Annotated in this window: 57 protein-coding genes (1 of these 57 cut by a window edge); 45 read left to right on the top strand and 12 right to left on the bottom strand. The window is 45.3% G+C overall.

What is annotated here, in order from left to right; all coding sequences use genetic code 11:
- On the bottom strand, positions 1–39 hold the beginning of the coding sequence (locus ACTJKB_RS27195) for a DUF1328 domain-containing protein (RefSeq protein WP_025709419.1). 129 nt of this gene lie to the left of the window's left edge; only the first 39 of its 168 coding nucleotides appear in the window; its start codon is at positions 37–39; its stop codon lies beyond the left edge, outside the window.
- Between the two features lie 185 nt (positions 40–224).
- Here ACTJKB_RS27195 and ACTJKB_RS27190 point away from each other — a divergent pair, with 185 nt between their 5' ends.
- The 15 genes from ACTJKB_RS27190 (at position 225) to ACTJKB_RS27120 (ending at position 17,354) form a co-directional block, all read left to right on the top strand.
- Positions 225–731: a DUF948 domain-containing protein gene (locus ACTJKB_RS27190; protein WP_440837524.1), complete on the top strand. Its 507-nt coding sequence runs from the start codon at positions 225–227 to the stop codon at positions 729–731.
- Between the two features lie 69 nt (positions 732–800).
- Positions 801–1,334, top strand: a complete 534-nt coding sequence (locus tag ACTJKB_RS27185; protein ID WP_440837451.1) for a hypothetical protein — start codon at positions 801–803, stop codon at positions 1,332–1,334.
- An 88-nt stretch (positions 1,335–1,422) separates the two neighbouring features.
- Entirely contained in the window at positions 1,423–1,770 is a 348-nt protein-coding gene (locus tag ACTJKB_RS27180) for a general stress protein (protein WP_074103525.1), read from the top strand.
- Positions 1,771–1,984: 214 nt separating this feature from the next.
- Positions 1,985–3,157 carry a SpoIIE family protein phosphatase gene (locus ACTJKB_RS27175; protein WP_440837450.1) on the top strand — a complete coding sequence of 391 codons (1,173 nt, stop codon included), beginning with the start codon at positions 1,985–1,987 and terminating at the stop codon, positions 3,155–3,157.
- On the top strand, positions 3,154–6,831 hold the full coding sequence (locus ACTJKB_RS27170) for a response regulator (protein ID WP_440837449.1): 3,678 nt from the start codon (positions 3,154–3,156) through the stop codon (positions 6,829–6,831). The genes ACTJKB_RS27175 and ACTJKB_RS27170 overlap by 4 nt, the downstream gene beginning before the upstream one ends.
- A gap of 83 nt (positions 6,832–6,914) precedes the next feature.
- Positions 6,915–7,784 carry a CheR family methyltransferase gene (locus tag ACTJKB_RS27165; RefSeq protein WP_440837448.1) on the top strand — a complete coding sequence of 290 codons (870 nt, stop codon included), beginning with the start codon at positions 6,915–6,917 and terminating at the stop codon, positions 7,782–7,784.
- A 17-nt stretch (positions 7,785–7,801) separates the two neighbouring features.
- Entirely contained in the window at positions 7,802–9,472 is a 1,671-nt protein-coding gene (locus ACTJKB_RS27160; RefSeq protein WP_440837447.1) for a response regulator, read from the top strand.
- 97 nt (positions 9,473–9,569) lie between these two features.
- Entirely contained in the window at positions 9,570–9,908 is a 339-nt protein-coding gene (locus ACTJKB_RS27155; protein WP_074084981.1) for an STAS domain-containing protein, read from the top strand.
- Between the two features lie 18 nt (positions 9,909–9,926).
- Positions 9,927–10,379, top strand: coding sequence for an anti-sigma B factor RsbW (gene rsbW, locus ACTJKB_RS27150; protein WP_074084980.1), 453 nt, complete (start codon positions 9,927–9,929; stop codon positions 10,377–10,379).
- Positions 10,376–11,146: a sigma-70 family RNA polymerase sigma factor gene (locus ACTJKB_RS27145; RefSeq protein ID WP_074113073.1), complete on the top strand. Its 771-nt coding sequence runs from the start codon at positions 10,376–10,378 to the stop codon at positions 11,144–11,146. The genes rsbW and ACTJKB_RS27145 overlap by 4 nt, the downstream gene beginning before the upstream one ends.
- Positions 11,147–11,380: 234 nt before the next feature.
- Positions 11,381–11,716, top strand: a complete 336-nt coding sequence (locus ACTJKB_RS27140; RefSeq protein ID WP_440837446.1) for a helix-turn-helix transcriptional regulator — start codon at positions 11,381–11,383, stop codon at positions 11,714–11,716.
- Between the two features lie 763 nt (positions 11,717–12,479).
- Complete coding sequence (locus tag ACTJKB_RS27135) at positions 12,480–14,024, top strand: YecA family protein (protein WP_440837445.1); 1,545 nt, start codon at positions 12,480–12,482, stop codon at positions 14,022–14,024.
- Between the two features lie 224 nt (positions 14,025–14,248).
- A complete protein-coding gene (locus ACTJKB_RS27130) occupies positions 14,249–15,703 on the top strand; it encodes a DUF5677 domain-containing protein (protein ID WP_440837444.1) in 1,455 nt (484 codons plus the stop codon).
- On the top strand, positions 15,693–16,793 hold the full coding sequence (locus ACTJKB_RS27125) for a hypothetical protein (RefSeq protein WP_440837443.1): 1,101 nt from the start codon (positions 15,693–15,695) through the stop codon (positions 16,791–16,793). Before ACTJKB_RS27130 ends, ACTJKB_RS27125 begins: the two co-directional genes overlap by 11 nt.
- A 285-nt stretch (positions 16,794–17,078) precedes the next feature.
- A complete protein-coding gene (locus tag ACTJKB_RS27120) occupies positions 17,079–17,354 on the top strand; it encodes a hypothetical protein (protein WP_440837442.1) in 276 nt (91 codons plus the stop codon).
- Between the two features lie 113 nt (positions 17,355–17,467).
- Here the strand turns inward: ACTJKB_RS27120 and ACTJKB_RS27115 are convergent, their stop codons facing one another.
- Positions 17,468–17,869 (bottom strand): helix-turn-helix transcriptional regulator, encoded by a 402-nt coding sequence (locus ACTJKB_RS27115; protein ID WP_440837523.1) that lies wholly within the window; start codon positions 17,867–17,869, stop codon positions 17,468–17,470.
- A 271-nt stretch (positions 17,870–18,140) separates the two neighbouring features.
- Between ACTJKB_RS27115 and ACTJKB_RS27110 the strand changes: the two genes are divergently transcribed.
- Complete coding sequence (locus ACTJKB_RS27110) at positions 18,141–20,168, top strand: caspase family protein (RefSeq protein WP_440837441.1); 2,028 nt, start codon at positions 18,141–18,143, stop codon at positions 20,166–20,168.
- A gap of 356 nt (positions 20,169–20,524) precedes the next feature.
- Here ACTJKB_RS27110 and ACTJKB_RS27105 read toward each other — a convergent pair whose 3' ends face one another.
- Together ACTJKB_RS27105 and ACTJKB_RS27100 are read right to left on the bottom strand one after the other, a co-directional pair.
- Entirely contained in the window at positions 20,525–22,246 is a 1,722-nt protein-coding gene (locus tag ACTJKB_RS27105; RefSeq protein WP_440837440.1) for a UvrD-helicase domain-containing protein, read from the bottom strand.
- Positions 22,247–22,255: 9 nt separating this feature from the next.
- Positions 22,256–24,130, bottom strand: coding sequence for an ATP-dependent nuclease (locus ACTJKB_RS27100; RefSeq protein ID WP_440837439.1), 1,875 nt, complete (start codon positions 24,128–24,130; stop codon positions 22,256–22,258).
- A gap of 212 nt (positions 24,131–24,342) precedes the next feature.
- Here ACTJKB_RS27100 and ACTJKB_RS27095 point away from each other — a divergent pair, with 212 nt between their 5' ends.
- The 3 genes from ACTJKB_RS27095 to ACTJKB_RS27085 are packed head-to-tail and all read left to right on the top strand — an operon-like array spanning position 24,343 to position 26,338.
- Positions 24,343–24,543: a hypothetical protein gene (locus tag ACTJKB_RS27095; protein ID WP_440837438.1), complete on the top strand. Its 201-nt coding sequence runs from the start codon at positions 24,343–24,345 to the stop codon at positions 24,541–24,543.
- Positions 24,544–24,575: 32 nt separating this feature from the next.
- Positions 24,576–25,487, top strand: a complete 912-nt coding sequence (locus ACTJKB_RS27090) for a hypothetical protein (RefSeq protein WP_440837437.1) — start codon at positions 24,576–24,578, stop codon at positions 25,485–25,487.
- A complete protein-coding gene (locus ACTJKB_RS27085; protein ID WP_440837436.1) occupies positions 25,484–26,338 on the top strand; it encodes a hypothetical protein in 855 nt (284 codons plus the stop codon). The genes ACTJKB_RS27090 and ACTJKB_RS27085 overlap by 4 nt, the downstream gene beginning before the upstream one ends.
- A 132-nt stretch (positions 26,339–26,470) precedes the next feature.
- On the opposite strand, the gene ACTJKB_RS27080 is transcribed toward ACTJKB_RS27085, so the two are convergent.
- Both ACTJKB_RS27080 and ACTJKB_RS27075 read right to left on the bottom strand, forming a co-directional pair.
- Entirely contained in the window at positions 26,471–26,803 is a 333-nt protein-coding gene (locus ACTJKB_RS27080) for a DUF5665 domain-containing protein (protein ID WP_074084978.1), read from the bottom strand.
- Between the two features lie 125 nt (positions 26,804–26,928).
- Positions 26,929–27,432 carry a YtxH domain-containing protein gene (locus tag ACTJKB_RS27075; protein ID WP_440837435.1) on the bottom strand — a complete coding sequence of 168 codons (504 nt, stop codon included), beginning with the start codon at positions 27,430–27,432 and terminating at the stop codon, positions 26,929–26,931.
- Between the two features lie 355 nt (positions 27,433–27,787).
- Here ACTJKB_RS27075 and ACTJKB_RS27070 point away from each other — a divergent pair, with 355 nt between their 5' ends.
- A complete protein-coding gene (locus ACTJKB_RS27070) occupies positions 27,788–28,507 on the top strand; it encodes a pirin family protein (RefSeq protein ID WP_440837434.1) in 720 nt (239 codons plus the stop codon).
- Positions 28,508–28,606: 99 nt separating this feature from the next.
- Here the strand turns inward: ACTJKB_RS27070 and ACTJKB_RS27065 are convergent, their stop codons facing one another.
- On the bottom strand, positions 28,607–28,831 hold the full coding sequence (locus ACTJKB_RS27065; protein ID WP_074084975.1) for a DUF1128 family protein: 225 nt from the start codon (positions 28,829–28,831) through the stop codon (positions 28,607–28,609).
- Positions 28,832–28,977: 146 nt separating this feature from the next.
- Here ACTJKB_RS27065 and yyaC point away from each other — a divergent pair, with 146 nt between their 5' ends.
- The 5 genes from yyaC to ACTJKB_RS27040 all read left to right on the top strand — a co-directional run bounded on the left by yyaC (position 28,978) and on the right by ACTJKB_RS27040 (position 35,257).
- A complete protein-coding gene (gene yyaC, locus ACTJKB_RS27060) occupies positions 28,978–29,523 on the top strand; it encodes a spore protease YyaC (protein ID WP_440837433.1) in 546 nt (181 codons plus the stop codon).
- Positions 29,524–29,626: 103 nt separating this feature from the next.
- Positions 29,627–30,412 carry an alpha/beta fold hydrolase gene (locus ACTJKB_RS27055; RefSeq protein ID WP_440837432.1) on the top strand — a complete coding sequence of 262 codons (786 nt, stop codon included), beginning with the start codon at positions 29,627–29,629 and terminating at the stop codon, positions 30,410–30,412.
- 254 nt (positions 30,413–30,666) lie between these two features.
- On the top strand, positions 30,667–31,323 hold the full coding sequence (locus tag ACTJKB_RS27050) for a DUF6483 family protein (RefSeq protein ID WP_440837431.1): 657 nt from the start codon (positions 30,667–30,669) through the stop codon (positions 31,321–31,323).
- A gap of 113 nt (positions 31,324–31,436) precedes the next feature.
- A complete protein-coding gene (locus ACTJKB_RS27045; protein ID WP_440837522.1) occupies positions 31,437–32,630 on the top strand; it encodes a class I SAM-dependent methyltransferase in 1,194 nt (397 codons plus the stop codon).
- 194 nt (positions 32,631–32,824) lie between these two features.
- On the top strand, positions 32,825–35,257 hold the full coding sequence (locus tag ACTJKB_RS27040; protein ID WP_440837430.1) for an O-antigen ligase family protein: 2,433 nt from the start codon (positions 32,825–32,827) through the stop codon (positions 35,255–35,257).
- A gap of 135 nt (positions 35,258–35,392) precedes the next feature.
- Here the strand turns inward: ACTJKB_RS27040 and ACTJKB_RS27035 are convergent, their stop codons facing one another.
- Together ACTJKB_RS27035 and ACTJKB_RS27030 are read right to left on the bottom strand one after the other, a co-directional pair.
- A complete protein-coding gene (locus ACTJKB_RS27035; protein WP_440837429.1) occupies positions 35,393–36,046 on the bottom strand; it encodes an SdpI family protein in 654 nt (217 codons plus the stop codon).
- A 2-nt stretch (positions 36,047–36,048) separates the two neighbouring features.
- Positions 36,049–36,381 (bottom strand): autorepressor SdpR family transcription factor, encoded by a 333-nt coding sequence (locus ACTJKB_RS27030; RefSeq protein ID WP_440837521.1) that lies wholly within the window; start codon positions 36,379–36,381, stop codon positions 36,049–36,051.
- 366 nt (positions 36,382–36,747) lie between these two features.
- On the opposite strand from ACTJKB_RS27030, the gene ACTJKB_RS27025 reads away from it, so the two are divergent.
- From ACTJKB_RS27025 to ACTJKB_RS26970, 12 genes are all read left to right on the top strand, one after another.
- Positions 36,748–37,362, top strand: coding sequence for a DedA family protein (locus tag ACTJKB_RS27025; protein WP_440837428.1), 615 nt, complete (start codon positions 36,748–36,750; stop codon positions 37,360–37,362).
- Positions 37,359–37,925 carry a thioredoxin family protein gene (locus ACTJKB_RS27020; RefSeq protein ID WP_440837427.1) on the top strand — a complete coding sequence of 189 codons (567 nt, stop codon included), beginning with the start codon at positions 37,359–37,361 and terminating at the stop codon, positions 37,923–37,925. The genes ACTJKB_RS27025 and ACTJKB_RS27020 overlap by 4 nt, the downstream gene beginning before the upstream one ends.
- A gap of 6 nt (positions 37,926–37,931) precedes the next feature.
- Positions 37,932–38,561, top strand: a complete 630-nt coding sequence (locus ACTJKB_RS27015; RefSeq protein WP_440837426.1) for an MBL fold metallo-hydrolase — start codon at positions 37,932–37,934, stop codon at positions 38,559–38,561.
- A gap of 188 nt (positions 38,562–38,749) precedes the next feature.
- Positions 38,750–38,926, top strand: a complete 177-nt coding sequence (locus tag ACTJKB_RS27010; protein WP_440837425.1) for a hypothetical protein — start codon at positions 38,750–38,752, stop codon at positions 38,924–38,926.
- Positions 38,927–38,984: 58 nt separating this feature from the next.
- Positions 38,985–39,527 carry an RNA polymerase sigma factor SigY gene (sigY, locus tag ACTJKB_RS27005; protein WP_440837424.1) on the top strand — a complete coding sequence of 181 codons (543 nt, stop codon included), beginning with the start codon at positions 38,985–38,987 and terminating at the stop codon, positions 39,525–39,527.
- Positions 39,508–39,834: a YxlC family protein gene (locus tag ACTJKB_RS27000; RefSeq protein ID WP_440837423.1), complete on the top strand. Its 327-nt coding sequence runs from the start codon at positions 39,508–39,510 to the stop codon at positions 39,832–39,834. The genes sigY and ACTJKB_RS27000 overlap by 20 nt, the downstream gene beginning before the upstream one ends.
- Positions 39,831–40,052, top strand: coding sequence for a hypothetical protein (locus tag ACTJKB_RS26995; RefSeq protein ID WP_074084963.1), 222 nt, complete (start codon positions 39,831–39,833; stop codon positions 40,050–40,052). The genes ACTJKB_RS27000 and ACTJKB_RS26995 overlap by 4 nt, the downstream gene beginning before the upstream one ends.
- A 48-nt stretch (positions 40,053–40,100) precedes the next feature.
- Positions 40,101–40,292, top strand: a complete 192-nt coding sequence (locus ACTJKB_RS26990; RefSeq protein WP_440837422.1) for a PLD nuclease N-terminal domain-containing protein — start codon at positions 40,101–40,103, stop codon at positions 40,290–40,292.
- Positions 40,292–41,203 (top strand): ABC transporter ATP-binding protein, encoded by a 912-nt coding sequence (locus ACTJKB_RS26985; RefSeq protein WP_440837421.1) that lies wholly within the window; start codon positions 40,292–40,294, stop codon positions 41,201–41,203. The genes ACTJKB_RS26990 and ACTJKB_RS26985 overlap by 1 nt, the downstream gene beginning before the upstream one ends.
- The gene (locus tag ACTJKB_RS26980; protein ID WP_440837420.1) at positions 41,200–41,970 is read left to right on the top strand and encodes an ABC transporter permease subunit; all 771 of its coding nucleotides are present in this window, start codon (positions 41,200–41,202) and stop codon (positions 41,968–41,970) included. Before ACTJKB_RS26985 ends, ACTJKB_RS26980 begins: the two co-directional genes overlap by 4 nt.
- A 158-nt stretch (positions 41,971–42,128) precedes the next feature.
- Positions 42,129–42,512 (top strand): ATPase, encoded by a 384-nt coding sequence (locus tag ACTJKB_RS26975; protein WP_440837419.1) that lies wholly within the window; start codon positions 42,129–42,131, stop codon positions 42,510–42,512.
- Positions 42,513–42,800: 288 nt separating this feature from the next.
- Positions 42,801–44,828 carry an FAD-dependent oxidoreductase gene (locus ACTJKB_RS26970; protein ID WP_440837418.1) on the top strand — a complete coding sequence of 676 codons (2,028 nt, stop codon included), beginning with the start codon at positions 42,801–42,803 and terminating at the stop codon, positions 44,826–44,828.
- An 18-nt stretch (positions 44,829–44,846) separates the two neighbouring features.
- Here the strand turns inward: ACTJKB_RS26970 and ACTJKB_RS26965 are convergent, their stop codons facing one another.
- Positions 44,847–46,490, bottom strand: a complete 1,644-nt coding sequence (locus tag ACTJKB_RS26965) for a PucR family transcriptional regulator (protein WP_440837417.1) — start codon at positions 46,488–46,490, stop codon at positions 44,847–44,849.
- Between the two features lie 183 nt (positions 46,491–46,673).
- Between ACTJKB_RS26965 and gatC the strand changes: the two genes are divergently transcribed.
- The 7 genes from gatC (at position 46,674) to ACTJKB_RS26930 (ending at position 55,087) form a co-directional block, all read left to right on the top strand.
- On the top strand, positions 46,674–46,961 hold the full coding sequence (gene gatC / locus ACTJKB_RS26960) for an Asp-tRNA(Asn)/Glu-tRNA(Gln) amidotransferase subunit GatC (protein WP_074084956.1): 288 nt from the start codon (positions 46,674–46,676) through the stop codon (positions 46,959–46,961).
- A 23-nt stretch (positions 46,962–46,984) separates the two neighbouring features.
- Entirely contained in the window at positions 46,985–48,442 is a 1,458-nt protein-coding gene (gene gatA, locus ACTJKB_RS26955; protein WP_440837416.1) for an Asp-tRNA(Asn)/Glu-tRNA(Gln) amidotransferase subunit GatA, read from the top strand.
- Positions 48,443–48,533: 91 nt separating this feature from the next.
- Positions 48,534–49,973 (top strand): Asp-tRNA(Asn)/Glu-tRNA(Gln) amidotransferase subunit GatB, encoded by a 1,440-nt coding sequence (gatB, locus tag ACTJKB_RS26950; RefSeq protein WP_440837520.1) that lies wholly within the window; start codon positions 48,534–48,536, stop codon positions 49,971–49,973.
- A 95-nt stretch (positions 49,974–50,068) separates the two neighbouring features.
- A complete protein-coding gene (locus ACTJKB_RS26945) occupies positions 50,069–50,539 on the top strand; it encodes a GNAT family N-acetyltransferase (RefSeq protein WP_440837415.1) in 471 nt (156 codons plus the stop codon).
- Between the two features lie 41 nt (positions 50,540–50,580).
- Positions 50,581–52,506: a DUF4097 family beta strand repeat-containing protein gene (locus ACTJKB_RS26940; protein ID WP_440837414.1), complete on the top strand. Its 1,926-nt coding sequence runs from the start codon at positions 50,581–50,583 to the stop codon at positions 52,504–52,506.
- Positions 52,507–52,631: 125 nt separating this feature from the next.
- A complete protein-coding gene (perR, locus tag ACTJKB_RS26935; RefSeq protein ID WP_074084952.1) occupies positions 52,632–53,063 on the top strand; it encodes a peroxide-responsive transcriptional repressor PerR in 432 nt (143 codons plus the stop codon).
- A gap of 302 nt (positions 53,064–53,365) precedes the next feature.
- Positions 53,366–55,087 (top strand): glycosyl hydrolase family 18 protein, encoded by a 1,722-nt coding sequence (locus ACTJKB_RS26930; RefSeq protein WP_440837413.1) that lies wholly within the window; start codon positions 53,366–53,368, stop codon positions 55,085–55,087.
- 126 nt (positions 55,088–55,213) lie between these two features.
- On the opposite strand, the gene ACTJKB_RS26925 is transcribed toward ACTJKB_RS26930, so the two are convergent.
- A complete protein-coding gene (locus tag ACTJKB_RS26925; RefSeq protein ID WP_074084950.1) occupies positions 55,214–55,579 on the bottom strand; it encodes a DUF2614 family zinc ribbon-containing protein in 366 nt (121 codons plus the stop codon).
- Positions 55,580–55,707: 128 nt separating this feature from the next.
- Here ACTJKB_RS26925 and ACTJKB_RS26920 point away from each other — a divergent pair, with 128 nt between their 5' ends.
- Complete coding sequence (locus ACTJKB_RS26920; protein ID WP_440837412.1) at positions 55,708–56,583, top strand: nucleotidyltransferase-like protein; 876 nt, start codon at positions 55,708–55,710, stop codon at positions 56,581–56,583.
- 164 nt (positions 56,584–56,747) lie between these two features.
- Here ACTJKB_RS26920 and ACTJKB_RS26915 read toward each other — a convergent pair.
- Positions 56,748–56,944: hypothetical protein (locus ACTJKB_RS26915; RefSeq protein WP_440837411.1), on the bottom strand; the 197-nt coding region annotated here is incomplete at its 5' end.

The raw sequence follows: 56,944 nt of genomic DNA, 5'->3' as shown, positions 1-56,944 counted from the left end.
TAAAGCAATAACAAGCAGAATTACCGACCATTTCAACATGATGTGTCATCCTTTCGGTGTGTAGGTTGTAGTCGAATGTAGTCATTGTTTAAACGGGGAGTTTTGATTTGAAACAAACAAGGAGGGGGGATTTGACATTTGTTTCGGGCTATTCACGTAAGGGTAACTATGCAGTAATAAGGCAGAGCAAGCAGACATTCAACGATTTGGAAGGGGTTTTGGAAATGATTATTGATCTTAGCGTCGCACTCGTGGCGATTGCATTCGCCGTACTAGTCTTCTTTTTAATTAAAACCTTGAAATCAGCGAAGGAATCCCTCGATAAGGTCAGCCAGACTCTGCAAGAAGTGCAGAAAACGATTGACGAACTTACTTATGAAGTGAAAACCACAGTCAGACACGCGAACGATATTACCGCAGATGTTCAGAGTAAAATTCAAAAGATTGATCCGATTGTCGATTCCGTGAAAAACCTCGGAGATGTCATGAATGAACTGACACTGACTATGAAACAGGTATCGGTAACCGTAATTGAGAAGTACCGCAAGTCGCGTGAACTAAAGGAGAAGGCTAAGGCTGTATCGATAGAAAGAACCCCACTTAGTCCTGCAGAAGAACGTACCGTGGAATCATACGATAGTGCAAATGCCAAGAAGTCTCCTGGTAAAATTGCTATGGCGCTAAAAGGCGTAGACACAGCCGCTACCATTTGGCAGAAATTCCGTCACTAATTCATAAGACTAAGAACACGCAGCCGGGCGGCCATACCAAGCAGCAGAACATGAAAGGCGGGATGTTCAATGAACGTTATCCTTCTTTTGCTAAGTCTCCTGTCTCCCTATTTATCTGTATCTCCACAGAAGGAGTCTGTTCCTGCCGCTTGGTTGTACCCGCAGTCGCCGGTAGTTCTCGCCACTCAGCACCATATAAATGCCAACCCTTCGATCACTGCCTTTGATTCCCTGGCCGGGGTGCCCTTGTATATGCCAGAAGAGGAACTGATGCGGGTTAAAGGCCCGCCGCTCGCTGTTACCCCTGATCCTTGGCAGGGATGTGAGGAGTACCATTATACGGATATGTCCGCCGGAATTTGTGATGGGGCTGTTCTATATGTGCATGTCACTCCGGCCGAAGCGGGGCAATACGGACTGTACCTGAATGGACAGCAGATTGATCCGCAGAAGAATAATCTGCCTGAACTCCTGGGCTCTCCGGATTTTGTTGCTGAAGACGGTGATGTATATATGAGAGGAAGCACCGCACTCAAAATTTACCGTAATTCGCAGACAGGTGAATGGAACGGTATTGATTTGTTTGACGGGAATTCTTCTTGAGGCGTTTCAAACGCGTGGAAAGATGGTTAATGAAAGTCAGTCATCTTTTTAGCGTTGCCCTCTTATATAATACAAGGAGCGTGATTTCATGGATTCAATCCGTACGCAGGCTTATGCCAAGCTGCTTGAGAATGGTATTCAGGCGATAGAAGAAGTGAATCGGCTGCGCGATAGTGGTTACACTAGAGATGACATTTATGTGATCAGCCATAATGCGGATCGCGAGGGCCGAATTGTGGATGCGGCAGACACGAATGAAGTTGGTTTACACGAAGAGGGGCTGTTCGGCTCCATTGCCAACATGTTTCGTTCACGCGGTGATGCACTCCGCAACAAAATTACTTCACTAGGTTTCAGTGCAGCAGAAGCTGGCTTTTACGAGAAAGAGCTTGATACGGGCAAGGTTCTTGTTATCGCCAAAAAAAACCTGCATTAATTCGATGGCATTCACATGGAGAGACCTATAGTCCAATAGCGTAACCTCCAGTCCCACTGCAAGTGGTGGGGCTGGAGGTTACTTTGTTGAACACAAATACACTGATGTATCCAATATCTTGCTTTATGGAAACTGGACTTTTAAATATCGTATGATAGACTTGAATATTTCTGGATTTTACGGTTGAAACATTATTCGTGCGGGGTGAAGAAGATTGAGAATTTTAATCGTAGACGACAATCCGACTAACGTAATCATTATCCGTGAAATTCTAAAAAAAGAAGATTACCGGAACTTTATAACTGCAGCTTCGGCCAAAGAGATGCTGCAACTGCTGGGGATCGGCACAGGGACTGAAGACAAGCGGCCGAGGCAATCGGATATTGACCTGATCCTGCTGGATATGATGATGCCGGAGATGGATGGAATTGAGGCCTGCCGGGTAGTCCAGCAATATGAGCATCTGAGAGATATACCGATTATTATGGTTACTGCCGTCGGCGACTCCAAGAAATTGGCAGAGGCGCTCGATGCGGGTGCTGTGGATTATGTGACCAAGCCCATTAACAAGGTTGAACTAATGGCACGTATCCGGCTGGCACTCCGCTTAAAACGTGAAAAGGATTGGCATGTGGAGCGGGACCAGCGGATACAGGATGAGCTGAAGCTGGCTGCTTTGGTGCAAAATGCAGTCCTGAGTCTGCCGATCAAGGAGGAGGCTTTTGAAGTTCATGCTCTTTACCAGCCCTCAGCAGAGCTTGCAGGTGACTTGTATGCCTGGTACCCGCTTGAAGACGGCCGGTATGGCGTTATTCTGCTGGATATGATGGGGCATGGTATTTCCTCGTCCCTATTCTGCATGTTCCTGGCCTCTGTACTCAAGGATACCGTAACGACGTATGTGCAGCCGGAGAAAGTTATTCAAGAGCTGAACCGGCGATTTAACCAGCTGTATATCGAGAAACAGCTGGTACAGTATTATTTTACGGCGATTTATCTGGTCATAGATACCCGGATGAAACGCATTGATTACGTGAACGCAGGACACCCGCCGGGGCTTTTCTTCGAGGGCGGGTCCCTAAGTCCTGTTTTGCTGGAGAGCAACTGTCATCCGGTTGGCCTATTTGACAGCATTGATATTGAGCCGCAAACGCTGACCTTTGAGGATGAAGGCCACTTGGTGCTCTATACCGACGGATTGCTCGAAATGTCAGAGGGCGGACAGGAAGAACAGCTGGACTTTATGGTTGGTTATTTGAACGGAGGGCATGAGTGGCACGAGCAGCTGATGCGCGCCTCCTTCTTCCATGACGTTCCTGATCAGGAACGTGATGATGACAAATGCCTGGTATGGATTTCGCTGAAGAAAGGAACAGATCCGGAATGAAAATAAAGGCTAAACTGCTGATCGGCTTCAGCGCAATGCTGGCCATTATGCTTTTGTTAACCTTCATTGGATACGACCGGCTTAATAATATGAGCAGCCAGCTGGACAGCTTTCAGGACAGGTACAGCAAGGGCCGCTCATCCTCCGGACTCCGGGGTGAAGTGAACGACATGGCGCGTATACTGACGACCTCCATGCTCAATGCCGACAAACTCTCGGTCGGTTCCCAAAAAAGCGAGCTTGATGTTAAAGTCAAAAAAGCCGAAGGGTACCTCCAGAATATAGAAGATTCGATGGAAACAACAGAAGAAATGCAGCTGCTGAAGCGGATTCAATCAGCTTATTCGGGCTATATCAATTATCAGAACAAAGTGCTTGATATGCTCTCTGCGGGCTATTTTCAGAATGCCAACGCCTACCGGAATGCAGAAGGGCAGAACATTCAGGAAGAGGTGCTGAACAGCCTGAATGCCCTGTCGGATTATAACGCATTCAGAATGACGAAGGAGAATACCAACGCTAAGCATGCTTATGAGAGCTCCATCCAGATGGTGACCTTAATTATGGTTATAGGGCTGCTGTTAGGGCTTGGGGTTATTTTATGGGTGATTCCGAGCATTACACGAGGGCTTAATGTCGTTTCCATGATGATTAAGAGCTTCGGCAACGGCAAAATGAGGGCTATCCGCCGAATCAGGGTTACCTCCAAAGATGAGATTGGGGATGTCGCCCGGGTATTTCAGAACATGGCCAAAGATCTTGAACAGAAGCAGGAGATGGAGAAGGCCTATGCACAGGCGCAGAGCGATCAGGCTTGGCTGAACGCAAATATTGCCCGTGTAACAGATCTTCTGCGTGGAGTGAATTCGCTGGAACAGGTGTCCCAGACCTTCATTGGTGAGTTCACCCCGGTGCTTGGTGCACAATATGGGGCGATTTACCTGAAGGATCAGAACAATCCTAATCTGCTTGTCAGCAGCGCATCTTATGCGGGAGAGGGCAGTGCCAAACTCAAAGCAAGCTTTGAAATGGGTCAAGGACTTGTGGGGCAAAGCGCGCTGGATAAAACTCCAATCAAGCTTATAGAGGCACCGGAGGACTATATTTCTGTCACATCCGGTTTTGGGGGTTCACACCCGGATCATATTCTCATCTATCCTGTCCTCTTCGAAGATGAATTGATGGGGGTTCTTGAATTTGCTTCCTTTACGCCATTTAGCGTCCTGCAGAATGAATTGCTGCATCAGCTTGCAATCAGCATGGGTGTGATTCTAAATAATATCAGCCGCCGGCTTGTGGTGGAAGAGTTGCTCCGGGAGTCTCAGGCGCTTACTGAAGAATTGCAATGCCAGTCGGAGGAGCTGCAGACACAGCAGGAAGAGCTCCGCCGCTCCAATGAGAATCTGGAAGAGCAGACGGATGCGCTTAGACGCTCTGAAGAATTACTGCAGCGGCAGCAGGAAGAACTGGAGCATTACAATACCGAGTTGATCGCTAAGACCCGTGCATTGGAGGACCAGGTGCAGGAGGTGGAGGAGAAGAAGGATGAAATCGAGCATGCCCGCAGCCAGTTGGAGAAGCAGGCGATGCAGCTTGCCGTGACCAGCAAATATAAATCCGAGTTCCTGGCCAATATGTCGCATGAGCTGCGCACTCCACTCAACAGTCTGCTGATTCTATCCCAGCTGCTTACAGAGAATAAGGACGGGAATTTGACGGAGAAGCAGGTGGAATTTGCGCATACGATTTATATGTCTGGCGCAGATCTGCTTAAGATGATTGATGAGATTCTTGATCTGTCCAAAGTGGACGCCGGCAAAATGGAGCTGAATTATGAAGAAATACCTCTAACCGAGCTGAAAACCTTCGTGAAGCAGAATTTTGCACCGCAGGCTGTGAAAAAAGGATTGTCTTTGCGCCTTTTGTTCGATGAGCCGTTGCCGGATTCGCTCTTCACGGACGGTCACCGGCTGAAACAAATCCTGCGGAATCTGCTGTCCAACGCCTTTAAGTTCACGAGTGAGGGCTTTGTGGAATTTGCGGTAAGCGCCGCTGATAAGGAGCATCTGCCCGCCTTCCTTCCGCATGAGTTCGAATATATTGCGATATCTGTGAAGGACAGCGGGATTGGGATTCCTGCAGACAAGACAGACATTGTCTTTGAAGCGTTCCAGCAGGTGGATGGAACAACCAGCCGCAAATATGGCGGTACCGGACTGGGACTATCGATTAGCCGGGAACTTGCACGGCTTATGGGTGGAGCCATTGGACTGGAATCACGCGAGGGTCAAGGCAGTATCTTCACCTTGTACTTGCCGGTCAAAGGTCATTACAGCCTCCTTCCTGGAGTGCTGGAGGCAGCAGCCTCCCGTGAGCGTGAGGTTTCGGTGATATCTGAATATAACGGCAGCGTGTACCACACAGAACGTACAGGAGACGCTCCACCTGCGCCTATGGAGCCTATTATCATGGAGGATGACCGTGATCATTTATCTTCCAAGGATAAGATTCTGCTGATTATTGAAGATGATGAGAAATTCGCCAAGATTCTGCTTGATATGGCCCGGAGCCGTGGTTTCAAGGGTCTGGTAGCCCTTCAGGGAGATATTGGACTGAATATAGCCCAAACGTATCTGCCGGATGCTATTATCCTGGATATTCAGCTTCCAGTTCTGGATGGCTGGTCGATTCTGCGGGAGCTCAAGGGCTCCTCACAGACCCGTCATATTCCTGTTCATGTGATTTCTGTAAATGATGAAGTGAAGCAGGGACTGATGATGGGGGCAATGGCCTACTTAAGAAAGCCATCCTCCCGAGAAGCGCTGGACCGTGCATTTTCTCAAATTGAGAACTATACAGCCAGTACCCTAAAGCATTTGCTGATTGTAGAGGATGACGCTACTCAGCGACGCTCCATCATGGAGCTCATCGGGCATGATGATGTGGCCATCACTGCAGTTTCCACTGGACATGAAGCGCTGAGCGAGCTTCGCAAGCAAAGATATGACTGTATGGTTCTCGATCTGATGCTGGACGATATGACCGGTTTCGAGCTGCTGGACCAGATCCGTGATGATGAAGATCTAAATGATCTGCCGATTATTATCTATACCGGCAAGGACCTGGACAGTAAGGAAGAAACAAAGCTGCGCAAGTATGCAGAATCTATTATTATTAAGGATGTGCGTTCACCGGAAAGACTGTTGGATGAAACCACATTGTTCCTGCATCGGGTGGAAGCCAATCTTCCAGAAGACAAGCGTAAAATCCTGCAAAAGCTGCACAATAAAGAAGAACTGTTCGACGGTAAAAAAATATTGCTGGTTGATGATGATATCCGCAATGTATTCGCCCTTTCCAGTGTGCTGGAAGGGTATCATATGGAAGTTAAGTTCGCAGAGAACGGCCGTGAGGCGCTGGACATGCTGGTGGAACAGGAGGATTTTGATCTGGTGCTGATGGATATGATGATGCCGGAAATGGACGGATATGAGGCCATGCGCCGGATCAGACAGATGCCGCAATATCAGAAATTGCCCATTATAGCGCTTACTGCCAAGGCAATGAAAGAGGACCGGGCCAAGTGTATAGAAGCCGGCGCCTCTGATTATATGAAGAAACCTATCAGTACTGAGCAGCTTCTTTCTCTAATGCGTGTGTGGTTGTATTCGTAAGCCCGCTTTTGGGGTAATAGGATTACAGTACTAAATTACAACCCATCCGGAGATACGTTAGGTGCAAGGGAGCCTTGATAATAATGACAGCTATGGAAAGCGGGTATGAAGAGCAATCTGCCCAGACCGGGATCAAACAGGAGCTTGAGCAGATTGAAATTGAACTGCTTCTTAGCGGTGTACACCGCCTTTACGGATATGATTTCAGGAATTATGCGCTGCCTTCCCTGAAGCGGCGGATCTGGCATCATGTGCATGCGGAGAATGTACCCAGCATTTCAGCCCTGCAGGAGAAGGTACTGCATAACCGGGACTGTTTTGAACGGTTTGTATACAGCTTGTCCATTCCGGTAACGGAGATGTTTCGGGATCCCGGCCTCTTCCTGACCTTCCGTCAGAAGGTAATCCCGCTGCTTCGGACCTATCCCTACATTCGAATCTGGCATGCCGGGTGCTCCACCGGAGAAGAAGTGTATTCCATGGCCATCCTCCTGCATGAGGAAGGGCTGTACGACAAGGCGCGCATTTATGCCACGGACATGAACGCACGCTCCCTGCAGCAGGCCAAAGAAGGGGTATACGAGATCAGTAAGATGAAGCAGTATACCAAGAATTACATGGAAGCGGGTGGAACCCGTGCATTCTCCGAATATTATACAGCGAAATATAATTCTGTGATTCTGCAGCCTTATTTGCGCAAAAATGTTATTTTTGCAGAGCATAATCTGGCTACAGATACATCTTTTAATGAGTTCAATGTAATATTCTGCCGGAATGTCATGATCTACTTCAACGACGAACTCAGGGATCATGTGCATGGCTTGTTCCATGAAAGCCTAAGCCGTTTCGGAGTCCTGGTACTGGGTTCCAAAGAGTCTATACATTTTACCAGGTTCAGCGACAGTTATGAGCCCTTGGACAGAGTGGAAAAAATATACCGCAAGAATAAATAGCGGGTGAGGAGGGGCCAATGGGGGTTCAAGAACCGATTCATATACTGCTTGTCGATGACCGTCCTGAGAATCTGCTGGCACTGGAAGCAGTGCTTGAAAGCCAGCATTATAAGCTTGTCAAAGCGAATTCCGGTGAAGAAGCACTGCGGTGTTTATTAAGATATGAATTTGCAGTGATTGTACTGGACGTACAGATGCCGGGTATGGATGGAATTGAAACCGCCAAATTGATCAAAGCCAGAGAGAAGACAAAGGATATTCCGATTATTTTCATCTCAGCCAACAGCAAAGAGGCGGAGCATTTGTTTGCGGGATATTCGGCTGGTGCGATTGATTATATGGTCAAGCCCTTCATCCCCCAAATTCTGAAGTCCAAAATCGAAGGCTTCGTCGATATGTACCTTACGACCAAAAAACATCAGATGCAGACCATGCTGCTGCAGCAAAAGACGCAAGAGCTGGAGAGAATTAACGGGGAACTGACCAAAGCCAAGGAAGAGGCGGAGATTGCCGCCAAAGCCAAGACGGAATTCCTGGCTATGATGAGCCATGAGATCCGCACGCCGATGAACGGTGTAGTGGGCATGATTGACCTGCTCATGGAGACGGAGCTAGCTCCAGACCAGAAAGAGTATACGGAGATCATCCGCAAAAGTGCCGATACACTCATTACCGTCATTAACGATATTCTTGATTTTACCAAGATGGAATCAGGAAAAATGGAAATGGAAGAACAGTTATTTGAGCTACAGACCACCATTCAGGAGGTATTTAGCTTATTTTCTGCGGAAGCTGGCAAAAAAAATCTCGAACTGGCCTATTTTATTGACCAAAAGCTGCCTAGGCTGATTTACGGGGACATGGCCCGTTTGCGTCAGGTATTGATCAATTTAGTCGCGAATGCCGTTAAATTTACCAATCAAGGCGGTGTTTACCTTGTAGCCTCCAGCGTGACTACGGAAGATAATAAGATGACTGTGGAATTCACCATTAAGGATACAGGTATTGGGATTTCTCCGGAAAAATGTGACCGGCTGTTTCAGCCGTTTTCTCAGTTGGATTCCTCTATGACCCGCAAATACGGCGGAACAGGCCTGGGATTGGCTATATGCAAATCCCTGGTTGGAATGATGGGCGGTGAAATCCGCGTGGAATCCATGGAGGAAAAAGGGGCGACCTTTGTATTTACAATTAAGACTACAGTGCCGGATGATGAACTTGGAAGAACCTTTCAGGAAGAGGAGCAACCTGCTGCAGAAACCGGTCAACGTTGGCGGAAAAAGATCCTTGTAGTGGATGATCATCCGATCAACCAGCGCCTGATGGTAAGTATGCTGGACAAGCTGGGCTATGACTCCACAGTTGCCCAGGATGGGCATCAAGCAGTGGAACTGTCTCTCCGCGAGGATTATGATTTCATATTTATGGACCTGCAAATGCCTGTTATGGACGGATTGACGGCTACCTCCAGAATCCGGCAGGGCACTGGACATAATGCCACCCATGCCGTCATTATTGCGATGACAGCGAATGTAATGGAAGGGGTCCAGAACCGCTGTTCTGCCGCTGGAATGGATGGGTATATCAGCAAGCCGCTGAAAATGAGCAGTTTGAAACAAATTATTTCACGTTATGCCTCCGGTGACAATCCGGCAGAGCAACGGAATACATCTCTTTTCAAGGCATAATCCATTAAGTACCATTGTGTGAATGTGGCGTTTTTTGTTTCAAGCGTATAGCTTTAGGGTTATTGGTAAAGAAAACATTTATCAGGAGAGATTGTCTATGAATACAAATAAAAGCGAAAAGTTCCATGCAAGAACCGAAACAGAAGGCAATGTATGCACGGTTTACTTAGTTGGCGAGCTCGATTTGTCGGTAGCTCCCGATTTTCGTCTGGTGATGGAACCACTCGTAGGGGATACTGGGCTTGACCTTGTGATTAATCTGAAGGAATTAAGATATATCGACAGCACAGGCATTGGCATTCTGCTCTCGATTCTCAAAGCAAGACATGGAATGGACGTTAAGTTTTCAGTTGAGGAAGTTCCGCCGCAAATACAGAAGCTATTTGATATGACAGGAATCTCCAAGTTTTTTGCCCCCCAAGAGAATTCCCACTAGGAAAGGATCGAACTAAGGATGAGTGATGACGTGCAAAAAGTAGTTCTTCAGTTACCCGCAAGTGCAGAATATGTCGATATCGTCAGACTGAATTTATATGGCATCGCCTCCAAAATGGGCTTTACTTACGAAGACATTGAGGATATGAAAGTGGCTGTGTCGGAAGCATGTAACAATTCCGTTCTTTACGCTTACGGGCAGGAAGACGGGATGGTTGATGTGATCTTTGAAGTTGGAACACGAGCCTTGTCCATCACCGTCAAAGATGAGGGGGAGAGCTTTGATGGATTGGAAGAGTCCGAAGAACGCATGACGCTCCATGACAAAGAGCTGAATGATGTTCAGGTAGGCGGGCTGGGATTTTATTTAATGCAAGCGCTCATGGATGACGTTAGCGTAGTGAGCGAAGCAGGGAGAGGGACAGTCGTCACCCTGACTAAGCGGCTTAATTTCAGCGAGGAGAAAGTATGAACGAAAAAGTGACTCCCCCCGAGTCCATGAACGAAGCGGTAAGTCTGATCTGGGAATACCAGCAGACCAAAGATAATGAAATTGCAACGGTTTTGATCCGGAAATATGAACCGATGGTGAAGATGGCTGCCGGTAAAATTGCCCGCAACCGTCCAGATCTGTACGAAGACTTGTATCAGGTAGGACAAATGGCTCTGATTAGGCTGCTGCAGCAATATGACATCAGTCTGGGAATTCCTTTTGAACCGTATGCCATGAAAAGCATGATCGGGCACATGAAAAATTACCTGCGCGATAAATCCTGGTACATACAGGTTCCTAGAAGGATCAAAGAAAAAGGTGCCCTTGTCCAGCAGGCCATTGATGAGCTAACCATCAGATTGGAACGTTCTCCTGCCGTAGAGGAAATAGCTCATTATCTTGATCTTACCGTAGAAGAAACTGTGGAAGTACTGGCCGGTCGAGAGTGCTACCATTACGTATCCCTGGATTCGCCTCTATCCCAAGAGGAGACAGGTGCTACACTTGGTGAGCTTATCAGCTCTGAAGCCAATGATTATGAGACCGTAGAGAAACGCATGGATTTGCAGCAGGCCCTCGGCCAGCTTAAGGAACAGGAGCAACAGGTGTTGCTGCTGGCTTTCCAGGACGGGCAATCCCAACGTGCCATCGCCCAGAAGCTTGGAGTGTCGCAAATGAGCGTATCACGGATTCAGAAACGGGCTACAGAAAAGCTGAAGCAGATTATGGCGAATTCATCCTATTAATATAAATTAGGGTTATAACAAAATGGACATGCTGTTCCGATGTAAAAAAGTCTGAAAATAGTAAAAGATGTTAGAAAGTGGAAAAAAGTTGGATAGTAGTAAAGAATATGGGAAAGCAAAGATTTAGTGCTAAACAATTTATCTATAGAGCATAAACTTACTCCAAAAAAACAGTCCCGATGATGATTAAATATATCGGGATTGTTTTATTTTTTGATGAGAAGGTGGAGTGTTTTGACACTTGGAGAAAAAATAAAAAGCATCCGTAAAATAAATAAATTTAATCAAAGTGATTTTTCAAAAAAAATTGGTATTTCACAAGGAACATTAAGTGAGTTAGAAACAGATAAATATCTTCCGTCACTTGAAACGATTTTATCATTAAAGTCCATATTCGAAGTCGATCTAGAGTGGCTTTTATCTGATACAACTAATAGGCAGCATAACGATGTGTTTATGTCGCGATTAGCTGATTATGAATTAGACCTGATCACGTATTACAGAAAGCTAAGCGAAAAAGACAAGCAAGAAATCATTCAAATAATAAAGATAAAAATTAACTCCGATTAAAATAGCTTGCCTAATGGGAGGATAGCAACTTTACTATAAAACAATAGTAGCTGGCAGAGAATCGCTTGCCGCTGTTCTCCTTTATGGGAAGATTAGCTTAAAATCAATGCTCTTTTTGTTTAAAACTAAGTAAGCACTTCAGAACAAGGAGGAAACTTAAATGTGGGTTCGAAACATGTTTACAGGTCCGGGAGGCGGAGCATTCACAGGTCCCGGAGGCGGTATGTTCACAGGACCTGATTCAAATCCATACAGAGCCATCCACCCGCCATGGCCAATATTTGTTATCGAACTTCGAGAAATGGGAATGTTAATTGAAGCGGAAGCGATTGAGAGCGCATTGAGAAGTATTGGATGGAAAATTTGACTCAGATTAGATGAGTGTACTGACTAATTCTAATTGAGCAGAATTGGGTTATGCTAAAACGGTTGCGTGGTATCTTAATTGAACACAAGCTCAATGTACGACAAATTGAGTTTGATAATAATTGTGATGCTATTCACATATTTATTCAGTACGCAGGATTTTAAGTTATTTATACGAAGTGTTTGCTAAGCATGAGTGAACACTTCAGTGTGTTAATGGGATTAATTATTAGGTAGGTACTTCTAATGTCCATTAATTCCCATGATGTGTTATTATATTGAAAAAACCTTTTACAGGGGGAATCACTTTATTAATCTCATAATGAGTAAGGAGTAAAAAACGTCCAGGCCTTTTTCGAAAATATGAGGAGTATAGACTTGAGATTAGAGGTGTAACATGGAAATAAAGTATCCCCAAACTGTTATAAATAAGTCTCAAGGGTTTACTGATTCTGAAGAGTTCTTAGCACAACTTTGTAATAATTCTTTTCTTTCATTTTGGAGTTATCCTAATGTTTTTCGAGATCAGGGACGAACCATCTCACAACGATCCGAGGCCAAAGGAGATGGCAAAGAATTATGTGATCTTCTAGTGATTTTCGAGAATCACATAATAATATTCTCCGATAAACAGTGTGTTTTTCCAAGTAGTGGAGACATTCAGCTTGATTGGAGCAGATGGTATAGAAAAGCAGTAAAAGATGCAGCACATCAAATATGGGGGGCAGAAAGATGGTTATTTAAATACCCGGAGTCAATATTTCTTGACAGCAAATGTACGCAAAGGTTGCCAATTCAAATTCCATGCAAGGAAAATACAGTAGTTCATCGTATAGTAGTGGCGCATGGAGCATCAGACGAATGTAGAAATCAGTTGGGTGGAACTGGTAGTCTAATACTACATCCATCTGTGATTGGTGAGATGCATACCGGTAGTCAGGAAAATCCATGCATACCATTTGCTATCGGCCAAATTGATCCTAATAAAGGATTTGTGCATATATTTGATGATTTTTCTCTTGAAGTAGTTATGAAAACGGTCGACACTATTTCGGATTTCACAAGATATTTAACAAAAAAAGAAGAATTGATTCTTAATGGGAAGTTAGTCGTTGCTAGTGGTGAGGAAGATTTATTAGCTCATTATCTACAAAATATTAATGAAAATGGAGAGCATACGTTCGAAACTGATGATGATCAAAGTATGTGTGCAATTTCCATTTGGGAGGGATTATGGGAGGACTTCTGTAAACATCCATCAAGACTAGCACAGATTAAAGCTAACGAAATTAGTTACTCATGGGACAAATTAATTGAAAAATTTCTTTTTCATATTACAACTGGAACATCATATTTAATGTCACATCCTGATATAAAGAGTCAAGAAGAAGTCTTTAGGTTCCTAGCAAAGGAAAATAGAACGAGACGTAGACTTCTAGCTGGGTCGATAAATGATTTGATTAAGAGGACACCAGATAATGCTAGAACAACCCGCACAATATTACCTGTAAATCCCGGTGAACCATGTTATCTCTTCTTATTAATGCCTAGGGGAACAACACTTTCATATGAAGAATATAGAGAGTTGAGGGGGCAGTTATTAGCGGGCTATTTACGTATAACAAAGCATAAGTCTCCTGAACTTAAAGATATAGTGGGGATAGCTACGGAGACTGGCTTATCCGAAGAGCGCTCTGAAGATTTTATGTATCTTAATGCAAGAGATTGGACTGGAGAAGATGATAGGGAAGCAGCAGAATTGGAAAGGGATTTCATTAGTCAAGGCCTGCTTAGTAAAAAAACATTATTTAGAGCAAGTGTTCACGAATATCCTGACAAAAACCCTTTGAGAGTAACTAAAGGTATGAAGGGGAGTGAAAGGAATGATCCTTGCCCGTGTGGAAGTGGGAAGAAGTTTAAAAAATGTTGTGGAAATGTATGACTACTGTTGGTAACATTCTTTCAATTTTCATCGAACAAAAACAACGGGGAACAGCTATCTCGGTGTTCTTATTAATATCCTCTGTGTTAGTCATTTAAACCCATAAGTCATCCTCAATGATAGTATCTGTAGGATTCGCTCAAGCCATTTGCCCAGTCACGGACCAATCTGCGGATACACATTTACCTGAAATAATAAGAATAGTTTGAAAGGATCATTTAAATATGGAGCATAGCAAACTTTCTGATCACAAATTTCAAAAGGGGAAATTCATTACACCATGGAATGAAGTTTTCACCGAAATTACACGGGAGAACTCTTGGTACCATGGAAGATTGCCTGAGTACCTATGGTTAGCACTAATAATAAATTTTTATGGTAGAGAAAACGGTTTAATAAAATGTAACATTATTCTTAAAAAACTAAATGAACAAGCCCCTGATTTAACCACTCCAAGATTTTCAAAAGTACTTGAACTAGATGCAGACATACAAAACGACATATTTGGTTATATTTCAACAATTTTAAATGTTCGAGTGCTATCACCGTTGACTGCTATTTTTACTTATTCAAGCTACCCAGTGTTTTCCGCGAAATTCCAATCCTCTATTCCAGTTGAGGAAAAAATAACAACCATAAACAATTTGATGAAAGAGACTAGCGATCATCAAACACATCTCGCTACAGATATACGTTTTATTGTGCTGTATTTCCATTTAATGCGTGGAAAATTACAAATGCCCAGAGAAGAGTTAAAAAGACTTTTAGAATATCCTCACTTATCCCATGAAGATGAGCGGATGCGAATGATTCGACCGCTGGTTCGTTCAATGGAAATGATATTGCCGGAGATGGAAGCATTTAATGCAGAATACCTTGATATATTTTGGGAGGCCATTAGTAGAATGAGCAATTGCGAATTATTTTATATCGGAGTTTCCGATGATCTTCCTGAAACTCAGAAATATATGAGGGCGATTAAAGTAATATTAGAATACTACACAGAATTGCTAACGTCTGCAAACCCACTTGATAATAAAATGCTGGTTTTACTAGGTATAACCACTTATTCCTATAAAAGAATATTAGAATTAGTTGAGCATAAACTCTTCAACACAATCTCCGGTAGAAGTATTGTACGAACTTTAATAGAGGGTTGTATTATGATGAAATATCTACTTAAGCATGAAGCATCACACGGTGATATATGGACTGAATATCAGTATTATGGGATCGGACAATATAAGCTGATAGTAGAAAGATATAGACAATCGGGCAAAGAATTGCCTAAAAGTCATGTTGCTTATGATTATATGGATATTTTGGTTGGTGAATACAAAAATAAAGAGTTTATCGACATGGATACTACATATTTTGATAAACAAAATATTAGGGGGAAGGCTATCAGTGTGGATGAAAAAGAACTTTTTGACTTTTACTATGATTATGATTCCGCATTTGAACATGGATTATGGGGAGCTATTCGTGAGAGTTCATTAATAAAGTGTAGTACGCCTGCACATCAATATCACTGTGTTCCTGATATTGAAAATAACCAGCGATTAAACAATGTATGGCATGATTGCGTTAATATTATGAATAAGACTCTTGAAATTTTGGAAGATGTATTTGGAATTCCTCCACATTTAATGAAAGGTGTAAAGGAATATGAGCAATAACATGTTAGTAGATGAGTTATATCGTATTCAAATTGAATACAAGAGAATTTTGGAGAATGCTTTAAAAAACATATATCAAAAAGACTCCAGCGCAATAATAGATGAGATAGGGGTGTTTTGGGAGCATAACAAAAAAATAGTACAGTGTATCCTACGATATTTATTTCCAGCATACGAAGGATATGTATTTACATCGGCAACAATTTTAGATTTAGATGATAGTGAACATTACCCTTTTGTATCATTGGGTAAGTTTCATTTTTGGGATGATCCCATATACAGATATATAACTTTAATTGGAAACGGAGAAGTTAATAAAGATTTTGATGAACAGATGAGGCGGCAAATAATATCTACAATTGAGGATAATATAAAAATTATTGATCAAGCATTAGGGTTAATCTATATTTTACCGATTAGAATAATTACTGAGGCTGGCCAGTTGGCTAATAAAGCTGCTAATCAAGCCTTTTTCAGCATGTTCAAAGATGAACTTGATATCATTACTTATAAAAAAAACTTCAAAACAATAACAGATGTAAAGAAGGGATTATCAGCTGGCATAGAAAAAAATATCATTCTACTGGACGGTGAGGACCCAACGCTTGATCTTGAAAGCCGATTCAGAAATTATAAGGAAAGAACTATTCTGCCGCTATCATCTAATTATACAGATGCAGAAATCTTTCAGTTTGGTGTTTATAGTTATTTATTGCAGGCCTTCGATACTATACTCATTTGCATAGAACATAAAATAGTCCCCTATATTAGATATGAAGTAGCCTTTAAATATATAGTGAGAATTTCTGGGAATTTCGGTGACAACGAGGAATTGTCTGATATGATGCTTAGATGTATTGTAGCCCATTTTTTACATCATAATTTCGAGAAACAAAATGTAAATGGAGTTGATTTTAGAGAATACTATAAAGCTGTTCAAAGTTATGATATAGAAAATAAAATACTTGGAAATCTAAAACAAAGAAATATAAATCTCACTAGTATGTCACTCGATGATTTAACAACAATAATTAATAATGCTCTTGAAGGTTTTTTTACCTCGTTTCATGATGAGAGAATAAAACTATGAATTAAGCTAATGTATAGAAAGTTTTATCTTAAAATATCACCTCTAAACCATCCTTCTAATCACTGAAAAGAGAGTAAGCAATTTCATTTTACTCTTTTAAAGTCGGACTCGTTGTATTGATAGTACATTAAAAGGACGTAACCATATTTGAATGGTTATGTCCTTTTTATATATTACTAAAAATATGATTTAATTATCCCGTTTCGGATATTTTTATTATAAATGAATTAAAAAATCGAATATGGAAATGAATATAGACATAAATATGGGAGGAAAGGTGAGTTAATGTATACAACATCTAGTAATTTACCAATTTATGATTTTACTACTGTAACTACTTACGGAATTCTTTATCAAGGTGTTTATTATACCTGTTCAAGAGCTATCAGAGAAAGGTGGTTTGAAAAAGCTCAAAGAAAATACGCCTGGAATATACGCATTAAATATATACCGACAGATATGAGAATTATATACATTCATACAGCATGCGAAGAATTTGAAGAATGCAGAGTTGTTGTTCGTGAATTATTCGAAGGGTTTGAATTAGAGACATATCTTTAAAGTGTTCAATTAATGAAATTAGCTAGAGAAATTATGAAGAATAACAGTTGAATTCACTGTTTCCCGGCCAAAGTTTTTTAAAAACGTAACTTAATGGTGAACTTTGAAAGTGTTCAATTAGGGTTTAATTCGTGAAATCGTTCAAAAATTTTATTAATAATCTCAGCCAGCATTTGTCTATCTTTAATGGATAGCGAATAATCACCAAGATGGAGTTGAGTGCTGGGAGTTAATAATATTCTTTGTAGGTCATAAGAGAATTCTTCATCAGATTCACCTCTGAAAGAAGGTGTCTTAGAACCATCAAGATTAGGCATTGGTAATGACTCACGGAAAATGGTTCTGAGTAGCATGTAGTCAACAGACACTTTGAATAAATCGGCTAAAAAACATAATTGCTTATGATCGGGATTAGCTACATTTCGTTCCCAACTTGAGATTGCTTGCTTAGTTACCAACATGATTTTGGCAAGTTCTTCTTGGGTCATTTTATTACTACTTCTAAGATCCTTAATACGGTCCCCGATATACCTTGAAGCCGATTGTTTTTAAATCGGCTTTTATATTTTATTGAAATATTGAAATTATAGATAAGTCATTCTAATGATATTTGAGCGAAGTGAGAGTATAGTCTATATATACGTCTTTATATACAGAAGGCTGCGGGCAAATATCTGTGGCCTCGTCTACATTTTAATGAGTAATGGCATTTTCACTGTAAGTATAGCTGGGTTGCTAGGGCAGCATGGTGCTATTAAATAGAGAAAAAATTGTAAGGGGAAAATTATGGGGAATTATAACTTTATGCTTGTAGGTGTTGATGACTATTCAGATAAGGGTTACCCGGAATTAAGTAGTGTTAACAATGATATTGATGAATTTGAAGGCTTTGTGAAAAAGTATTTTAAGTATGATTCCCTGGTGACCTATAGAGGTGTGCGTACAAAGAAAGAAAACTTAGATGCTGCAATAAGAAACTTTTTTCTTAATTGTAATGAGACCGACACCTTAGTTTTATATTGGAGTGGTCATGGGGATCGTATTGGAAGTGATGGATATTTGGTTTGTTCTGATTCAAAAGCTGAGGATATCAAAGATGATAAAATAAGTATGAAAGAAATTTCAGATGTAATTAGCAATTCTAAGGCAGAGGCAGTACTGGTTATCGTCGATTGCTGTTACAGTGGACAACTAGCAAGAAATAGGAAGAATGGAGCGGAGCTTCAAATTGAAGGTAAGGGCAGAGTTACAATAACAGCAAGTAGTGATGAGATCGCGTTTAGTGAGGGTTCTCATGGTGTGTTTACTAGGTTTCTCCTTGATGAATTAAACTGTCTAGTCTTGTTAGAAGGATACCGAAAAATTGATGTTACAACTCTCTATTTAGATGTAGTTATTTCTATGGAGAAAGCAAATAAAAAACAAATTCCAAACCTAAAGGCCGCAATTCAAGGAAGGTTTTGCCTAGAAGTAAACAACTTGCCTTTTTCTTTCCCTGGAATACCGAGAGGACGGGATGGTTTTAGTTTAAATGACTTTAATCTCCTTGAAGAACTTCAGCGAACATTAAAATATAAGGTAGGTATAGATCCTGATCATTATGACAAGATGACTACTCCTTATTTGAAAAAAGAATTGCCAACAGGTAAAGTTGAGAAACTAATTAAAAACCCCTTGAATAATAACTGTTTTTTTATTTCAACAGTTTTATATCCGTGGGTATATGAAGGGCGTATTAGTTTCCCGTCTGCTCCAATGATCTTTGTTGATTCGAGGGAACAGGCTGAAGAAATCTATGAAGCTGCAATTCGTAATGAAGTTCATGTTCTGGGAGTACTTTCTAGAGTTGAGCACGGAATGGTTTTTGAAAAATTAATTTTGCGATATAGAAATATTGAACTGGAGATACGGGGTGTCAAATCAAGATTACCAATAAGGAAAATTAAATTAGATAATACTATTCAGTGGTTTACTTATGACTATGATTCGAAGAAGCTAATAATTTTGATCCGAAATATAGAAAATTATTCTTTAGGATTTGTTTCTATAGATAATAAAGAAACGGAATCGTTCACAAACTTTGATTTTTCAATAGATGAGAATGAGCAAATTAAAATTGATGATATTAAGTATTTTAAATTTTCAAATACATGTGTATTCGAAACCTATAATAAGAAGAGAAATAAAGCGGTCTATATTTATTATATAGATCAAGGAGTCACTTTGAAAATTAAAGATATAAAGAAGAAGGAACATGTAATTCCAATTAATTATGAAAATCAACTTGTCTTTGGGGGGAATTATATAGAGTTAATTTCTTATCAGAATAAGCATAAGTATCCCCTCGATACAAGATGGGTTAAGGAATATCCTCAGTTTCATGATTTTGTTTCTGATAAAAAGGCGTACTTTTCTTTTTATAATGTATTATTTTCACTGGAATTGATTGATAATGAATTGAAGTTTCAGAAAATAGATGATAAGGGTTCAGTTATTAGTGTACTTAATGAGCAGAATGCCATTATTAAAACAAGGGATGGGTTATATATACATAATTTAAAAACCAAGATAGGTCAATATATTGAATTAAAAGATTTGGATAAAAAGATATTTTTTGATAATGGAATGTATGCGGAAAACGAGCATTTTGGTGACGGCTTTAGACTTAATTACAGAAGTGTGTTTACTTATTCAGGAAAAATGCATCCAGAGTCTTTAAACATCAGTTCAACAGCTAAACTAATTTCCGTGAAGCATACAGGAGAAGCAGTTGCTGCTCTAGATCAGGGGGGTATTATTAATATTTGGGAATGAGGCTTGAAATATTCCTGGGAAAATGTCATTTTAAATTAAAACGAGAAGCACTCGTAATATTAGAGGTATATAACCTCTTTGTTTACGGGTGCTTATTTTAATTTAGTGGAATTGATATGAAAAGAAAAATCGGAATTATTACCGATAAACAGATAGACAACTGCAAAAACTCTGAATCATTGGTTGAGATCTATATAAAAATAGCTTTTGGGATAGAACGATTTTGGAGATGTATTTAATGATGAACATTCTGGGCGATTACTTATTAATAGCGTCCCTGTAACCAAGAGTTAGAAATTCTATATAGAAATCGAAGCATCATAACACGTTATACCTAACCTGGAAACTCAAATGAGTTACAGCTCATGAACTTGGCAGTTTCCAAATAATTGATGTTGTAGCTTTTCATCTATCTTCGCAGCTTTGGGGATCCCTATTACGAGTTGCCACTTTGGACGGGACATTGCAACATAAAGTAACCTTTTTTTTTCACCAGGCATCTGTGTTGGACGTTTGAAGTCATTAATGGATAAATTTTGCCCTGAACTGTTTGCACTAAGGACAAGCATGATGGAATCGAAAGTTTTTCCTTTAACTTTGTGTATTGTAGTTACTTTTTGAGAATTTACAGGTTGTGAATACAATTCACTTACTGTTCTTCTTTGGTAAGGACTTAACTTTCCTGCTTTTAATGTGAATGGCGGAGGTTCAATTAAATTCAATATGTGTTTACAAAGCTCCTTCAACTCGTTAGTCCAGTCAATAAGTGAAAGGGTATAATCTGGAATATTCCTTATAAGAAACAGTAACTTTGATCTGAGAGAGTAGTTGTGTTTATTCTCTTCATAAAACTGATTTTTGAGTATATCATTTCCTATAGTAGTTGGTTCAAGTAACAATGGGACGAGCTTTAACATTCTGTTTATGGCTGCTTTAATATCGCCGTTATCCAGTTCTGACTTAGATCTAATAAACTGCAAAGGGGAGAAAGGGGTTTCTTTCCAATAGTCACCGAGTTTAACTGAAGCTTTAAGCGACTCAAGTAATGATGCCCCTCTGACAAGTATTTTCTTATCAATATATGTTGTTGAAATTTCCTCATACTGTGCGAGTAGTTGATCATAGTTTTCAAAATAAATGATATGAATCACTTGATCTAATTGAGATTCTTGTCCGATTAGATTATTGTGTTCCTGCATCCGAAATAAGCTATATGCGTTAACGATAGGTTGTACGGAGCGTTTACAACTTAATAAATCTAATGGTAGCCAATTTCCGGAGGATAATTTTTCTAAAAATAAATCAGGCCTGGCCTCTCTCCATTCGTAAAGAGATTGATACGGATCTCCAATTAATTCGATGTTTGCAAGCCCATTAATAATTAACTTATCGAAAATAAGATGCTGCAATTCTGAAGTGTCTTGTGCCTCATCAATAATAATATAAGGGAATCTCTGACATAAGTATCTTGCGATATTTGGATTAGTTGATAGTATCTGATGGGCTGCATAAAGTGAGTCAGAGTTTTTAAGAAGTCCACTTTGAAACTGGATTCTCTTAATCTCTTTACAGTAGCGTAAAAATATCCTGTTGTCTGCTTCATCAAGGTTCAATGAATTTCCATCATAAAGGAAGCTACCATCATGATTAATATCAATCTTTGAGGGCTTATAAATATATTGAATAGGTTTTGTACCTAGTTTGAAGCGCTGCAACGACAGATTATCAATCCAAGTATAATCTTCAATTATGATCGGCCTATTCGAATATCCCAGGACCTTTTGATAATGGGGAAGTGTTATGTACTGGTTAATAAAACTATCTATTGTAGAAACTAAGTGAGGATGATTTAATGATTTACCAGTGAACAAGTGGAATTTATCATTAATCTCGTCTTTTGCAACATTTGTGAATGAAAGGCATGCAATACCCGAATACGCTTGGTCCCAGTTACTTACAAGATCTTTTAGCTTATAAGCTACAGAAGTGGTCTTCCCACTACCTGGACAAGCATTTACAATGATTTTTCCTCGACTAGTTATATATCGCTGTCTTTCTGGATTCATTTCAAATTCCATAGTGCTTACCTACCTTAAGTGTGAGAATGCATTTTTTATATAAGATGGTATTACAAAATGCTGCATTGCATAGGCTTTATTGGTAATAAGATATTGTGCGAAATCTTGTGCGAATTCAGACTTTGAAGGAAGACACTTCCACGTAAGAATTGCTAAATTCATTTTGTTAATTTCAGTTAACTCTTCAGAACACTGTTGTAGATAAGTTTTAATATTATCCACTTTTTCATTCTGAGTATCAGCTAAATACTTAAATAAAGGGTTATCGAGCAATTCACCTTTTTTATCTGAAATATTAGAACGTGCAATTTCATATTCAAATGTTTTAAATCCAGCAAATATACCAATTGAGCTTTGATGGTTTTTGAAAGAATTCAGGTTGCCTATTCTAGAACTTACTGGTGAAGAAAGGATATTTTCACGTAACTCGTTAAGTTTCCTATAATCCTCTAATATCAGATTATCGAACGAGTACTCAGAGGATTTGGAATCAGTATACCGGTCATCATCTGTTACGACAGCCACCTTCTTATTAATTCTTCGGTTCTCGTTAGTTGAATTGAACAGAAGAAGAAAAGGGTAGAAGGAAGTACCCGTTTGGACGAGCTCAATATCCTTCTCTTCAAATCTGAAACTTTCTAAATCTGCAAAAGCTGATAATAAAAGTTCTTCTGAAATTCCCTCCACCAAAATTAATGACTTGGCATAAAACAATTGCGATTTCGTTACGTCCAAATATCTTTCTAACATTTTACGCCGAATCACAATATCCTCATTCTTTAATACTTTTCTATTTTGTACAAGGTTCTCTCCCTCACGATCGACAAATATTTGGCCGATGCAGATAGTCTTATTGCTGTTCACGACAAACATTTTACTTAAATCAGATTTTGATGTTAACGTAGGCGAATGGGTTGTAATGAATAACTGGCAGCTATCGCTACAAATTTGTTGTTTTAAAAAATTGTATAGGTTTAACTGTAATTGTGGATGCAGATGAGCTTCAGGCTCTTCAATGAGAAGGGCATAGTGGATAGTCTCATCTCGGTTAACCCGATCATTCATATCACTTAATACAGTAGCGATATATATTAAATTGTTATAACCGAGACTATTTTGATAAAGGCTTAATCCGGAGTTACCTTCAGTTGCACTGGGAAATGGAAGATATGGTTTTATTATGTTTACAATATAATCAATCTTTGATTGCTCAATATGCAGACCGATTTGTGAAATAGTTGAATAAATGCTTCGTAAATTACTATTAATATTTGTCTTAGTAGAACCGACCTCAGCTTTTTGTAATAGTTCTGTGTTAGCTCTTTCTAAAATACCCTTATATTCCTGTTCGGTGTTATTAGCTTCAACGCTACGCTTGATAACTCTGCCTAGAATATTTTTCTTTGATGAAAGTAGATCACTAGTACTATCTCGCAGAGCTCCTAAATAATAATGTTGAAATATTTCAAAGGTATTCGAGCTTGCTTTTTGACCCGGGTTAGCTCCTGTGTAAAAATCGAATTTTGGATATTTATCATTTCTTTTCTCATAACTAATTGTAATAGTGGCATAGTCTTCAGTAGAGTCTAAAACAAGATATTCGTATAGCGCCCCTTTTTGAGCATCTGTTAAACCTCTAAATTCGTAATGAAGTTTAATAGCGCTTGTTGCTTCACCGGTCACTAAATCTGTTGAGAAGTCTTCATTTTTAATGAAAATTTCTTTCATAGGCTCGCCTAGGTTATAGAGCAAACGTATTGCATCAATAATTGTGGATTTGGAAGATCCATTTTCTCCGATAAGAATATTTATATCTTTATTGAAAGATAGATCCATTGTTGAAATCCCACGAAAGTTCTCAATAGTCAGCCTCGATAGGTACATATTAGACCTCCTAATAATATTAGTGTAATATTCGACCTATTTGTAATTAATTCCTTTTTAAATGTCGAATTATGTATTAGTATTTGGATGTAATGTTTTTCTAAAGGTTGGATATAAGTAAGTGAGATGCTGGTAAATGTCGTATCCAGCGTTTTTTAATTATGTTACAATCTGCTTGTTTGACTAATTACTCTTTTAAAGGAGCGAGAGAAATGAAAGAACATTTATTGTTAAGTAAAGCATACATATATGATATCCCTAAGATTGAGCCCATTCTTGATGATTGTACCTACGATGCTATTGCTGGGTATTGGGTAGTAAATCAGAAAAATATTCCGATGATTTTAGAAAAAGGGCGTCCAAAGCCCTCGACAAAGAAATGTGATGTTGAAACAGGTGAAGACAGAAAGTGATATCGTTTAATATATTAGTTCTCTCTGATAAAATGGACTTCACTACAGATTATGTCTGTATTGAACTTAAAAAACGTAATGTTGCTTACCTCCGGATTAACCGTGATGAAATGCACTTATATGATTTAGAGTTAGATATTCAGACCCTATCCTTAACCGTAAGGATAGATGGTCAAATGTATGTTACAAATGAAATTTTGTTACAAAGTGTCTACTATAGAGCTCCAATATATCTTAGAGATACATATAAACCAGGACTTGCAGTGGATATGCAGCTCTATAGAAACCAATGGATGGCCTTTTTGCGTAATTTATCTGTTTTTGAAAAAGCTAAATGGGTAAATGATCCAAGTGCTACATTTAAAGCAGAAAATAAATTACTTCAACTAATGTATGCTGCTAGATTAGGCTTTACATGTCCTAATACGAAAATCACTAATACAACTACTATTAGTGATTTTTTAGATGAGCAATATATTGTGAAATCATTGGATACCGCTGTATTGCAAATTGATACTAAGGATGCTTTTGTATACTCAAATGTAATAAGCAATAAGGAGTTATTGTCAGCTGAATTAGGTTTAGTTCCTATTGTAATTCAGGAGTATGTTTATCCAAAAGTCGATGTACGGGTAACAGTGGTTGGAGATGATGTTTTTGCAGCAAGGATTCTAAGTGATAATAATGGCGTTGCCGGAGACTGGCGTATGAAGAAAGATGATGTTAGCTTTGTGCCATTTGAATTACCGAAGTCTATAGAAAACCATTGCATATCATTAGTTCGCGAACTTGGTTTGAAGTTTGGTGCCATTGATTTGATAGAACAAGGCGAATCATACGTATTCATTGAAATTAATCCTACTGGCGAATGGGCCTGGTTAGTTGAAGCGTCTGGATTTAATATTCAAAATAGTATTTGTGATTTATTGATAGGTGAGAAATGAAGTTATTGGAATGGGTATTTCCGATTATAGGATTCCGGAGAGCGAAAAAGTCAATTAATGAAACCATTCAAAATACGAAACAACAACTTAATAACGAAGATACTACTTATATTATTAAGCAATTTAAAAATGTTGATGTAAAAGATGCTGAATCTCTATTCACTATGTTAGTGGATAACAAGAAGTCACTCGAAGATAAGGCAAAAGTCACTGCAGTTGCAGTAACTCTCTCTTTCACTTTCTTAGGAGCAGTATCAGGATATTTATTAAATATTAAGGATAAGTTTGTTGATAGCCCATTTTTAAATTTTGCGTTGGTTATTATTATTTTACTCAGTACATTTTATCTTATATCATGTGGTTGGTTTTCATTATTAACACTGAATAGTCGTGCTAACTATGTCTTAGGACCGAATGAATATGAGTACTTGAGTAATTTAAGTGGGAATGAGGATAATCAAAGTTCAGAAAAAGTATTTCTGTTGGCTCGAAATTACGAATTGAAAATGCAGGATAATTGGATTTTAAATAATTATGTTGATAGTAGTAATAATAGTTTACGTAATGCCATGCTTTGCTTGGGCATGTTTGTATTGGTTATCTGTTTGGGTTTTGTTTTTTCCACAAAAGCTGAGAATAAGAGTGTAGATCAATTGGATATAATCCAGGGCAATATAGATTATATCCAACAAGTGCAGAAGAGTGATGAAGGAATCATACAGGGGCTTAATCAGATGATACAAATGCAACAGGATGAAATCAAAAGTTTAAAAACTGATCAAGAAATTACACAGAAACAAATCGAATTCTTGTTAAATAGCATCAATGAAATGGGTAAGGAAAGTGAATAGAGATGCTTTGGGAGCTTCTTCCTGTTAATTTTACTACTATGGACTTTCCGACATTTTCAACAAGGGACAGACATGCCTGATTCCCGTGCGGGGAGGGCATGTCCATTTTGTATATATCATTACTTGATCGAATCAGCTGTTGGCATCGATATACTTCTTGATCTCTCCGAGATATTCTCCGATTACCGGCACATTCAGGAACAGACTGAGGATATAGCCCAGTAAGCCCAGAATAACAAAGGTGCCAAGGGAGAGTCCGAGACCACGGGATATGCCTGCCATGAGATTGGTGATAATCCGTTTTTTAGGGTCCGTATAGTTTTCAAGGATATCCTTAAATTCCGATTTTTCCAGCGAATCGGCAATTTTGTCAAGCCTGGCGTTTAGCCGTTTCACTTCATGCCTCAGCTCGAAGGGATGCTCCTCCACATCGTAGGTTTTCGTGTTGTTCCCCGCATCTCCCATAAGGTATACCTGCTTTCTATAGCCCGTAACCGGACTTTGATAAATAAACAAATATTACATAACAACAGCCAGCTGCAAGTGAGCTGGCTGTTTCCGGATTTAGATCAAGCCGCGGATCACCGCTTTTAGTAAGAAGATTTGTAAGAAGCCTTAACTTCTTCTTTGGCTTCCTGTGCCGTATCCGCTATATCCTTGGAAGATGCTGAGGCTTCCTCGGCAACGTCTTTGGATGCATCTTTGACATCAGAAGTGATATCTGCGGATGCGCTTCCTACCGTTTCGCCGATTTTTTTACCTGTTTCCGATAACGTAGCGGCAATTTGTTGTTTGCTGTCACTGACTGTAGTGAAAATATCAGAAGCTTTGGCGGATACCGTGCTGGCAAGGTCAGTAGTCTTTTCTAGGGCGGTAGCAGCAATCGTTTTGGTTTTATCCGTTACAACACCTGCAACCTCTTTGGTTTTATCCGTAGCGGTCGAGAACTTCTCAGACAAGTCACTGCGCATTTCACGGCCTGGCTTAGGAGCGAACAGCAATGCAGCGGCAGCTCCAATCAAACCTCCGATGAAAATACCTTTGAAAAATGTGTTTCCGCTCTCTACCGGATATTCTGTCTCTGCTTTATTCATAACCAATCACTCCTCATTCGATATAGTATAGATAATTTCCCTCGCCGCCGGCGAGCGGATTTCAGGGTGGCCTGAACGTTCTTACTTCGTATATAAACTTGGGCGTATGGGCTGAAACAGCAAAGAAGGATGGCAAAGATTCCCGGAGCATACTTCAGCATTTGTGATGTTAAGAGACATATTGTGATAAAAACGGGCGATTTTGCGACTTTACAAACTGCCGAAACTTTAAAGTCAAAACAAACCATTCTGGCTTCCTTGATTGACAAAGAAAGGAAGAGGGTAAGAAATACATAATTACAGCGCCCTTGTATTTGAGGATAAGATTCATACATCATTGGAGGTGCACACAATTATGATCAAAGTCATTACATCAGCAGAGCGCCATACTTCGAATAAAGAATGGATACACAGTGAATTCAGCTTTTCTTTTGCCGATTACGATGATCCAAACAATGCGCATTTTGGGGCACTGCTGGCCCATAACGACAATGAGCTTAGACCGGGGCAGGGCATGCATGAGCATCCGCATCATGATCTGGAGATTATCACTTATGTCGTTTCCGGAGTGTTGAAGCATCAGGATGATCAGGGTAATCATGCCGAGCTTCAGGGCGGCAGCATTCAGATCATGAGCGCAGGTACGGGCATTAATCATTCCGAAACCAATCCGTCGGATACTGACAATACGCGTTTTCTGCAAATTTGGCTGCTCCCGGATCAGCCGGGCCGGCAGCCGAAATGGGACGCGAAGTTCTATCCAGTTGAGCATAAGACCAATACCCTTCTGCCTGTAGCTTCAGGAAAGGGGGAAGAGGGTGCGCTTGAGATCCATGAGAATGTAACGATCTATCTGTCTTCTCTGGAAACGAATCGGGAGCTGAAATACCTTCAACGTGAAGAGAGGCGAACACATATCTATCTTATTTCCGGCAATTTGGAGATCACGTGCACGGACGGAACTTTTCACCTTCAACCGGGCGATGCGGCCCGTATCCGCAAGAGCTGCGATCTGAATTTGAAAGGAACGGGCAGTGACATGAGCGCGGAGTTCGTGCTGATCGACCTTCCTTAGATTCAAATTTCAGCAAGACAAAGAGAGCCCCATGCCTTAGGTGTCCATCTGCTGATGGCCGTAAGTCAGGGGGCTCTTGTTCGTACTTGTATCACATTTTTATTTCGCCCGAAGGCGTCCGAGTTCGGAAACCAGCGCTTCGACCTGGGAAATGCTTAGTCTGTCACTGCCCATAGCCACTTCGTAAATATCAAGAATGTCCTCATAATTCTTTACTGAGAAGGCTGAAGCCTGCATGGCTGCAGCACTTGCCATTTTCAGCTTGCTTTTAATGCCCTCAATCATATATTCAACATTTTCCTGGGTAGGCTGGGATAGATCCATTGGGGTTAACAGTCCTCTCTGCATATTAATTCAAATATTCTATCATGTTTGGAGGTGCAAACACCATTTTTTTGTCCATTCCATGCATATCATGTTAAATTAATAGAAATATATTCGGTATGAATTGTAGAAAGGGGCAGGGAAAATTGGCAATCAGGGAGCAGGAGAGCAGAAAACGCAAAAAAATGGATGCTTCCGGGCTGACTTCCTTCTTCCAGGAGATCGCGTTCCGGCATCCGCTGGAGCAGATCACATTTTTGTGCATAGGTACGGACAGGTCCACTGGGGATGCGCTTGGACCGCTGACCGGAAGCCGGCTTTTGGAGCATGGATTTCTGCATGTAAGCGGCACGTTGCCGTCACCTTGTGACGCGGATAATCTGGAGGCACGGATAGCAGAGATTCCTGAAGGGCAGGTTATTATTGCTATTGACGCATGTCTCGGTCCCCCGGCATCGCTTGGCTATTTCCTGACGGCTGCTGAGCCGCTGCTTCCGGCACAATCGGTGGGACTGATGCTTCCGGCAGTGGGGCACTACAGCTTGGCTGCCATTGTAGACGTGAACGGACCACGTCCTTACCGGACACTGCAGAGTACTCCGCTGAACAGAGTGATGGTAATGGCCGGGCAAATTGCCCTGGCTGCCGCGGCCGGATTCGGAATGGATGCCCGGAAAGCGTTTCAAGAGTGAAGAAATGGCTTAATAATTAAGACAAGCAAACCGTCTCAAGCCTCGGATCGTCTAGTTGTCCGCGAGCCGTGTTTGGCTATTACATAGAAAGAGGGAGGCTGACATGGAAAACATTCGTTGTGAGGGAAGCAATATTTGTTACAGTGATCAGGGCAAAGGTGACGTTATTGTGCTGCTGCACGGCTTCTGTGGAAGCTCCGCTTATTGGGAGCAGGTAATCCCGTTTCTGAGCAATAATTATCGGGTGATCGCTCCGGATCTGCGAGGCCATGGGGCCTCGGATGCCCCGCTCGGGGCGTATACTGTGGATCAGATGGCTGATGATGTACTGTCACTGCTTAATGCGCTTGAGATCCCGGAGTGCTACCTGCTGGGGCATTCACTTGGCGGATATATCACTCTATCCTTTGCGCAGCGTCACGCATCCCGTCTAAAAGGGTTCGGGCTGATTCACTCTAGTGGTTATCCGGACAGTGAAGAAGCCAAAGAGAACCGTCTGAAAAGTGTAAGCACGATTCAGAATGAAGGAATCTTTGCGTTTGTGGATGGTCTGGTACCAGGCCTCTTTGCACCAGACGCCGCTCCGCAACTGCTTGAGCGCACGAAGGAGATCGGTTACAGAACACCTCCGCAAGGGGCGGTGGGTGCAGCGATGGCGATGCGTGAGCGTCCTGACCGCCGTGACGTCATCTCAGCTACGGTGCTGCCGGTGCTGCTGGTAGCCGGTGCAGAGGACAGCAAGGTATCCCCAGAGCGGACATTTACCTCGGACAAACCGAATGTAACCCAGGCGACCATTTCAGGAGTAGGACATATGAGCATGTATGAAGCTCCCGAACGCTTGTCGGAAATCATTAAGGATTACGTTCATGCGGCTGTGCGCACATAACTAGAGATTAGAACAAACCGCAAGTTCTTTTGCTAAGCATATAGTAAACCTACATAGGCAGCACCCGCCAGACTACGCGGGTGCTGCCTATATTATTGGAACACTATTTCTGACCTCTTCGGCAACAGGCTGGTTAAGTAGCGCAGAGATGTCTAATGGTTTAAGATGAATTCAAAGGGCAGCCCGGCCGTAGGGTTTGCTGTTAAGAGAAGCATAGCAGTCCATGCGTTGCAGCTATGGAAGGAGTGTGCCATATGTTCCGAAGAGATTACATCGTGCGGATGATTGAAGATATGACGGCGATGGTTGCCAAGGTAATGACACTAAAGCAGGAGAAGAAAACAACCGAAGCCTTGTGGGAGGTCGACGAGCTGCTGATCCGGCATTTCCGCCTGAATTCCCGCCTGCTGAATTCACTGTCGGTAGAGGATATTATTGATATGTACCTGCTTGGAGGCGTTGTGGAATCCGATAAGCTTCAGGGTGTGGCACGGCTGCTTAAGGAAGAAGGAGAAATCTATGCTGCGGCTGGAGACAAAGATGCGGCTCTGTTCAGAGCGATGAGGTCTCTGCATCTTTTTTTGTACGCCGATCTTCATGGTGCAGAACGTGAATTGCTGCAGATGCCGGCTGACATTGATGAACTGTTAATAGAAACTCAGGAGTATAGGCTTCCGGCAAAAACGGAACGGCTGCTGCTTACCTACATGGAATCCATCGGACGGTATGCCAAAGCAGAGGACAGCCTCTACAGACTGTGGGAGCAAGGGGAGGATGTTGCCCGGGAAGGCAAAGAGCTGTATAGCCGTCTGCTGCTGAAAAGCCCGGAGGAACTGGAACTCGGCGGTCTTCCGGCACAAGAGGTTAGAGAAGGCAGGGATGAATGGGAGAGACGGCTACAGTTCCACTGAAAAAATGCTATACTACATTAAGAAAATTCAGGAGAACATTCGTCTCCAATGTTATGAATAACTACGACCCAAATGTATAACCCTATAATTTATTTTTGCGTGACGAAAGTGAGATGTACCCTGTGGAATCTTTGAATGCATTGATTGAACAAGTCATAAGCGGCCGTACTCTGATTACGGCAACTCTTAGCCAGCTGCGCAGCAAAGGCGAAACCCCCTACACCAAGGTTCAGGTCAAACCTGTTGAATTAAAGGGCAAGCTGAATTATCAATTTGCCTATTATACCGGTCCCAAGGTTGAACACCGCAATATTCCGGCTGAGGCTGCAGCGGAGGAACTGATGTCGCTGCTGAGAGAGACGTTCCGCCAAGGGCTGCTTTGTACCATTGAGGCAGATTATCAAGTGCTGATCAGCAAAAAGTACAAGGTTTCGATTCTGACCAAATCGCCGAGCAAGCAGGAAGCTCCAGACTTGGCCCATAACCGCCGCAAGCGGTATGTGCTGGATGAAGGAGAACCTGTGCCGTTTCTGGTGGAGCTGGGCATTATGAACAGTGAAGGAAAGGTGCTGGCTAAGAAATACGATAAGTTCCGCCAGATCAACAGGTTCCTGGAGATGGTGGAAGATGTGCTTAACGATCTGCCGGCTGACCGTCCGTTAACCATTGTTGATTTTGGCTGCGGCAAATCCTATTTGACCTTTGCCTTGTATCATTATCTGGCCATCCACGAACAGCGGGAGCTGAACATTGTCGGACTGGATCTCAAAGCCGATGTCATTGAGCATTGCGGCGCCCTTGCGTCCAGGCTCGGCTACGACAAGCTGCGCTTCCTGGTTGGTGATATTGCGGATTATAACGAGCTGGATCAGGTCGATATGGTCGTAACACTTCATGCCTGCGATACGGCTACTGATGCTGCACTGGAAAAAGCCGTCCGCTGGGGCGCATCAGTGATCCTTTCAGTTCCCTGCTGCCAGCATGAGTTGTTTGCCCAGATCGAAAGTGAGGTGCTGAATCCGCTGCTGTCGCACGGAATCCTGAAAGAACGGTTCTCCGCCCTCGCTACCGACGCAATCCGGGCGAAGCTGCTGGACCTCATGGGTTACCGGACACAGCTGCTGGAGTTCATCGATATGGAACATACGCCGAAGAACATCCTGATCCGCGCTGTCAAAAGCGAAAGCGGAGATAACACGGCCAAATGGCGCGAATACAATGCATTCCGTGACTTTCTTGGTGCGGAACCGTATCTTGAACGCGCCTGTACTGATCTGCTGCCGATAAAAAGCAGCCTGGAGGGTTAATCCCTTTAATAGGATGAATAGTTAATACCATGACAGGACGGACGGTTCCCGGAGGGAACAGCCGTCCTGTTTTAAATTTATGCATTAATATGGCCAGGCTATAAATGATCCGGATATTCAGCTTACGTTATCTTTTGTTTCAGACTAAATCTGGAAATACTGAAGGTAACTTGACTCATATAGGAGAAATACAAATGAGGTGGAATAAGCGGCAGAACAGCCCGGATCTGAATATAGTGTATGTTTGTGCAGGCGCGGTATTTACTGCGGGGGTGGCAGCCTGTCTGTTGAGGGGGCTGTTTTTTACCGGGGAGATGTATCCGTTTCTCACGGTGTGGTTTGCATTGTGCGGGCTTCTTTTCGCTCCGGTGCTGGCTGTATCTGAATTGCACAAGAGGACTGACGGAAGAGGTCAAGAATTCGGGATCCCTGTGGTGAAAAAGGCCGCTTTGACCCTGCTGGGCTGTCTGCTGGCGATCCTTGTTCTCTATGGATGGGCAGGGCTGCGGGGGCCTATATCTGCACAGGGGACACTGGATGAGCTGCTCCGCTGGGGATTTTATGCTTCTTTTGCCGTACTGGCCTATTTCTGTGCAGGATACCGTCAGGGAGCCCGGCTTCTTGGGGCAATGTGGCATATGATGGGAATGGCCATCAGTTTAAGCGCATTGCTTGCAGTATGCGCGGGGTTCAAGCTCCCCTATGCGGTAGCATATACATCAGCGCCTGAAGTCAGCGCCACAGGCGCCAGACTGGCAGGTCTGCTCCAGTATCCGAATACCTTTGGAGCGGTGATGGCTGTTTTCCTCCTGGAGCGGCTGTTCGCCGCTGCTCCCCTGATGGAATCGGCCAAGCCCGGGACATCAGCGGTAAAACAGTCCGTAGCCACTGGAGTGTATGGCATGCTGCCGCTGTTCCCCTATGCCGCCGCGCTGCTCCTCAGCGAGTCGCGCGGCGCGTGGTTGACCGCGGCCGTAGCCGGCGCCGCGGTTCTGCTCTGGAAGCGGCAGCTCTGCGCGCCGCTTCTGCTTGCCGGCGCCGCGCCCATGGCTGCTGCGGCGCTGTTCTACCGCCAGCTGGCCCGTGCCGGGCTGGCGGTAGAGCCTGGACCCGGCCTGCTGCTGCTGGCCGGGCTGTGGGGCGCCGCGCTGCTTGGCGGCGCGTGGCTGTGCCGCCGCCGGCGAGTCGCGGCAGGCGGGGGCAACGCCGCCAGGGTGGCTCTGGCGGCGGCGGTGTGGACGGCGGCGGGCAGCGCCGTCCTCCTGCAGGTACGCGAGCGGATAACCGGACCGTCATCGACGGTCGCCGCTCGCGGGCTGCTCTACCGCGATGCCTGGAAGCTCGCGGCAGATGCGCCCTGGCTGGGACGCGGGGGCGGGACTTGGCGGAGCTCGTATCTCGCCGCCCAGTCCCGCCCCTACGTGGGCAGCCAGGTGCACAATGGATACCTCGACCTCCTGTTGAACCTGGGAGGAGTCGGCCTTGCCGTTCTCTTGCTGCTACTGGTCGCAGCAGGATGGCTGGTGGCAGCAGCAGCGCACAGGCTGCTGCCGTCCCTGCTGGCGCTTGCCCTGCACAGCGCCGTCGATTTTGACTGGAGCTATGGCCTCATGTGGCTGCTGCTGTTCCTGCTGCCAGCGCTTGCCCGGGCCGAGAAGCTTCACAGCGCTGTCGCAGGCAAACCGCCAAAGCTCCCCGCATCCGCTGAATCGCCACCCGTTCCTGGTGTATCGGGAAGGCCTGCTGCGGTGGCTGGCCCCACAGGATCAGTTATATTCTCTTTATCTCCTGCAAGGGGTCCAGCCACATGTAACACGCCACAGCTCCACGCATCCGCCAAGCCGCCACCCGTTCCTGGCGGGCCGGGAAGGTCTGCTTCTGCGCCGGATGTCTTTCCAGTAGCTTCGAACCCTGTATCTGTTGCAATCTCACCAGAGCTGACGTCAGTACCTCCCATGTGCATGCGAGTACCCGTCTTCACAATGCTGCTTCGTCTGTGGAGAGTTGCGGCAGTCTCACTGCTTTGCAGTATGGCGCTGGCACTCTTCATCCTTTCCTTTCAAGCGATGAAAGGGGAAACACTATATATTCAGGCGGTGGGCACCTCGCAGAATAGAGAGAGAATTGTTTTGCTGCGGCAATCTCTACATTGGAACCCTCGTGATCCCATGGCAGCTGCCGCTTTATCCCGGATGCTTCCAGGGAACCAGGGACGTGACCTGCTTTTGAAGAGTCTGAAGTACTCTCCAGAGAATGCTGTTTTGAACTGGGAGCTGGCAAAACGGGCGCTGGAAGGGAATCATCCGGGAACAGCACTGTACTGGGTGCGAAGAGGCCAGCAACTTGATGTTTTTAATGCAGCCAAACGTATAGAAGCGGCTGAAGGAATGCTGGACATGAGTGTACGGAAACTCCGGGAGGGGGACTGGATAAGTGCGCGCCAGAGTGCCGAAGCCGGTCTGGAGCTGCTGCGGCAGTACCGTCTGTTGGGGGAACGAGAGAGTGGGAAGGGAATTCAGCACAATGACCGCCGGTTTGGCAATGTGCAAGAAGCCGAAGGCTTAGGCCTTCGGCTGAGGGGAGCACGTTCCGAATCCTGGCATTTGGAGGCGGCAATCCGTTTGTAAGCTGGCGGGCGCGTTGCCTGAACCAAAGTTTTATTCTTGTGAAATCATGCCGTTGCCAAATTACTTCCTTTCAGGGCCGGCAGCACATCGGACGTTGCGTGGGTTGCGTACGCTATGAGCTTGTATCTCCTGTTCTTAAGCCTTTCCCCGGGAAGAGATCAGCCACGAATACCCAATAGGCAGTAAAGTGACAATCACCAGTGCTGCAATAATCATACTGATAGACAAGCTCTTGGGTAAAAATGCTCCCAGCACGATCAACAGGCCGCCGATCATCCACATCCTGCCTGAGAAACGGTGTGTCTTCCGCCATACCTCCGGGCTGGCCAGCGTCCAGGCTGTGCGGACACCTGTGAAATAGTTGTCCCGGATCTGGGGCATAAAGTTGCCGACCACAACAAACAGCAAGCCCAGAACGACCATAGCAATTTTTCCGGCAGGAATGCTTTGATCCAGACCATAAGAGACGTTCAGGACAAGCATGGCATCGAATACAGCTGCGATCACCAGACGGATCATTTTGTAGGCATTTTGAAATTTACTGTAGTTCTCTCTCTTTGGATCAATATTGCGGATGAACTGCATCGCGAGCGGAAAAACCACGCCCATAAAGCCCATCAAAGCGATAATGGAACCTTTGCTCCAGTACGAGTTAACCTCCCCGCTGATGCTGAAATGGGCAGGGAGCTGGTCGGGCAGCCTGCTGTAATTGACCAGTGCATAACCCAGTGAGAGAACACCCAGAATCACAATCATTGTGTCCTGCCATTTCCATTTGAAATCCTTCATCATCAATCAGCCTCCTTGTTTTTATCTTTATCCTGCTTGAGTTTGGACTCTGTGCGGTTTGGCGCTTCACTCTCTTTTCCCGTACCCGTAAACTCAAGGAACCAGCCGAGCACCTCTTCCAGCACGGTCGTATCGAGGGAATACAGAATAAATTGCCCCTGACGTTCATCCTGCACCAGTCCCGCATGTTTCAGGGCATTAAGATGATGTGAGATACTGGGCTTTGACATGTTAAAATAATCGGCGATCTCCCCGGCGGTACGGTCCTTTTCCCTAAGCAGCCGTAGAATCTGTCTCCGGGTCGGGTCAGCCAGCGCTTTGAAGGATTCGTTCATCATTCACCCGGCCTTTCGATATTTAAATAATTATCTAAATATATAATATTTCTATCAGGACAGAAATGTCAATGTGTATTTTCATACCGGAGCGGCAACATTGATTTCTTCTTGAAATATAAGGATTTATATGTTTCACGCTATAAATCATCCTTCTATTTCTCGCTGAAACAGATTCCGTCCCTAAAAAGGACGGCGAAGCCGTTTTCACTTGCCAGAAAGGTTTTCAGTTTCCCTTAAGTAGAAGTCGTAAGCCCGCATATGCTAGAATAGGCTAGGAGAAGCTGGGTACATAGAGTGGAATCGCCAAAAGTTTATGAAACACAAAGCGAATTCCGCGAAAAAAAACGGGAGGAGGAGCTGCATTTGCATGTTATTTCTGATCTGATCTCGCAGTTGTTTGAATGGATTCAGAGTCTTGGGTATTTCGGGATTATGATCGGACTTATGATTGAGGTTATCCCAAGTGAAATTGTACTGGCCTATGGCGGCTATCTGGTCTCGCAAGGAGAGATTAATTATTTTGGCGCGGTGCTCTTTGGTACAGTAGGCGGAGTTGTGGCCCAGATATTTGTATACTGGATTGGCCGTTATGGCGGCAGACCCGTTCTGGAGAAATACGGGAAGTACATTTTTATCAAGAAAAAGCATATTGACCATTCCGAAGAATGGTTCAATAAGTATGGCACCGGTGTTATCTTCACAGCCAGGTTCATTCCGGTTGTGCGCCATGCCATATCCGTTCCTGCCGGAATCTCGCGCATGCCGCTGGCCAAGTTCACCTTGCTGACCACGCTTGCTGTAATTCCGTGGAGTGCTCTGTTTGTCTATTTGGGTTATACACTTGGCGACAGATGGGAAACAATTGATGAAGTAGCCGCCCAATATACGAATGAGCTTATTCTTGCGGCCCTTGCTGTCATAGTTATATACTTCCTGTTCAAATGGTACAAATCCAAGAAGAAAGGTAGTGTAGTATGAAGCAGAATGTAGCCCCTAAATTCGGTCAAGGCCTTACTCCGCGCCAGTTCGTGGAAGGCATGACGAAGAATCAGCAGGTATTCGAATCATGGTATGAAAAATTCACCTGGGAAGATGCAGACGATCGGGAGTACTTTGATAGTTTGAACCACCGGGACGACCTTCGGGTGCTGATACTCGCTGCGGATTGGTGTGGAGATGTTGTACGCAATGTGCCGGTCGTGTTCCGTATTCTGGAAACAGCAGGCATCCGAACCGAAGTGCTGATTTTGGAAGAAAATCAGGATGTTATGGATGATTATCTAACCATGGGCGGCAGATCCGTGCCGATCGTGATTTTTGCCGATACAGGCGGTTACGTACTGGGTCATTGGGGACCCCGTCCAGAGCATGTGCAGTCGCTGATGAGAGAGTTCAAACAAGAGAATCCTGACCGCGAGGCTCCTGACTACGAGAGCAAAATTGCCGAAGTCCGCAAGGCGATGGGCCAAGCCTATGGGGAAGGAACGGAATCGCACGCAGTAATCGCCAAAGAACTGCGCAGCCTGATCTCCGGATTCTAAGAAGAGATGCTTAATATTCGTTCATATAATTTGGGATCACTTCAGACGAATGCTTATTTGCTTACCGGAGCGGACCCCGGACGTGGCATTATTATTGACCCTGGTGCAAATCCGGCAGCCCTTCTGCGGGCTGCTGAAGGAATGGAGATTGAGGCTGTTCTGCTCACCCATGCCCACTTTGATCATATCGCCGGGCTTGATGAGATCCGCAAAGCCAAGAAATGTCCCGTGTACCTGCATCCTCTGGAAAGTGAGTGGCTGGGCAGTCCCAAGCTGAACGGTTCATTGATGTGGCCGGATGTCACACCACCCATCAGCACGGAACCTGCCGAGTATGATCTGGCAGAAGGGCAGGTGCTGACGCTTCTGGGGCTTACCTTCCGTGTAATGCATACACCTGGTCATTCTCCGGGTAGCGTCAGCTTCCTCTGCGGAAATGATCTCTTTTCCGGAGACGTACTCTTTAAGCTGGGAGTAGGACGTACCGATTTGCCTGGAGGCCGGGAACGTGATCTTATCGATTCCATCCGGGGGAAATTATACCGGCTGGATGAGGAAGTCAGAGTATTTCCCGGCCATGGGCCACGGACAACGATCGGTTTTGAGCGGCTCCGTAATCCTTATGTCCCCATGTAATGTTCTGCCTCGCGTCCAATCGACAACAAACGGGAAAATACTGATGGACAAGAGACTACAAAGTTGCTACAATACTGTTAATTAAATGTAACATTTAACCTCGCGAAGCACGCAGACTGTGGAATAATCCCGGTTTGCGTTCTTTTTTTGTCTATTTTTAAGGGGAAAGGGAGCTAGTGGACGGGATCATGAAAAAAATTGAACAGGAAGTACATACCGGGGAAGAATATATGGTGCCAGTTTCTGTTACGGAAGCGCAGGAAAAGAGAGAATGTCTCTTCTGGAGCTTCCCGCACGGCAAAGGTGCGATTCAGCCCTGGCGGCGGAGATTGTGGGAACTGCAAAATAATTCAGATGGCGAATGAACGATTCGCTCTACATATTCGTATTACATAGGAATGAACGATACAGATGGAGGAGCAGATGAGCGACGGGACGCACGATAGGATCATCAGAGCGCAGCAAGGCGATGCTTCCGCGCTGGCTGTGCTACTGCGGGATCATTATGCCTTTCTCTACAAATATCTGATCAAGGCAACCATGGACCCTTCACTTGCAGAAGAGCTTGCCCAAGATACGATGGTCCGTTGCATGGAGAAGATTACTGCCTATAACGGAACTTCTTCTTTTTCCTCATGGCTGATTACCATTGCTACCCGTCTGTATATTGACAGGAAGCGCCGCTGGAAGCTGGAGATGCAGTGGAAACGGCAGGAAGAGGGAGTGAGGTCCATCCGCTGGCGTTTCGAGAGCCGGAATCTGGAGTGGAGCGAGGTGCTTGATGCACTCTCACACCTGACCTCCGCTCAGCGCATGGCAGTACTGCTCAAGCATTATTACGGTTATGGGTATGAAGAGATTGCTGATATTCTGCAGATCCCTTCCGGCACTGCCAAATCACGGGTAGCATCAGGGCTAAATCAACTGCGAAAGGAGCTTAGTGAGGATGAAGAAGGAAAAGGATGAAGAATTGCTTCGGATGCTGTCGTCAGACCTGGCGCGGCTTGACGCACAGTACGATGATATATCGCCACCATCCTTGCCCGGACTGGAGCAGCTTATCGCTGATGAAGCTCTCCGCAGGCAACGCCAGAGCCGCAGAGAGTTTCAGAGATTTTTGCTAGTGGGACTGTTCTTGGTGAGTGTTGTCCTGTTTAGCTTGGGGTTTGCACCAGTAACGTACTGGATCCTTCAGGCGGCATTTCCGGTTGCCGCGCTTGGATGCTTGGCGGTTATGCGGCTTAGGCTTCGGCGGGAGGACACAGAAGAGTGAATGAACTGCAGGAAGTGCCTTATTGGTTGTGGGGTTGTCTGGCTGTGGCACTGCTGCTCCAGGGTACCTTGCTCTTTCGGAATGCACAGAAACGTGGCCGAGGCAAAGTGGCCTGGTTCTGGGGATTATGGGGGTTAACCGGAATTCCTACACCGCTCATTTGTTATCTGCTGTTTGTGGTCTATTTTGACTGGAGGAAAGCAAATAGGAAGCCTTGATCAACCGGACTGTGTTTCCGGAGAAGTATTTAAGGGGTGGGTGTAATCATGGATGAAATCAAATGGGGTTTAATTTGGCCGCTGCTTGCACTGCAGGCAGTGCTGGCCGTAATCGGCTTGATTTCTTTGGCTAAGGCAGAACGGACACGGGGACCCAAGTGGCTGTGGGTTATAATATTGATTTTTGGCAATCTCCTGGGCAGCGTGGCATATTTTACGATAGGAAGGAAAGAAAGCTGATGCCGCTGCTGCAAGTTTCAAATTTACGCAAAGTCTATGGAGAGCATATCTCAGTGGATGGAATCTCTTTTGATATTGAAGCAGGGAAATGTGTGGCTTTACTAGGCCCCAACGGTGCAGGAAAGACCACCACCCTGCGTATGCTGGCTGGTTTGTTGCAGCCTAGCTCAGGGTTGATTTCTTTTGATGGCGGCAACGGAGTGGATTACCGCAGTCTGCTGGGTTATTTGCCGCAATCTCCGGCATTTTACAGCTGGATGAGCGGGCAGGAGTATGTTGTGTTTGCTGCGAAGCTTTGCGGTATCTCCTCAAGGGAAGCTGGGAGACTCGCGGCGGATGTTCTGGAACACGTAGGCCTGAAGGACGTATCCCGCCGCAAGATCGCCGGATATTCCGGTGGGATGAAGCAGCGGCTAGGTCTGGCCCAGGCACTGGTTCATCGTCCCCGGCTCCTGCTTCTGGATGAGCCGGTTTCTGCCCTTGATCCTATTGGACGCCGGGAAGTTATGGAGCTGCTGCGGGGGATCCGGGAGGAGACCACCATTATTTTTTCTACCCACGTCCTACATGACGCAGAAGAAATATGTGACGATATTATCCTGATGAATCATGGTTTAATAGCTGAGCAGGGATCGCTATCCCGGCTGCGCTCACAATACAGCCTGCCTGTGATTCGATTGAGTACGGGAATGGATGAGAAGGGACTGGGGTGGCTGCAAGATCTTGCACACAGACCCTTTGTTGAGCAGTCCGTGATCTTCTCCGGGTCTGCTACCCTGAATGTCAGCGATTTGGAACTGGCGCGCCGTACGATTCTTCAGGAAGCCGCAAGCCTGGACATTTCATTACTTCAATTCGAAGCGGGCTCTTCCACCCTTGAAGACCTGTTCATGAAGGTGGTAGGAGCATGAAGAATGTATGGACGCTTTACCATAAAGAAATGTTGGAGGCCCTGCGCAGCTATAAACTAATTTGGGTCCCGGTAGTATTTATGATTCTTGGTATTATGCAGCCGCTCACAACCTATTACATGCCTGAGATCCTCAAAGCTTCCGGGAATGTGCCGCCTGGAATGCTGGAGGGATATGAGATGCCGGGACCGGCTGTGGTAATGGCACAGACACTTGGACAATATGGTACCATCGGTATGCTGATACTCGTGCTGGGCGTAATGAACAGTCTGGCTGGTGAACGGAGTGGAGGGACTATAGAGATGTTGATGGTCAAGCCGGTAGTTCCCGCAGCTATCGTCTCGGCTAAGTGGGCTGCCCAACTGACTACTCTTATTATTGCTCTTGGACTGGGCGTAGCAGGAGCGGCCTATTATACAGAGCAGTTGATGGGTCCTCTTTCCTGGGGCAGGTTATGTGCAGGAGCCGGGTTATACGGGCTGTGGCTGCTGTGTGCAGTCTCGCTGACGCTGCTGTTCAGCGCATGGCTGCGCGGACCAGCGGCTGCTTTTCTTGGTCTGGGGGCTGCAGCGGCGATGTCGCTAGCCCATAGCCTGCTGCCATTGCAATTAGGTTGGACCCCTGCGGCGCTAACTGCCCAGTCTGCTGCAATCATTACGGAAGGAAGCGGCGGTACCTGGGGGCCCGCGTGTTCTGCAGGTGTTCTGATTGTAGCATGCATTGCCGCCGCATCCCTCCTGATTCGCAGGAATAAACTCCCAGATTGATATGAATGCGAAATTTGACGAATTTAATCGATTTTTAGAATGTTATCTGCAAAAAAACAGCTGAACCCACTTGCTGGTGCTGGACAGCTCTATCTTTTTTTAGTAGACTGTTGGAACAAGTAAGAGTTATGAAAGATTCCAGGTCAGGAGGTAGGGCGATGCTGCGTTTAGGTGAGAAGATTGTCATTGTCGCGGACGCTTTCGAGCAGAGTCTTCCTATCGGAGACTATGGCTACCTGATTGCTTATGACCGTAATCCTGATAATGCGTTTGATTACGTCATCCGAGTTCCGCAGGCCAACAGAAATTTCTATGTGACAGCTGAGGATGTCGAAGCGGAAGAGCAGTTGCTGGCAGCTCAGGCTGAAAGTGCAACATATGAAGCATTGATAGATTATGCTTTGTCCACGCACAACGAGAAGCTGTTTCATCATTTGATGAATGGCGAAGAAGTGGAAGCAGTAGAGACAGAGACAACCACAAAGGAAAGCCTGTCCCAGGCGGATTTCATCAAACAGGTGAATCTTCGCGCTTGGATTTAAGGAAAACCGGCGCAAGCCGGTTTTTTTGTATTTTGTGTTTAATTTTTTGATATATAGAGTATCGCTGCTTCGGAAGCATATGCTCCTCTTACAGAGGACGGCGAGGCCGTTTGTTACACAATAACAGTTCATATATTCAGCAATATGTATCAAATTCTCTCCCTTTTTTAGAACAGTTTGATCCTTATCCCGTCCGTAGCAGTTATGCTACGCTTACAGCGAACGGATACCACTACAGGTGAAGCCCGCTTGCGGGGGACCGAGAGACTGCCAGGGGGAGATAAACAAATGAAAGCTTTCAGGAGCGCACTTTGTGTGCTGTTATGTATGTTGATGATTGTTAGTATCGCCGGTTGTAAAGGTGAAAAGGCTGGAGAACAGATGATTCCTGCGGCTTCTGCACAGCAGGAGGACGGTACAGCAGCGGCCGCAAAGACAGAAGGAAAGGCTGATCAGGTGGCCACAGGAAACGCAGCAGTAGTTACATACAAGCCGGGAACCTATACCGGATCAGCTAAGGGCCATAACGGATTGATAACGGTAGAGACAGTATTCAGTGAAACTGCTATTGTCTCGGTGAAGGTTACGGAGAGCTCGGAAACGGCAGGGGTTGGTGATGCTGCAAATGAGAAAATTCCCCAGCGGATTGTTGATAACCAATCTTTGGCTATCGATGCTGTTTCGGGTGCGTCGCTAGCGAGCAAAGCCATTATTGAGGCAGTACAGGACTGCGTCAAGCAGGCGGGTGCCGATCCGGCAGTGCTGATGGTGAAGCAGGAGAAGAAGGGTGGCGAGGTGCAGAACATGGCCTTCGACGTTGTGGTGGTTGGTGCTGGAGCTTCGGGAACTGCCGCGGCGTTAGCCGCAGCAGAAGCAGGCAGCAGTGTGCTGCTGTTGGAGAAGACTTCGGTACCGGCTGGTGCAGGCACAATGGCTGGGGGAATGTTCACTACGGGCAGTAAGCTGCAGCAAGCAGAAAATCTGCCGGATTATTCGCAGTGGCTGTATGACCAATATATGGAGACGAGCAATTATAAGGCCAACAGCCGTCTGGTCCGTGAAGTGATCAGCAAATCAGGCAGCACGGTAGACTGGCTCATGGAGAACGGTGCTAAATTTACGCTGATTGATCCGGGTGTAGGTGGACAGCCGGTGCATAAGGGTGACCCTAAGGCATTCGTCGGCTACGTGGACGGCGGTTCGGCAGCGATCGGTGCCCTGCATAAGTCGATTGAGAAAAAGGGCGGGAAGATTCTATTCGATACAAAAGGCGAATCGCTGATTATTGACGATAAAGGTGCTGTAATCGGTGTGAATGCTACACAAACGGATGGCACCAAGCTGGTGATTTCCGCTAAGTCCGTTGTGCTGGCTACCGGCGGTTATGCCGCCAATGCCGAGATGATGAAGCAGTATCTGGGCGACAAAGCGCCACTTGGCTCCATTGCCTCAGCTACCGGGGATGGAATCAACATGGCCTGGAAAGCCGGGGCGGCTGAACTGGGTACAGATGTCGGGCAGTTCTTTTTCCTGAACGGTACAGAGAAGGGACAGGCCATGAAGCATGCTTCAGATATATGGTCAGTGGGAAGTTATCCGTTTCTCTGGGTAAACAACAATGGTGAGCGTTTTACAAACGAAGAGGTGATCTTTGAGTATGCTGCGGCAGGGAACGCGCTGTATGAACAGCCGGGCGGAGCGGCCTGGATCGTTTTTGACCAGGGGACTGTTGATCAGATCAAGCAGAAGGGCTTTGTGTCTATTGCTGACATTTACGGCACCTGGAAGAATGATCCGCAGGCCTTCAAGGAATTTAATGAGCCGCTCAATACGGTAGCGCTGAACAAGTTCCAGGAGACACCTTATGACCTGACTCCTTTTTTGGAGGAAGGAATTGCAGCCGGGGCTGTGGTCAAAGGCGAGACCTTTGGTGAGCTTGGAGAGAAGGCGGGCATGAGCAAGACTGTCTTCGAGTCTACGGCCAAACGATACGCGCAAATGGCCAAAGCTGGCAAAGACAGCGATTTTTACAAAGATCCCAAGTATTTAAGCAAGCTGGATAAAGGGCCTTACTACGCAGTTAATATCATGACACGTACACTAACGACTCTTGGCGGAGTCAAGGTCAACCAGAATATCCAGGCGGTTGATGACAATGAGAAGGTGATTCCAGGTCTGTGGGTAGCCGGAAGCGATGCGGGAGGCATGTACTCCAGCAGCTATGTGATGTTTGAAGGTGGAACCTTGGGCTTTGCCTACATTTCGGGACGGATGGCCGGCGAGAATGCTTCCGGTTACGCCGCAAGTATTCAATAACTCAGTTACAATAAGGGCCTATTCATACCCCTGCCAGAATCGGGACGCACCTTGTCCCGGTTTTTTGGCATATCCGTCCCCGTTCTTCCAGTCTCCTGCTAACTCCAACATTTTAAAAGACATGCCCAGATGCAGTCCAAGCTCAGCGTCTCCCAATTGAATGTCGGCAATTTCCTGGATTTTTTTGATCCGGTATAGCAGCGTGCTGCGCTGGATATGAAGAGCTTGTGCAGTCTTGGATTGATTGCAGACATTCTGCAAATAGCAGTACAGCGTTGAGGTGAAGCATGTATTGTACTGGCTGTCATATTCCAGCAGGACAGCCAGCGCCGGATGGCAGTGTGTTCGCAGCTTCTCTACGGAGGTTGAGAGCTCTAGCAGGTCGTAGAGCACATATTTCTCATAGAAATAGAGGACTTCTCCTTTGTGAAGTGTAGAGCCGAGCTTCAGTGCCTTCAGCGCCTGCTGATAGTGTGGGCGGACTTCCGAAAGACAGTTGAAGCGTTGGCTGATGCCGCATTGCAGACTGTGGGCCAATAGGAGTGTCTGCAGATCCTGCAGATCTTCCGGCAGCAAACGTCTGCTGCTGCATCGCGTTGCTGCGGCGATAATGCAGCCTTTATAGATGAGTGTTATGGCTCCGGGCAGAATTTCCTCCAGCTTTTTACTGAGAAATTGCAGCATGGTATTCTCCCGTTCGTAGTCCCGTATGGAGATAACAAGCATATAGCAGCCACTAGCCTTAGAGGTAGCCGAGGACAAGCGGCTCAATTCCGGAATAGGGTTCGGCAGAGAATCCTTCTCCAGAAGATGATACAGCAGATACTCATCATATTTCCCGCTGGCGTTACTCAGGAAGCTATCCTTCTGCATTTCCAGGCTGACCATTTTGCAGAGAACGGCGACAAGCTCATAATCAAATTCATGGAACGGGCGCTCGTATTCGAACACGGAGATAAAAGCCGCCAGTTGGCCATTGATCCGAATGTTGGAAATCATATAGGCGTAGTCATCGATCTCATGTTCAATGATCAACTGCGGGTAGTCGTTTAGGTTGACCATTTCGAACCGTCGTTTGTTGCGGTACACGTCGTAGCAGGAACTGAACCCGCCTTTGCCGTCATAGGTTGCAAGAAATTCCGCAACGGGTGCATCCTGCTTCAATTGGCGAGGTGTTGCAATAAGAGTGAAGGACATATCGCATAAGGCAAAGGGGTTCTCCAGCATCCCATAGGCTTCATCGAGCAGCTTCTGCAAGTCGCAGCCCTGCAATAGCATATTGTGTAATTTTTCACAATTAGTATTAAACCTCCGCCAGGCATACAGCAGATCTCTAAGCTCGTGATATACGGCTGCACCGCAGGCGGCATTCCGCAGCAGGATGAGGTTCTTGGCAACAGGCAGGTCGGAACAGCGGTTCAGCGCGTCATTGGCTGCGGCTGCACAGGGTGCGGCATACAGAATATTGATGCAGTCGCTGTCTAAGAGCATCCCAAGACTCTCTTCGGAGCTGGTGATATAAAGAACTCCGGGATCCAGTAAAGTCAGGCGTTCCGTGTTCAGTTCCACCCCATATATAACAGTACAATCCTGACGGGATACTAGCAATTCAGTGTCATATTGTTCCAGCCTGGAGGAAATGGAGCATAGAGTTATTTGCATCGGAGATCATCCTTTTCACTGTTTTGGCAAGCCGAAGCTATTTCTGATCGCTCCAGTTTAACATGCTGCATAAGCGGTGAATTAGGAGGAAGCGCACAAGCACATTGAATTGTAGAGGCTTCTACAATATAATTAACACGTTATCCGGGCGCTTTAGCCCTTTAAACAGGAGGGATATTTCTAATGAGCATTACCATCAAAGATGTGCAGCATGTGGCCAAGCTGGCCCGTCTGCAATTAAGCCCGGAAGAAGAGGCAACCTTTACTGAACAGATGAATGCGATTTTACAATATGCTGAGAAACTGAATGAGCTTGACACAGAAAATGTAAAGCCGACAACCCATGTACTACAAGTTAGCAATGTGATGCGTGACGATGTGGTGAAGGAGAGTCTATCTCAAGAGGAAGCGCTGCTTAATGCGCCGGAAGCTGAAGACGGACATTTCAAAGTTCCCGCAGTTCTGGAATAACTATAGAGAAAGGAGGAAGAATGTTGAGCCTGTTTCAATATCGATTACCTGAATTACATAACATGCTGCACAGCAAAGAGATTTCAGTTAGTGAGCTGACCGAACATTCACTGGCTGCCATCGCTGAGCGTGATGGGAAGGTGCATGCATTTTTGACTTTAAATGAAGAGGGGGCCCGCGCTTCGGCGCGGACGCTTGATGACAAGCTGGCTTCTGGAGCAGCCCGCGGACTGCTGTTTGGCCTTCCAGCTGGAATTAAGGATAATATTGTTACCAAAGGGCTACGCACAACATGTGCCAGTCAATTCCTCTCCAATTTCCAGCCGATTTATGACGCCACTGTAGTTTCCAAGCTGCGTCAGGCTGATGTTGTTACGATCGGCAAGCTGAATATGGACGAGTTCGCCATGGGCGGCTCCAATGAAAACTCTTCTTTCGGCCCGGTTCGTAACCCCTGGGATTTGGAGCGTGTACCCGGAGGCTCCAGCGGCGGATCTGCAGCAGCGGTGGCTGCCGGAGAAGTATTGTTTGCTCTGGGCTCTGATACCGGCGGCTCCATACGCCAACCCGCTTCGTATTGCGGAGTAGTCGGCCTTAAGCCTACTTACGGTCTAGTGTCACGATATGGTCTGGTAGCATTTGCGTCATCACTGGACCAGATAGGCCCGATCACACGAAATGTAGAAGACTCGGCTTATGTGCTTCAGGCCATTGCCGGCTATGATGCTCAAGACTCCACCTCGGCCAAAGTTGATATTCCTGACTATCTCAGCTCCCTCACAGGCGATATCTCGGGACTGCGGATCGCTGTGCCGAAGGAATATATCGGCGAAGGCGTAGAGGCTTCCGTCAGAGAAAAGGTGTTGTCCGCACTTAAAGTGCTGGAAGGCCTTGGCGCAGTGTGGGAAGAGGTCTCTCTGCCGCATACCGAATATGCGGTGGCGGCCTATTATCTTCTTGCTTCTTCCGAAGCCTCCTCCAATCTGGCCCGCTTTGACGGTGTACGTTACGGTGCACGAGTGGATGATGGGGGAGGTCTGCTTGATCTGTACCACAACTCCCGTAGCCAAGGCTTTGGAGCAGAGGTTAAGCGCCGGATTATGCTCGGTACCTATGCACTCAGCTCAGGCTATTATGACGCTTATTATTTGAAGGCGCAGAAGGTGCGTACATTAATTAAACAGGACTTTGACGAAGTCTTTAAAAAGTATGATGTAGTCATTGGACCAACTGCGCCAACCACTGCCTTCAAGCTGGGCTCACAGACGGAAGATCCGCTGACAATGTATCTGAATGATATTTTGACTATTCCAGTTAGTCTGGCCGGCATTCCTGCCGTCAGCATTCCCTGTGGATTTGCTGAAGGACTTCCTGTCGGTCTGCAGATTATTGGCAAAGAATTTGACGAGAGTACGGTTCTGCGCGTCGCGCATGCCTTTGAACAAAATACAGATTACCACAGAGAGTGTCCGCAGCTGTAAGTGCAGTCTTTGAAGCCAGAACTTCAGAAGCAGGTATTGAATGAAGATACTCACTGGAGTATATGCCAACAAAACTTTTAAGGGAATGAGAATAGATATGGCTAAATACGAAACGGTCATCGGACTGGAAGTTCATGTGGAGCTTCATACCAAGTCTAAAATCTTCTGCGGATGCTCCACGGAATTCGGAGCTCCGCCAAATACACATACCTGCCCTGTCTGTCTGGGACATCCGGGTGTTCTGCCGGTACTGAACCGTCAGGCGGTTGAGTATGCCATGAAAGCAGCGATGGCACTGAACTGTACGATTGGTGACGTCAGCAAATTTGACCGCAAAAACTACTTCTATCCCGATTCACCCAAGGCATACCAAATTTCCCAATACGACCAGCCTATAGGCCTGAACGGCTGGATCGATATCGAGGTGAACGGAGAGACCAAGCGGATTGGCATCACCCGTCTGCACCTGGAAGAGGACGCAGGTAAGCTGACCCACGTTGATGGCGGTTTTGCTTCATTGGTTGACTTCAACCGTGTGGGAACGCCTCTGATCGAGATTGTCTCCGAGCCGGATTTGCGCTCACCGGAGGAGGCCCGCGCCTATCTCGAGAAAATACGCGCGATTATGCAGTATTGCGACGTATCAGATGTGAAGATGGAAGAGGGCTCGATGCGCTGTGATGCCAACATCAGCCTGCGGCCGGAAGGCCAGGCGGAATTTGGCATCCGCGCAGAGCTTAAGAATATGAACTCCTTCCGCGGTGTTCTCCGGGGTCTGGAGTATGAACAATTCCGTCAGGGAGAGATTCTGGACGACGGTGGTATTGTGATTCAGGAGACCCGCCGCTGGGACGAAGCTCAGGGCAAGACTTTGTCCATGCGTGGCAAGGAAGAGGCTCATGATTACCGCTACTTCCCGGACCCTGACCTGATTGTGCTGCATATTGATGATGCCTGGAAAGAGTCGATCCGGGCCACCATTCCGGAACTGCCGGATGCACGGCAGAGCCGTTACACCGAGCAATATGGCCTTACAGCCTACGATGCGGGTGTCCTGACTTCCTCCAAGCCGCTGGCTGATTTCTTCGAAGGCAGTCTTGCCTTTACTAAGGATGCCAAAGCGGTTGCCAACTGGATGATGGGTGATTTACTGGCCTACTTGAACGGTGGCGGGTTGGAATTGTCCCAAGTGAAGATTACACCGCAAGGACTGGGTGAAATGATCGGTCTGATCTCAGGTGGAACCATCAGCAGCAAAATTGCTAAGACCGTCTTCAAAGAAATGCTAGAGAGTGGGAAGCTCCCGGCAACAATCGTAGAAGAGCAAGGTCTCGTGCAGATCAGCGACGAAGGGGCCATTAAGCAAATCGTCGAAGCGGTTGTAGCTGCCAATCCCCAATCCGTTGAGGATTATAAGGCGGGCAAACAAAAGGCGATTGGCTTCCTTGTGGGACAGGTTATGAAAGAAAGCAAAGGAAAAGCGAATCCGGGACTCGTAAACACACTGCTCACAGAAGTATTGAACAGCTGAGGTACCCGTTTCCGGGGTAATATACATTTGAAGCATAAGCGCTAGGGCTTGTCGGCAACGGCAGGCCTTTCGCGGCATATAAGGGGAATGTGCGGATGAACAAAATAATAAAGCTGGATCTGCAGGACGGGGATACACTCAGCGAGCTGTGGAGTCTTCAACACAAGGCTTACAGGCTGGAGGCTGAGATTATAGGGTTCCACGAAATCCCGCCGCTACTGGAGACCAGAGACATGCTGAGCCGCTCTGAAGAGCTGTTCTACGGCAGTTTCGACGATCATGGGGATTTAATGGGGGCTGTTGCCGTCCTTGAAGAATCGCCAGGTAAGCTGACAGTGACCCGAATGATGGTGAACCCCAATTTTTTCCGCCAGGGGGTTGCGGGTAACCTTTTGGAATATATTTTTAATCTATACTGGAAAATGGAGCAATTCATCGTTTCTACAGGTAAGCTAAATGTTCCGGCTGTAACACTGTATACCAAACATGGTTTTATTCCAGCTGGAATAGAAGAAGTGGCACCTGGCGTAGAGTTAATCGAATTTCACCGGAATGGCCGGCTTTAATGAACAAGAACCACAGTCCCGATGACAGGAGGAGTCCCAAAATGAGTCCCGAGCACAATGATTCTACTATGCTTCCCATCAAGGAGGAGGGGGAGCATGGTTCTGCCGCGCAGGCAGTAGACGACGTTCAGGAGCAGACACCGCCTTTGATTCCTCCACGCCTGAAGCGCCGTCCCCGCCGCAAACGCAAATTCATTGCCGGACTTTTGGCAGCGCTAATCCCTGGCACGGGGCATATCTACTTCGGGCTGCTTCGCAAAGGCATTTCTTTTATTTTCATTATTCTGCTTGATATTGCTGCACTGCTCTACTTCTCATCGATCGGCATGCAGATTAATGTTCCGCTGCTGATTCTGCTGGCTTTGATGATTCCGGTGCTGTATTTCTACAATGTGTTTGATGTGCTGCAGTCGGCTGACCGTCTTTTGCAGTTGCCCGGAGAGCTGGAACCTGAATTGCCGCCTCTACCCGAAAAGAATGGAAAACGGCACCGCCTCGTTAGTGAACCGGGGATTTCGTTTGGGCTGTTGCTGCTGCTAGGTGGAGCGCTGCTCTTTCTTTTCCGGCAAAAACCAGCCTGGCTGCAATATTTTATCGAGCATTATGCCGGTGTAACGATTGCACTACTGCTAACAGTTTGTGGGATAGGACTTACCGTACGGGAGATCGCCCAAGCACTGTCCTGGCAGAACGGCAATGAACGGCGCAGCCGGCGGGTGGGCAGGTACACCGCTTCCACATTGCTGGTATCGGTTGGGGTTTTGTTGTTCCTGGACTGGAGAAACGGAACCGATAATATGCTGTTCCTATTGAAATGGTGGCCAATCGTTGTGGTACTTTGGGGAGTGGAGTATCTGCTCATTTATTTCTCCGCACGGCGCCATGGACAGGGGAGGAACCGATCCCGTTCAAGAATGGATTTGCGCGGACTGCTATCCGCTGTAGTGCTCGCAGCCTGTGTATTTATGGTCTCAGAACAGGAACATTATCTGCATCTATGGAATAAGGTGAGTCTTAATTTGACCGCTGCGGCTGTGGATTACGGTGAAGCCAAGGGAAACAAGTTCCAAAAAGCTCCACTCGTGGTTCCAGTTGAATTGGATACTTCCAAAATCACAGTGGATGGCATCAACGGGGATATTCTCATTCATCGCGCACCCGTCGAGGATATCGAAATTTCAGCAACCGTGTGGGTGGATCAGCTGGAAGGGGCGGTCGCAGAGGCTATCTCGGAACAGTCCTTTGTAGAAGTAACTGAAGGTTCCAACATCAAGATCACCCCTAAGAGCAAGGCGTATGGAGATTCCGGCAAACGTCAGCCGCGGATGGATCTTGATATCTCGTTGCCTGAAGACCGCCGGTTTAATCTGGAGGTGCGGACGATGAATGGCGGCATTACCTTGCAGAATGTAGAGGCCATAGAGAATATTAATCTGGAGACGGGGAATGGGGAATTGATTCTCCACCGCATTTTTGGCAATGTCAAAGGAAAGACGCTAAATGGTGCGGTTCGTGCCAGAACGGTTCAGGGCACAGTAGATTTAGCGACAAGCGGCGGGGATATGGCGGCCTGGGATGTAACGGGTTCGCTCAAGCTTTCGACTGCTGTCGGCAATATTTCGGCTGTGGGCAGCGGAGATGAGATGAATCTGTCCAGCAAGAATGGAAACATGGAGATTAATGGGGCCAGATCGAAGCTGCATGCCGAATCACTCAATGGCAAAATCGACGTTCGCTCTTCCGACCTCGGGGGCAACTGGGATATCTATAGCGCAGTGGGTGATATTGATCTGTATCTGCCTATGTCCGGAAGTTATACCATGGATGGCTCCAGTGGTTATGGGGACATCATTTCGGATATACCAGAGCTGACCATCGACAAAAAAAACATCTCTGGAGAAGTAGGCACGGGTGAGTTTAAACTGCATGTTGAAGGAAACAGCAACCTAAATGTGAGGAAATATTGAATAAAGTAATTTTTATTATATAATAATGAATATAATATACTGACTGCGTTGACAACGTTGAAAGTCCGGTCTTACAATTACTTTAAAGTTATTATTATGTTTCTTACTAAAAGGCGGTGGCATTGATGGGTAGTGGCGTACAGCATGCATTGGAACAATTGAAGACAACCGGTGTCCGTATTACGCCCCAGCGTCATGCGATTCTTTCGTATTTGATGGAAGCAATGAATCATCCAACGGCGGATGATATTTACCGCGCGCTTGAACCGCAGTTTCCGAGCATGAGTGTGGCAACGGTTTACAATAACCTTAAGATGTTTATGGAAGCAGGGATGGTCCGCGAGCTGACATACGGTGATAATTCCAGCCGTTTTGATGCTAATGTGTCTGATCATTATCATGTGATCTGCCAGGAATGCGGCAAGATTGAGGATTTCAGCTATTCATCGCTGCATGAAGTGGAACTTCGTGCCGAGCAGGCAACAGGGTTCAAAATCCATGGTTTGCGTATGGAGCTATATGGAGTCTGCAAATGCTGTGGCGAGAAAGCGCATTAAATCTGCATCGTGTGAATTTCTTTAACGTGAGGAATCCGGTATCGGAATCCTCACGTTTTTTCGAAAATATAAGGATTTATATGTTTCACACTATAAATTATCCTTCTATTTCTCGCTGAAACGGATACTGTCCTTAGCAGGACGGTATCCGTTTCTACTTGATTTATAATGCTTTTTTCATGTGTTCCTATCATATAAGCCCAATCCTTCCAGTAGATTTACGCAACCAAAGACTCTGAGATAGCGTATACTTAAGATTGGTCTACCGCATTCTAATTCTACTAGTGATCTGGAGGTACATTTTGAATACAAGACAGAGACAAAGACGCGTCAAGAAACGCGGAGGTCTTTTTCGCCGTTTATTCGCACTTGTCATCATTGCCGCAGCAGCTTATTGGGTAGTTTTCTATGTATTGCCGAACCGTCTGCACATCGATCCCGATTGGAAAGGGCTGGAACAGCCTGTTTTTGTCAAAGGAGAGCTAACGGACTATTCCGCTTCAGGTACCGGAGATACGCTGCTTTTGCCGCTTCCGCTGCTACAGAAGTATGTAGATTCATCCATCCGTTATGAAGAAGAGACCAAATCCGTTATTTTATCGACAGACAATGAGCTTCTATATATGCAAGAAAATACAACTGCCGCCAGTCTAAACAACAAACCGCTTCAGCTTCGTCTGGCTCTAGAAGAAAAGAACGGAGTAACCTACCTGCCAGCGGACACGCTTGAAAACTTGTATGGTTTTGAGGTGGAAGAGGACAAGGATACCGGGGCTGTTCTTTTGATGACTGCTGGAGAAACTGTCCCGCTTGGTAAAGTCAAGGGTGAAGAAGGCGGAAAAACAAAAGCTCTGCGCAGTGAAGCCACCGTCCATGCTCCGATTATTGCCGACATGTCCCCTGGAACCGTGGTGAGAATTTGGAACTCGGACAATGAGGAATGGCTGTATGTGCAGATGAGCAACGGATTTGCGGGCTATGTCAAAGCAAATAATGTTATCAAGGATGGGGAGAAGAAAGTCGGTGTGAAACCGGTCACTCCCTCGCGCGCAGAACGCAGCTGGAAAGGCAAACCGGTGAATCTTTTCTGGGAAGCTGTATATGAACGCAAGCCCAACCCGGCCAAATTCGGCGACCTTCCCGGGGTCAATGTTGTCAGCCCTACCTGGTTCGAAATTGTCGATACCAAAGGCAATGTGCGCAGCAAAGCAGACAGCGCCTACGTCCAGTGGGCCCATAAGCAAGGGATGGAGGTTTGGGGTCTACTGACCAACAGCTTTAATGCCGATCTCACCACCCAGGCGTTATCAAGCTATGAGAAGCGGATGAATACCATCGTGCAGATGCTGGAGTATGCTGATCTTTACGGTCTGGATGGAATAAATATCGACTTTGAAAATGTCTATACCAAGGACGGAGAGAATGTTACGCAGTTCATGCGGGAGCTGAAGCCAATGGCTCAAGCCAAAAATCTTATTGTTTCTATGGATGTCACTCCAAAATCAAATAGTGAGATGTGGTCGCTCTTTCTGGACCGCAAGGCACTTGGCGCAGTTACAGATTTCCTGATTGTCATGGCTTATGATGAGCATTGGGCGTCCAGTCCTACCGCAGGTTCTGTTGCTTCGCTGCCATGGGTGGAGAATGCCGTAAGCCGCATCCTGGAGGAGGATGGTGTTCCTGCTGAGAAGCTGGTACTGGGTATTCCTCTGTATACCCGCATTTGGTCGGAAACCACGGTGGACGGAAAAACCAAGGTCAGTTCCAAAGCCGTCAGCATGAATGCCGTCCAGGAAATTCTTGCTGATAAGAAGCTGACACCTGTGCTGGATAAGAAATCAGGACAGAATTATGTGGAGTATACGGAGGATGGAGTTCTTCGCAAGATATGGATAGAAGACAAGGTGTCGTTAAAAGCGAGGGTTGCACTGGCCCAATCATTTGGGCTGGGAGGCATTGGTTCCTGGAACCGCAGCTTTGCCGTTCCGGAAGCGTGGGAAACGTTGCAGAAGATTAGCGAATAGATACCGCAACTATTGTAGACATAGCACAGGGGTCCCATTAGGGAACCCCTGTTTTTTTATAAAATATTCTGTACTTAAAAGAAAAATAGGCTAAGTTTAGCTGAATTCAAGAAATAATACGACTCGCTAATGTTTCAACTGCTGTCCTTCAAGCTGCTCCGCGGTGATCGTTGCTTGTGCGGGGTCCATCGTGAGGATGGTATGGCAGAACATACAGCGGTCCGTTTTTCCCAGCATTTTAGTCAGCTTGCGGCATTCCGGACATTCTACCTGGACTGCGCTCGTTGAAAGCATGCCGGCCCAAAAATAGATCGCCAGACTGGCCATCATGGAGATCAGACCAATGACAAGGCCAATTGCAGCAACAACCTTTCCGGCCGAACCCCAGAATACAATACCCGCTGTTCCCAGGATCATTAGACCCATTCCGAGCATGGTAAGCAGCAGTCCCCAAGTGCGAAAAGCATTGATTTTAGCCGATTTAAACTTCATGAGTATTTGCTCCTAACTGAAATATAGTTCGGTTGTCCAGGAGGAACTGATATGAATATGTAGAATATTAATATTTAAGAGAATTATAACTGACAGACGCAAATTCGCCAAATTTGATGGAGGGAAGCATGGAACTGTCCAATTTGACCTTGTTTAGTGGAGAAACATTTGACGAGAACGTCCTGGGCGCTGTAGCTCTGCATCAGACCGGCAATGCTCCGGTTCAGAGCGCGCTTCTTCATGATTTTGATGTGGTGGTACTGATGCTGCATGAGGAGCAAGAGAAGGAACGTATTATTACTCATACGATAGCCGGGGAGCGGCGCACACAGTCAGTGCATGTCGGTCTTTCTGCTCTTGAAAGAGCGGTAATGGCTGGAGATAACAATGAACTGCTTACCAGTCTGGTAGCGGGTGAAGTTATTTGGGACCCCAAGGGAATTCTAGGCGAAATGCGCCGGGAGATTATACAGTTTCAGGGGCCGCTCAAGGAACGCATACTGTTCATGGAGTTTTCCAGGTTTCTGCATATGTACGTGAAATCCAAGCGGTACATGGAAGCAGGCTTTACAATGGATGCCTATAACTGTGTATTGATTGCTTTGTATCACTGGGCACGTCTTGAAGTTAGTGAGGCAGGTTGTTTTCCTGACCCCGCAGTATGGGAGCAAGTGAAAGGCCTTAATTCGTCCGTTCATAAGCTGTATGAAGAGCTGACTGTCAGTACTGAGACACTGGATCAGAGAGTGGAGCTCATTCTGCTAGCCTGCGAATTTGCCATTATGTCCAAGATGTCCGATTGCTGCACCATATTATTGAATATTCTCGGCAGTCGTAAGGAACCTTGGAGTATAAAAGAACTCCTGCAGCATTCGGGACTTAGTCAGCTTGGCGCTGAACTGCCTCTGGTGTTGCGTAAGCTTGTATCCCGTTCACAGATTAGGGAGATTGCTTCTTGGGCCGAGGATGCCGGAGATGGTCACGCAGTACGGTACACCTTGTAAATATAAAAGAAAATCACACATGGATTAAGGAGAGGCAATTTGCTCTCTTTTTTTGTTGTTTTATTTTTTGCATGAGATGAGCAATACAGGGAATATTTATAGTTGACGCTTATGTTAATGTTGTGTTAAATTATAACTCGTCCCTCTGACGCAGGTAATAAGCTTCAAACCATGCGGAAGACAACCGAAAAAAAGAAATCAAAAAAAAGGTTGACTAAATCGAGGGTGCTATGATATATTATAAAGGTCGCTGCTGACAAGCAACGGCGAGCGGAAATGAGAATTTGATCTTTGAAAACTGAACAACGAGTGAGTGGGATTTCACGCAAGTGAGATCCAAAAATAGAGAATATTTTATTCT

This window comes from Paenibacillus sp. 22594, from assembly GCF_052044425.1.
GTDB lineage: Bacteria > Bacillota > Bacilli > Paenibacillales > Paenibacillaceae > Paenibacillus_AQ.
This window is presented reverse-complemented; position numbering and strand designations above follow the sequence as displayed.

What these genes read in the sequence shown, in the direction of transcription:
- ACTJKB_RS27190 (WP_440837524.1), top strand. Translation starts at nt 225, where the DNA reads ATGATTATTGATCTTAGCGTCGCACTCGTGGCGATTGCATTCGCCGTA.
- ACTJKB_RS27185 (WP_440837451.1), top strand. Translation starts at nt 801, where the DNA reads ATGAACGTTATCCTTCTTTTGCTAAGTCTCCTGTCTCCCTATTTATCT.
- ACTJKB_RS27180 (WP_074103525.1), top strand. Translation starts at nt 1,423, where the DNA reads ATGGATTCAATCCGTACGCAGGCTTATGCCAAGCTGCTTGAGAATGGT.
- ACTJKB_RS27170 (WP_440837449.1), top strand. Translation starts at nt 3,154, where the DNA reads ATGAAAATAAAGGCTAAACTGCTGATCGGCTTCAGCGCAATGCTGGCC.
- ACTJKB_RS27165 (WP_440837448.1), top strand. Translation starts at nt 6,915, where the DNA reads ATGACAGCTATGGAAAGCGGGTATGAAGAGCAATCTGCCCAGACCGGG.
- ACTJKB_RS27160 (WP_440837447.1), top strand. Translation starts at nt 7,802, where the DNA reads ATGGGGGTTCAAGAACCGATTCATATACTGCTTGTCGATGACCGTCCT.
- ACTJKB_RS27155 (WP_074084981.1), top strand. Translation starts at nt 9,570, where the DNA reads ATGAATACAAATAAAAGCGAAAAGTTCCATGCAAGAACCGAAACAGAA.
- rsbW (WP_074084980.1), top strand. Translation starts at nt 9,927, where the DNA reads ATGAGTGATGACGTGCAAAAAGTAGTTCTTCAGTTACCCGCAAGTGCA.
- ACTJKB_RS27145 (WP_074113073.1), top strand. Translation starts at nt 10,376, where the DNA reads ATGAACGAAAAAGTGACTCCCCCCGAGTCCATGAACGAAGCGGTAAGT.
- ACTJKB_RS27135 (WP_440837445.1), top strand. Translation starts at nt 12,480, where the DNA reads ATGGAAATAAAGTATCCCCAAACTGTTATAAATAAGTCTCAAGGGTTT.
- ACTJKB_RS27130 (WP_440837444.1), top strand. Translation starts at nt 14,249, where the DNA reads ATGGAGCATAGCAAACTTTCTGATCACAAATTTCAAAAGGGGAAATTC.
- ACTJKB_RS27125 (WP_440837443.1), top strand. Translation starts at nt 15,693, where the DNA reads ATGAGCAATAACATGTTAGTAGATGAGTTATATCGTATTCAAATTGAA.
- ACTJKB_RS27120 (WP_440837442.1), top strand. Translation starts at nt 17,079, where the DNA reads ATGTATACAACATCTAGTAATTTACCAATTTATGATTTTACTACTGTA.
- ACTJKB_RS27110 (WP_440837441.1), top strand. Translation starts at nt 18,141, where the DNA reads ATGGGGAATTATAACTTTATGCTTGTAGGTGTTGATGACTATTCAGAT.
- ACTJKB_RS27105 (WP_440837440.1), bottom strand. Translation starts at nt 22,246, where the DNA reads ATGGAATTTGAAATGAATCCAGAAAGACAGCGATATATAACTAGTCGA.
- ACTJKB_RS27100 (WP_440837439.1), bottom strand. Translation starts at nt 24,130, where the DNA reads ATGTACCTATCGAGGCTGACTATTGAGAACTTTCGTGGGATTTCAACA.
- ACTJKB_RS27095 (WP_440837438.1), top strand. Translation starts at nt 24,343, where the DNA reads ATGAAAGAACATTTATTGTTAAGTAAAGCATACATATATGATATCCCT.
- ACTJKB_RS27090 (WP_440837437.1), top strand. Translation starts at nt 24,576, where the DNA reads ATGGACTTCACTACAGATTATGTCTGTATTGAACTTAAAAAACGTAAT.
- ACTJKB_RS27085 (WP_440837436.1), top strand. Translation starts at nt 25,484, where the DNA reads ATGAAGTTATTGGAATGGGTATTTCCGATTATAGGATTCCGGAGAGCG.
- ACTJKB_RS27080 (WP_074084978.1), bottom strand. Translation starts at nt 26,803, where the DNA reads ATGGGAGATGCGGGGAACAACACGAAAACCTACGATGTGGAGGAGCAT.
- ACTJKB_RS27075 (WP_440837435.1), bottom strand. Translation starts at nt 27,432, where the DNA reads ATGAATAAAGCAGAGACAGAATATCCGGTAGAGAGCGGAAACACATTT.
- ACTJKB_RS27070 (WP_440837434.1), top strand. Translation starts at nt 27,788, where the DNA reads ATGATCAAAGTCATTACATCAGCAGAGCGCCATACTTCGAATAAAGAA.
- ACTJKB_RS27065 (WP_074084975.1), bottom strand. Translation starts at nt 28,831, where the DNA reads ATGGATCTATCCCAGCCTACCCAGGAAAATGTTGAATATATGATTGAG.
- ACTJKB_RS27055 (WP_440837432.1), top strand. Translation starts at nt 29,627, where the DNA reads ATGGAAAACATTCGTTGTGAGGGAAGCAATATTTGTTACAGTGATCAG.
- ACTJKB_RS27050 (WP_440837431.1), top strand. Translation starts at nt 30,667, where the DNA reads ATGTTCCGAAGAGATTACATCGTGCGGATGATTGAAGATATGACGGCG.
- ACTJKB_RS27045 (WP_440837522.1), top strand. Translation starts at nt 31,437, where the DNA reads ATGTACCCTGTGGAATCTTTGAATGCATTGATTGAACAAGTCATAAGC.
- ACTJKB_RS27040 (WP_440837430.1), top strand. Translation starts at nt 32,825, where the DNA reads ATGAGGTGGAATAAGCGGCAGAACAGCCCGGATCTGAATATAGTGTAT.
- ACTJKB_RS27035 (WP_440837429.1), bottom strand. Translation starts at nt 36,046, where the DNA reads ATGAAGGATTTCAAATGGAAATGGCAGGACACAATGATTGTGATTCTG.
- ACTJKB_RS27030 (WP_440837521.1), bottom strand. Translation starts at nt 36,381, where the DNA reads ATGAACGAATCCTTCAAAGCGCTGGCTGACCCGACCCGGAGACAGATT.
- ACTJKB_RS27020 (WP_440837427.1), top strand. Translation starts at nt 37,359, where the DNA reads ATGAAGCAGAATGTAGCCCCTAAATTCGGTCAAGGCCTTACTCCGCGC.
- ACTJKB_RS27015 (WP_440837426.1), top strand. Translation starts at nt 37,932, where the DNA reads ATGCTTAATATTCGTTCATATAATTTGGGATCACTTCAGACGAATGCT.
- ACTJKB_RS27010 (WP_440837425.1), top strand. Translation starts at nt 38,750, where the DNA reads ATGAAAAAAATTGAACAGGAAGTACATACCGGGGAAGAATATATGGTG.
- sigY (WP_440837424.1), top strand. Translation starts at nt 38,985, where the DNA reads ATGAGCGACGGGACGCACGATAGGATCATCAGAGCGCAGCAAGGCGAT.
- ACTJKB_RS27000 (WP_440837423.1), top strand. Translation starts at nt 39,508, where the DNA reads ATGAAGAAGGAAAAGGATGAAGAATTGCTTCGGATGCTGTCGTCAGAC.
- ACTJKB_RS26990 (WP_440837422.1), top strand. Translation starts at nt 40,101, where the DNA reads ATGGATGAAATCAAATGGGGTTTAATTTGGCCGCTGCTTGCACTGCAG.
- ACTJKB_RS26985 (WP_440837421.1), top strand. Translation starts at nt 40,292, where the DNA reads ATGCCGCTGCTGCAAGTTTCAAATTTACGCAAAGTCTATGGAGAGCAT.
- ACTJKB_RS26980 (WP_440837420.1), top strand. Translation starts at nt 41,200, where the DNA reads ATGAAGAATGTATGGACGCTTTACCATAAAGAAATGTTGGAGGCCCTG.
- ACTJKB_RS26975 (WP_440837419.1), top strand. Translation starts at nt 42,129, where the DNA reads ATGCTGCGTTTAGGTGAGAAGATTGTCATTGTCGCGGACGCTTTCGAG.
- ACTJKB_RS26970 (WP_440837418.1), top strand. Translation starts at nt 42,801, where the DNA reads ATGAAAGCTTTCAGGAGCGCACTTTGTGTGCTGTTATGTATGTTGATG.
- ACTJKB_RS26965 (WP_440837417.1), bottom strand. Translation starts at nt 46,490, where the DNA reads ATGCAAATAACTCTATGCTCCATTTCCTCCAGGCTGGAACAATATGAC.
- gatC (WP_074084956.1), top strand. Translation starts at nt 46,674, where the DNA reads ATGAGCATTACCATCAAAGATGTGCAGCATGTGGCCAAGCTGGCCCGT.
- ACTJKB_RS26945 (WP_440837415.1), top strand. Translation starts at nt 50,069, where the DNA reads ATGAACAAAATAATAAAGCTGGATCTGCAGGACGGGGATACACTCAGC.
- ACTJKB_RS26940 (WP_440837414.1), top strand. Translation starts at nt 50,581, where the DNA reads ATGAGTCCCGAGCACAATGATTCTACTATGCTTCCCATCAAGGAGGAG.
- perR (WP_074084952.1), top strand. Translation starts at nt 52,632, where the DNA reads ATGGGTAGTGGCGTACAGCATGCATTGGAACAATTGAAGACAACCGGT.
- ACTJKB_RS26925 (WP_074084950.1), bottom strand. Translation starts at nt 55,579, where the DNA reads ATGAAGTTTAAATCGGCTAAAATCAATGCTTTTCGCACTTGGGGACTG.
- ACTJKB_RS26920 (WP_440837412.1), top strand. Translation starts at nt 55,708, where the DNA reads ATGGAACTGTCCAATTTGACCTTGTTTAGTGGAGAAACATTTGACGAG.